Annotated in this window: 48 protein-coding genes, 16 tRNA genes, 1 rRNA gene and 1 other annotated feature (1 of these 66 running past the window's edge); of the genes, 3 read left to right on the top strand and 62 right to left on the bottom strand. The window is 37.6% G+C overall.

Annotated features, from left to right (window positions below):
• The 6 genes from G3O09_RS13385 to queG all read right to left on the bottom strand — a co-directional run.
• On the bottom strand, window positions 1–1,241 hold the 5' portion of the coding sequence (locus G3O09_RS13385) for a PrkA family serine protein kinase (RefSeq protein ID WP_163101987.1). 655 nt of this gene lie to the left of the window's left edge; the window shows 1,241 of its 1,896 coding nt (coding positions 1–1,241); its start codon is at window positions 1,239–1,241; the stop codon falls past the left edge of the window.
• Window positions 1,242–1,760: 519 nt separating this feature from the next.
• Complete coding sequence (locus G3O09_RS13380; protein WP_163101986.1) at window positions 1,761–2,192, bottom strand: CBS domain-containing protein; 432 nt, start codon at window positions 2,190–2,192, stop codon at window positions 1,761–1,763.
• A gap of 237 nt (window positions 2,193–2,429) precedes the next feature.
• Complete coding sequence (gene trmL / locus G3O09_RS13375) at window positions 2,430–2,903, bottom strand: tRNA (uridine(34)/cytosine(34)/5-carboxymethylaminomethyluridine(34)-2'-O)-methyltransferase TrmL (RefSeq protein ID WP_163102060.1); 474 nt, start codon at window positions 2,901–2,903, stop codon at window positions 2,430–2,432.
• A gap of 60 nt (window positions 2,904–2,963) precedes the next feature.
• Window positions 2,964–3,842, bottom strand: coding sequence for an amidase domain-containing protein (locus G3O09_RS13370; protein WP_163101985.1), 879 nt, complete (start codon window positions 3,840–3,842; stop codon window positions 2,964–2,966).
• A 67-nt stretch (window positions 3,843–3,909) separates the two neighbouring features.
• Entirely contained in the window at window positions 3,910–5,544 is a 1,635-nt protein-coding gene (gene metG, locus G3O09_RS13365; protein ID WP_163101984.1) for a methionine--tRNA ligase, read from the bottom strand.
• A gap of 58 nt (window positions 5,545–5,602) precedes the next feature.
• Window positions 5,603–5,875: a binding site (T-box leader), on the bottom strand.
• 58 nt (window positions 5,876–5,933) lie between these two features.
• The gene (queG, locus tag G3O09_RS13360) at window positions 5,934–7,067 is read right to left on the bottom strand and encodes a tRNA epoxyqueuosine(34) reductase QueG (RefSeq protein WP_163101983.1); all 1,134 of its coding nucleotides are present in this window, start codon (window positions 7,065–7,067) and stop codon (window positions 5,934–5,936) included.
• A 92-nt stretch (window positions 7,068–7,159) separates the two neighbouring features.
• On the opposite strand from queG, the gene G3O09_RS13355 reads away from it, so the two are divergent.
• Complete coding sequence (locus tag G3O09_RS13355; RefSeq protein ID WP_163101982.1) at window positions 7,160–7,825, top strand: B3/B4 domain-containing protein; 666 nt, start codon at window positions 7,160–7,162, stop codon at window positions 7,823–7,825.
• A 65-nt stretch (window positions 7,826–7,890) separates the two neighbouring features.
• Here G3O09_RS13355 and G3O09_RS13350 read toward each other — a convergent pair.
• From G3O09_RS13350 to G3O09_RS13300, 11 genes are all read right to left on the bottom strand, one after another.
• Window positions 7,891–7,964, bottom strand: a tRNA-Gly gene (locus G3O09_RS13350).
• A gap of 165 nt (window positions 7,965–8,129) precedes the next feature.
• A complete protein-coding gene (locus G3O09_RS13345; RefSeq protein ID WP_163101981.1) occupies window positions 8,130–8,273 on the bottom strand; it encodes a hypothetical protein in 144 nt (47 codons plus the stop codon).
• A gap of 5 nt (window positions 8,274–8,278) precedes the next feature.
• Window positions 8,279–8,455, bottom strand: a complete 177-nt coding sequence (locus tag G3O09_RS13340) for a hypothetical protein (RefSeq protein WP_163101980.1) — start codon at window positions 8,453–8,455, stop codon at window positions 8,279–8,281.
• An 890-nt stretch (window positions 8,456–9,345) separates the two neighbouring features.
• Entirely contained in the window at window positions 9,346–10,632 is a 1,287-nt protein-coding gene (locus G3O09_RS13335; protein WP_163101979.1) for a purine/pyrimidine permease, read from the bottom strand.
• Between the two features lies 1 nt (window position 10,633).
• On the bottom strand, window positions 10,634–11,425 hold the full coding sequence (locus tag G3O09_RS13330; protein WP_163101978.1) for a putative hydro-lyase: 792 nt from the start codon (window positions 11,423–11,425) through the stop codon (window positions 10,634–10,636).
• A gap of 156 nt (window positions 11,426–11,581) precedes the next feature.
• On the bottom strand, window positions 11,582–12,814 hold the full coding sequence (locus G3O09_RS13325) for an NRAMP family divalent metal transporter (protein ID WP_163101977.1): 1,233 nt from the start codon (window positions 12,812–12,814) through the stop codon (window positions 11,582–11,584).
• A gap of 22 nt (window positions 12,815–12,836) precedes the next feature.
• Window positions 12,837–13,610 carry a LamB/YcsF family protein gene (locus G3O09_RS13320; RefSeq protein ID WP_163101976.1) on the bottom strand — a complete coding sequence of 258 codons (774 nt, stop codon included), beginning with the start codon at window positions 13,608–13,610 and terminating at the stop codon, window positions 12,837–12,839.
• Between the two features lie 12 nt (window positions 13,611–13,622).
• The gene (locus G3O09_RS13315) at window positions 13,623–14,624 is read right to left on the bottom strand and encodes a 5-oxoprolinase subunit C family protein (RefSeq protein ID WP_163101975.1); all 1,002 of its coding nucleotides are present in this window, start codon (window positions 14,622–14,624) and stop codon (window positions 13,623–13,625) included.
• On the bottom strand, window positions 14,621–15,343 hold the full coding sequence (pxpB, locus tag G3O09_RS13310) for a 5-oxoprolinase subunit PxpB (protein WP_163101974.1): 723 nt from the start codon (window positions 15,341–15,343) through the stop codon (window positions 14,621–14,623). The genes G3O09_RS13315 and pxpB overlap by 4 nt, the downstream gene beginning before the upstream one ends.
• Complete coding sequence (locus tag G3O09_RS13305; RefSeq protein WP_163102059.1) at window positions 15,330–16,067, bottom strand: IclR family transcriptional regulator; 738 nt, start codon at window positions 16,065–16,067, stop codon at window positions 15,330–15,332. Before G3O09_RS13305 ends, pxpB begins: the two co-directional genes overlap by 14 nt.
• 458 nt (window positions 16,068–16,525) lie before the next feature.
• The gene (locus G3O09_RS13300; RefSeq protein WP_163101973.1) at window positions 16,526–17,044 is read right to left on the bottom strand and encodes a DUF6241 domain-containing protein; all 519 of its coding nucleotides are present in this window, start codon (window positions 17,042–17,044) and stop codon (window positions 16,526–16,528) included.
• A 216-nt stretch (window positions 17,045–17,260) separates the two neighbouring features.
• Here G3O09_RS13300 and G3O09_RS13295 point away from each other — a divergent pair, with 216 nt between their 5' ends.
• Window positions 17,261–17,458, top strand: coding sequence for a hypothetical protein (locus G3O09_RS13295; RefSeq protein WP_163101972.1), 198 nt, complete (start codon window positions 17,261–17,263; stop codon window positions 17,456–17,458).
• A gap of 112 nt (window positions 17,459–17,570) precedes the next feature.
• Here the strand turns inward: G3O09_RS13295 and G3O09_RS13290 are convergent, their stop codons facing one another.
• The 28 genes from G3O09_RS13290 to G3O09_RS13155 all read right to left on the bottom strand — a co-directional run bounded on the left by G3O09_RS13290 (window position 17,571) and on the right by G3O09_RS13155 (window position 53,536).
• The gene (locus G3O09_RS13290; RefSeq protein ID WP_163101971.1) at window positions 17,571–18,539 is read right to left on the bottom strand and encodes a sugar phosphate isomerase/epimerase family protein; all 969 of its coding nucleotides are present in this window, start codon (window positions 18,537–18,539) and stop codon (window positions 17,571–17,573) included.
• Window positions 18,540–18,683: 144 nt separating this feature from the next.
• Window positions 18,684–19,721, bottom strand: coding sequence for a Gfo/Idh/MocA family protein (locus tag G3O09_RS13285; RefSeq protein ID WP_163101970.1), 1,038 nt, complete (start codon window positions 19,719–19,721; stop codon window positions 18,684–18,686).
• A gap of 16 nt (window positions 19,722–19,737) precedes the next feature.
• Window positions 19,738–20,763 (bottom strand): Gfo/Idh/MocA family protein, encoded by a 1,026-nt coding sequence (locus G3O09_RS13280; RefSeq protein ID WP_163101969.1) that lies wholly within the window; start codon window positions 20,761–20,763, stop codon window positions 19,738–19,740.
• Window positions 20,764–20,781: 18 nt separating this feature from the next.
• A complete protein-coding gene (locus G3O09_RS13275) occupies window positions 20,782–21,504 on the bottom strand; it encodes a ThuA domain-containing protein (protein WP_163101968.1) in 723 nt (240 codons plus the stop codon).
• A gap of 17 nt (window positions 21,505–21,521) precedes the next feature.
• Window positions 21,522–22,286 carry a response regulator transcription factor gene (locus G3O09_RS13270; protein ID WP_163101967.1) on the bottom strand — a complete coding sequence of 255 codons (765 nt, stop codon included), beginning with the start codon at window positions 22,284–22,286 and terminating at the stop codon, window positions 21,522–21,524.
• On the bottom strand, window positions 22,264–24,084 hold the full coding sequence (locus G3O09_RS13265) for a sensor histidine kinase (protein WP_163101966.1): 1,821 nt from the start codon (window positions 24,082–24,084) through the stop codon (window positions 22,264–22,266). The genes G3O09_RS13270 and G3O09_RS13265 overlap by 23 nt, the downstream gene beginning before the upstream one ends.
• A gap of 154 nt (window positions 24,085–24,238) precedes the next feature.
• The gene (locus G3O09_RS13260; protein WP_163101965.1) at window positions 24,239–25,522 is read right to left on the bottom strand and encodes an ABC transporter substrate-binding protein; all 1,284 of its coding nucleotides are present in this window, start codon (window positions 25,520–25,522) and stop codon (window positions 24,239–24,241) included.
• Between the two features lie 83 nt (window positions 25,523–25,605).
• The gene (locus tag G3O09_RS13255) at window positions 25,606–26,430 is read right to left on the bottom strand and encodes a carbohydrate ABC transporter permease (protein WP_163101964.1); all 825 of its coding nucleotides are present in this window, start codon (window positions 26,428–26,430) and stop codon (window positions 25,606–25,608) included.
• A complete protein-coding gene (locus G3O09_RS13250; RefSeq protein ID WP_163101963.1) occupies window positions 26,430–27,371 on the bottom strand; it encodes a carbohydrate ABC transporter permease in 942 nt (313 codons plus the stop codon). Before G3O09_RS13250 ends, G3O09_RS13255 begins: the two co-directional genes overlap by 1 nt.
• Window positions 27,372–27,572: 201 nt before the next feature.
• The gene (locus G3O09_RS13245; protein ID WP_163102058.1) at window positions 27,573–29,060 is read right to left on the bottom strand and encodes a UxaA family hydrolase; all 1,488 of its coding nucleotides are present in this window, start codon (window positions 29,058–29,060) and stop codon (window positions 27,573–27,575) included.
• A gap of 15 nt (window positions 29,061–29,075) precedes the next feature.
• On the bottom strand, window positions 29,076–30,539 hold the full coding sequence (locus G3O09_RS13240; RefSeq protein WP_163101962.1) for a tagaturonate reductase: 1,464 nt from the start codon (window positions 30,537–30,539) through the stop codon (window positions 29,076–29,078).
• Window positions 30,540–30,578: 39 nt separating this feature from the next.
• A complete protein-coding gene (gene uxaC / locus G3O09_RS13235) occupies window positions 30,579–31,982 on the bottom strand; it encodes a glucuronate isomerase (protein WP_163101961.1) in 1,404 nt (467 codons plus the stop codon).
• Between the two features lie 33 nt (window positions 31,983–32,015).
• Entirely contained in the window at window positions 32,016–32,852 is an 837-nt protein-coding gene (locus G3O09_RS13230; protein WP_163101960.1) for a sugar phosphate isomerase/epimerase family protein, read from the bottom strand.
• An 85-nt stretch (window positions 32,853–32,937) separates the two neighbouring features.
• The gene (kduD, locus tag G3O09_RS13225; protein WP_163101959.1) at window positions 32,938–33,720 is read right to left on the bottom strand and encodes a 2-dehydro-3-deoxy-D-gluconate 5-dehydrogenase KduD; all 783 of its coding nucleotides are present in this window, start codon (window positions 33,718–33,720) and stop codon (window positions 32,938–32,940) included.
• 44 nt (window positions 33,721–33,764) lie between these two features.
• A complete protein-coding gene (kduI, locus tag G3O09_RS13220; protein ID WP_163101958.1) occupies window positions 33,765–34,595 on the bottom strand; it encodes a 5-dehydro-4-deoxy-D-glucuronate isomerase in 831 nt (276 codons plus the stop codon).
• A 102-nt stretch (window positions 34,596–34,697) separates the two neighbouring features.
• Window positions 34,698–35,711, bottom strand: coding sequence for a sugar kinase (locus G3O09_RS13215; protein ID WP_163101957.1), 1,014 nt, complete (start codon window positions 35,709–35,711; stop codon window positions 34,698–34,700).
• Window positions 35,708–36,361 carry a bifunctional 4-hydroxy-2-oxoglutarate aldolase/2-dehydro-3-deoxy-phosphogluconate aldolase gene (locus G3O09_RS13210; protein WP_163101956.1) on the bottom strand — a complete coding sequence of 218 codons (654 nt, stop codon included), beginning with the start codon at window positions 36,359–36,361 and terminating at the stop codon, window positions 35,708–35,710. Before G3O09_RS13210 ends, G3O09_RS13215 begins: the two co-directional genes overlap by 4 nt.
• A 217-nt stretch (window positions 36,362–36,578) precedes the next feature.
• Window positions 36,579–37,502 (bottom strand): AEC family transporter, encoded by a 924-nt coding sequence (locus tag G3O09_RS13205; protein WP_240338426.1) that lies wholly within the window; start codon window positions 37,500–37,502, stop codon window positions 36,579–36,581.
• 252 nt (window positions 37,503–37,754) lie between these two features.
• Window positions 37,755–41,870, bottom strand: coding sequence for a bacterial Ig-like domain-containing protein (locus G3O09_RS13200; protein ID WP_205439657.1), 4,116 nt, complete (start codon window positions 41,868–41,870; stop codon window positions 37,755–37,757).
• A 68-nt stretch (window positions 41,871–41,938) separates the two neighbouring features.
• Window positions 41,939–42,580, bottom strand: a complete 642-nt coding sequence (locus G3O09_RS13195) for a YesL family protein (RefSeq protein WP_163101955.1) — start codon at window positions 42,578–42,580, stop codon at window positions 41,939–41,941.
• A 95-nt stretch (window positions 42,581–42,675) separates the two neighbouring features.
• Window positions 42,676–43,968, bottom strand: a complete 1,293-nt coding sequence (locus G3O09_RS13190; RefSeq protein WP_163101954.1) for a Gfo/Idh/MocA family protein — start codon at window positions 43,966–43,968, stop codon at window positions 42,676–42,678.
• A gap of 40 nt (window positions 43,969–44,008) precedes the next feature.
• Window positions 44,009–45,130: a glycoside hydrolase family 88/105 protein gene (locus G3O09_RS13185; RefSeq protein WP_163101953.1), complete on the bottom strand. Its 1,122-nt coding sequence runs from the start codon at window positions 45,128–45,130 to the stop codon at window positions 44,009–44,011.
• A 23-nt stretch (window positions 45,131–45,153) separates the two neighbouring features.
• The gene (locus tag G3O09_RS13180; RefSeq protein ID WP_163101952.1) at window positions 45,154–46,002 is read right to left on the bottom strand and encodes a carbohydrate ABC transporter permease; all 849 of its coding nucleotides are present in this window, start codon (window positions 46,000–46,002) and stop codon (window positions 45,154–45,156) included.
• Window positions 46,003–46,019: 17 nt separating this feature from the next.
• Window positions 46,020–47,000: a carbohydrate ABC transporter permease gene (locus tag G3O09_RS13175; RefSeq protein ID WP_163101951.1), complete on the bottom strand. Its 981-nt coding sequence runs from the start codon at window positions 46,998–47,000 to the stop codon at window positions 46,020–46,022.
• Between the two features lie 128 nt (window positions 47,001–47,128).
• The gene (locus G3O09_RS13170) at window positions 47,129–48,439 is read right to left on the bottom strand and encodes an ABC transporter substrate-binding protein (protein ID WP_163101950.1); all 1,311 of its coding nucleotides are present in this window, start codon (window positions 48,437–48,439) and stop codon (window positions 47,129–47,131) included.
• Window positions 48,440–48,771: 332 nt separating this feature from the next.
• On the bottom strand, window positions 48,772–50,337 hold the full coding sequence (locus G3O09_RS13165; RefSeq protein WP_163101949.1) for a response regulator transcription factor: 1,566 nt from the start codon (window positions 50,335–50,337) through the stop codon (window positions 48,772–48,774).
• Between the two features lie 8 nt (window positions 50,338–50,345).
• Window positions 50,346–52,073, bottom strand: coding sequence for a sensor histidine kinase (locus tag G3O09_RS13160; protein ID WP_163101948.1), 1,728 nt, complete (start codon window positions 52,071–52,073; stop codon window positions 50,346–50,348).
• 137 nt (window positions 52,074–52,210) lie between these two features.
• Entirely contained in the window at window positions 52,211–53,536 is a 1,326-nt protein-coding gene (locus G3O09_RS13155) for a multi antimicrobial extrusion protein MatE (RefSeq protein WP_163101947.1), read from the bottom strand.
• A gap of 267 nt (window positions 53,537–53,803) precedes the next feature.
• Between G3O09_RS13155 and G3O09_RS13150 the strand changes: the two genes are divergently transcribed.
• On the top strand, window positions 53,804–54,802 hold the full coding sequence (locus G3O09_RS13150) for a LacI family DNA-binding transcriptional regulator (RefSeq protein ID WP_163101946.1): 999 nt from the start codon (window positions 53,804–53,806) through the stop codon (window positions 54,800–54,802).
• Between the two features lie 38 nt (window positions 54,803–54,840).
• Here the strand turns inward: G3O09_RS13150 and G3O09_RS13145 are convergent, their stop codons facing one another.
• From G3O09_RS13145 to rrf, 17 genes are all read right to left on the bottom strand, one after another.
• Entirely contained in the window at window positions 54,841–55,860 is a 1,020-nt protein-coding gene (locus G3O09_RS13145) for an alpha/beta hydrolase family protein (RefSeq protein ID WP_163101945.1), read from the bottom strand.
• Between the two features lie 232 nt (window positions 55,861–56,092).
• A tRNA-Leu gene (locus G3O09_RS13140) sits at window positions 56,093–56,173 on the bottom strand.
• Window positions 56,174–56,188: 15 nt separating this feature from the next.
• Window positions 56,189–56,262: transfer RNA gene (locus G3O09_RS13135), tRNA-Cys, on the bottom strand.
• A 10-nt stretch (window positions 56,263–56,272) separates the two neighbouring features.
• Window positions 56,273–56,347: transfer RNA gene (locus G3O09_RS13130), tRNA-Gly, on the bottom strand.
• A gap of 3 nt (window positions 56,348–56,350) precedes the next feature.
• Window positions 56,351–56,425 (bottom strand) — tRNA-Gln (locus G3O09_RS13125).
• A 35-nt stretch (window positions 56,426–56,460) separates the two neighbouring features.
• Window positions 56,461–56,536 (bottom strand) — tRNA-His (locus G3O09_RS13120).
• A gap of 12 nt (window positions 56,537–56,548) precedes the next feature.
• Window positions 56,549–56,622, bottom strand: a tRNA-Trp gene (locus G3O09_RS13115).
• Between the two features lie 12 nt (window positions 56,623–56,634).
• Window positions 56,635–56,719: transfer RNA gene (locus G3O09_RS13110), tRNA-Tyr, on the bottom strand.
• A gap of 15 nt (window positions 56,720–56,734) precedes the next feature.
• Window positions 56,735–56,810: transfer RNA gene (locus G3O09_RS13105), tRNA-Thr, on the bottom strand.
• Window positions 56,811–56,819: 9 nt separating this feature from the next.
• A tRNA-Phe gene (locus tag G3O09_RS13100) sits at window positions 56,820–56,895 on the bottom strand.
• 8 nt (window positions 56,896–56,903) lie between these two features.
• Window positions 56,904–56,979: transfer RNA gene (locus G3O09_RS13095), tRNA-Asp, on the bottom strand.
• 3 nt (window positions 56,980–56,982) lie between these two features.
• Window positions 56,983–57,059, bottom strand: a tRNA-Met gene (locus G3O09_RS13090).
• A gap of 161 nt (window positions 57,060–57,220) precedes the next feature.
• A tRNA-Val gene (locus G3O09_RS13085) sits at window positions 57,221–57,296 on the bottom strand.
• A gap of 9 nt (window positions 57,297–57,305) precedes the next feature.
• Window positions 57,306–57,380, bottom strand: a tRNA-Glu gene (locus G3O09_RS13080).
• A gap of 10 nt (window positions 57,381–57,390) precedes the next feature.
• Window positions 57,391–57,482, bottom strand: a tRNA-Ser gene (locus G3O09_RS13075).
• A gap of 8 nt (window positions 57,483–57,490) precedes the next feature.
• Window positions 57,491–57,565, bottom strand: a tRNA-Asn gene (locus G3O09_RS13070).
• A 9-nt stretch (window positions 57,566–57,574) separates the two neighbouring features.
• Window positions 57,575–57,671, bottom strand: a 5S ribosomal RNA gene (rrf, locus tag G3O09_RS13065); the annotation flags it as partial.

Genomic DNA, 57,671 nt, shown 5'->3' with positions numbered 1-57,671 from the left:
ACATAGCGTGGGTCAATACCAGACATTCCTTCATCCTGGTACTCTTTCTTAAGCTCTTCCACATCAGCTGAATTGTATCCCTCAACGTTCTCCCCGTCGTAAAGACGCATTTTCTTAACTAGATCAATATCACCTTTTTTCGGATCCTTCAATCTTGTTAAGATCGAAAACATGGCAGCTACTCTCAGAGTATGCGGCGCAATATGAACATCCCGAACATCACTTTCACCAATCATTTTTTCATAAATCTTTTCTTCTTCAGTTACCTTCAAGTTATATGGCACAGGCATAACAATGATACGAGAATGTAGGGCCTCGTTTTTCTTATTGGAAATAAAGGAGCGGTACTCCGTTTCATTGGTATGGGCCACGATTAGCTCATCAGCACTAATCAAAGCAAACCTTCCTGCCTTAAAGTTCCCTTCCTGAGTCAGTGAAAGTAAGTGCCAAAGAAATTTCTCATCGCATTTCAACATCTCTTGGAATTCCATCATCCCACGATTCGCTTTGTTTAGTTCTCCATCAAATCGGTAGGCACGCGGATCGGACTCAGAACCAAATTCAGCAATTGTAGAGAAATCGATACTTCCCGTCAGATCGGCTATATCCTGTGATTTAGGATCGGAAGGACTGAATGTACCAATTCCAACACGCTTATCTTCTGATAAAAATACCCTTTCAACTAACATATCCTCAATGCGCCCACCATACTCTTGCTCAAGTCTCATCATATTAAGAGGTGAAAGATTCCCTTCAATACGAATTCCATATTCATCAAAGAATTCACTTCTTAAATGGTGTGGGATCAAATGTAATGGATCCTCGTGCATTGGGCAACCCTTAATCGCAAATACAGCACCTCGATCTGTATGAGAATATTGTTCCAATCCCCGTTTCAAAAGTGCAACTAAAGTAGATTTACCTCCACTGACTGGACCCATCAACAACAAAATCCTTTTACGTACATCTAATCTTTTGGCGGCAGGATGGAAATATTCTTCAACAAGCCTTTCTAACGCTTCCTCTAATCCAAACATTTGATGGCTGAAGAATTTATACTGCTTTTTGCCATTTACTACTTCAATCCCTGCATCTTTGATCATGTTATACACTCTAGAATGTGCTGATTGTGCAATCCAAGGTCGTTCCTTCACCAATTCCAAATAGTCCGCAAATGTCCCTTCCCACTTAAGCTTCTGCTCTTCTTCTCTGTATCGTTCGATTTTCTTTAGAATATCCATTCAAAGACCTCCCCATGTCCTCTTCAGAGATGATTTCTATAATGTATGCACCGGTTTGACCAAACATGAGTGATGAATTAGAAAACTCCCCCGATTGGCGAGCGTTAAGGCGAAGTCAGAGGAGAATTTGCACTCATACTTTATACCTAAAATTGGCATCTAGAGGAATTTCTACTATGTTGCCAATTAATGCTATCCATGGCACAAAAAAGCCCTTCTTTTCCCTCCGAAGTAACCCTTTTCTATTCCATTTCACTCATTAATACTTACCAATGTAATAAAATCTCCACAGTTTCTCTTTTCCCTACGATTTTATTAGGGTATAATAATTTTATTGTGCAATTGGGTAAAATATGTATGACAAGGAGGATGACATAATGGGTACAATTATCATTCTTGGTGTGACTGCTACATTCCTAGCTGCAATCTTTACTGCTGGCTACGATAGCAAACCTCATGTAAAAAAATAAAAGAAGCCAATTCAGGCTTCTTTTTTTGTTTGTGTTAAAGGTTTTCAAATTAGAAAATTTGATTCTCATTTGAATGGGAAATTTCTGATAATGCTTGCCCAGCTTCATCCTCTGATTCATTGCGCACTGCGAGGTCTCCAAGAGCAACGATACCTACTAGCTTTTTCCCTTCCACAACAGGCAATCGTCTGATTTGTTCCTTTGCCATTAATGCACTTGCTTCATCCACACTCATATCTGGTGTAGCAGTTACCAGACGTTGACTCATAATGTCTGTCACTTTAGAAGAACCTGGATGCTTATCAGCGATACATCTTAAAGCAAGATCTCGATCCGTGATGATTCCTACTATATTTCCTGCATCACAAATCGGAATCGCCCCTACATCATACTCCTTCATCTTCACAGCCACTTCGTAGGCATTATCTAAAGGTGTACAAGTTTCTACATCAGTGGTCATAATATCATTTAATGTTCGCATCCTTTTCCCTCCAAACTGTATTTTACAGCTTTATGATTTGAAAAAACCCCAACACTTATACCCTCCAAAATTTTTAAACAAACGATTGATTAAGATGCTCTAGATTAGAAAACTAAACGATTGACGAGCCTTAGGCGAAGCTAGAAGTTGTACTTATTCTTTTCTCTACGTCGACGTACTTCTACGTTTCCAATTTAAATTTCTGAAGAAAAAAAATAACCTATCGTTGAAGATAGGTTAAACTAAGTGACCAAAATCCTGTTGTCTTAATGCCTCATAAATAAGGATTGCTGCTGTATTAGAAAGATTTAAGGAGCGAATGTTATCTGTCATTGGGATACGTAAACAACGATCGGTATTCTTTTCAATAACCTCCGCAGGTAAACCCTTTGTTTCTCTACCGAAAATAAAGAAATAATCCTTTTCTTTGTTGCTATAATCAAAAGTTGTATAAGGAATTGTTCCTCTTTTTGATAGGAAAAAGAACTCTCCAGCTTCATTTTTCTGAAAAAATTCTTCCAATGAATCATAATACGTAATGTTGACATGCTCCCAATAATCGAGCCCTGCCCTTTTTAGCATTTTATCATCTGTAGAAAAACCTAGCGGGCGTATTAAATGAAGCGCTGTATCTGTTCCAGCGCATGTTCTTGCAATATTGCCTGTATTAGAAGGAATCTCTGGTTGATATAAAACCACATGTATAGCCAATTCTTTCACCTCAAACATAATCTATCCTGTTATTATAACACTCTTTTTCAATCGGACAACCTAATCTCTTTCATCGTCTACGATATGGAAAAACGTATATTTTATATTCGGTGTGTATGCAGAAGAATCCTCATATGCCCAATATCTCTTCCTGCTATCATACGTATTTGCATTGACAAGAGGCATTCCATCATCATCTCTTCCAGTAATAATGGTGTTGTGATTATATCTGCCATCCCCCTCAAAGTCATAACAAATGATATCACCTAATTCCAAATCGGTAACCCTTGCAACCTTCTTAGCACGTAATCCGGTTTTTGAATTCGAAAGATATTGCTTTAAACTATGTGCTACAGCCCAGCTATAGCTATAGGAAGACCCTGAATACCAAAAACCTTTCCCGCGATTAGGACTGCCCCATATAGGCGCACCACCCGCTCGCAAGCATTGAGAAATATAATTTGTACAATTATCTTTAAAAGATTGATATCGGGGATTACGGCTATCCCACCATCTCTCGGCATATTGAATGGCCTTCATACGGTTATAAATGAACGGGACCTTACTTGAGCGGACTTCATCCCAAAGAAATTCTTCGCTCCCAGTTTCCTGATGGAAATCGACATTGATTTCTTGATCATCTATTAGATCTTCTTGAAAGAAAATAGCCCTCCGTGACTCTTGTTGCTCTTCTATATAAAAATGTTCCTTTTGCTTTAAAAAGAAATGATATCGAACACTATACTCCACAATAGTTTCTGGATCCATGTGGCTTATATCGACAATGTTTCCCCATGCCTTGACATTGACAATTTCAGTATTTCTTTTTGCATATGATTCAATTCTTTTAAGAATTCTAGGATCTTTCACTGACAAGCCAGAAGTTCCAACATATTGGAATAGTCGCTCCTGCAACCTATCCATTAACTCTCTTCTCATGTTTCACTCCCTCCTTTGTACTCATATGTATGAGCACCTGAAGGAACTTAGCCATGAATCCGTTAACTTATCTTAACTGATTATTTAATTTTTCTAGTTCTTCCTCTATCCTTTTTAATTCAATTCTTTCGAATAGTGGTTTAATATTAGTTACCTGCTTAGATGGAATCCCCACTGTTTTCCATTCAAATTGATTGATTCCAAGTGTATTTTTTACCTCCTCACTTGAAAAAGGTAAAAAAGGAGCTAATAATTGAGCTAGATTAGCTATTATGAAAACACAGTTACTCATCGTTTCTTTGCAACCTTCCACATCCTCATTTATCTGCTTCCATGGCTGGTTTAAATCAAAATACTTATTAGCATCTCTTACAAATTCGAAAATTTTTTCTAATCCTAGTTTAAAACAACCCTTTTCAATAAACTCTCCTACTTCAACATAAAGGTTGTTTATTCTATTCTCAATATCATTATTAATAAGCCTATTGGGTATGTGACCTTCATAATATTTATCAATAAATTTCAATGTACGATTTACAAAATTCCCATATGCCCCAAGAAGCTCACTATTATGGCTATAAATAAATTCCCTCCATGAAAAATCAGTATCATGTTTCTCAGGAGCATTGATAGATAAGAAATACCGTATTGAGTCTGCTTGATAGGATTTCAAAAAATCTGGAACCCAAACAGCCCAGTTTTTACTTGTTGATATCTTCTTTTTTTCAAGGGTCAGGTATTCATTGGATATAATCTGTTCTGGTAATGCTTGATTTCCAATTCCCTTAAGAATGGCTGGCCAAATAATGGTATGGAAAGGAATATTGTCTTTGCCATGGACATAATACGTTTTGGTCTCAGTCCTCCAAAAATCTTTATCATTCTTCCCAGATTCTTTAGCCCATTGCTTACTTGCTGATAGATAACCTGAAACAGCTTCGATCCACACATAGATTTTTTTATCTTCATATCCGGTAACTGGTACGCTCACACCATTTGGTAAATCTCTAGACACAGCCCGATTTTGAAGTCCCTCTCTTAAATACCTTTCTGTCAGTTGAATGGCATTAGCTCGCCAGCTGTTGTTTTGTTTTGCAGCCGATACATACTTATTAAGTTCACTTTGAAAAGAACTCAAGGCAAAATAAAAGTGCTCTGTTTTCCTAATGATTGGTGCTTCCCCACATAACGCACATTTTTTTTCGAGCAAATCCAATGGATCCAAGATAGAGGAGCAGTGATCACATTGATCTCCCCTGGCTTGCTTCTTACAGTGTGGACACACCCCTTCTACATACCTATCAGGTAGAAATTGTTGATAGTTTTCACAATACGCTTGTTCAATCTCTTTTTTATAAATCAATCCCTTATCAAGTAATGCCAAAAAGATTTCCTGCACGACCTTGTGATGATGCTGAGTATCAGTACGAGTATAACAATCAAAGGTAAATCCAAGTTTCGTAAAACACTCATGAAACTCACAATGGTATCGATCCGCAATTTCTTTAGGCGTAACACCTTCTTGTTTAGCTTTAATGGAAATGGGTGTCCCATTACAGTCACTTCCAGAAACATAAAGGACTTTTTCACCTTTTATTCGATAATACCTTGCTAAAATGTCACCTGGTAACAAACTTGAGATATGGCCAAGATGTAATGAACCATTAGCATATGGCCATGCCCCCCCAATAAATACAGTCATAATTACTTGCCTCCTTTTAATTGATAAAATAAAAAAACCCCGCCCTTATCTATAAATAGATAAGGACGAGGTTTGATAATCCCGTGGTACCACCTTAATATGCCAACAGCTCACACTATTAGCCTCAACAAGTACTGAGCTAAAAAACTCCTATACTGTGGTTTTGATAACAAGTACCAACACTTGCCGTATCCTACTTATATCTCAAAAGGATACGTTCAGAACGGAGCTCAGAGACCATTGTTCAAACGAGTATTTTAGCTTCTTTTCAGCTACCGAAGCTCTCTGAATAAAATATCATCGTTTTACTTTTTCTCATCAAAGCCTTTATTCGGATAAATTTATACAATATTATATCCAAAATATAGAAAAAGGGGAAGAAGAAATTTTTAGTTTTTTAATAACTCTAATCCTTTTTCTATTTCTTCAATTACCTCTGCATCTTCTTCCCTTGCTTTTGCTGTCAGAAGGGCATTTTCTGCCCCTTCGCCACCAATTTTCCCCACTGCCCATGCAGCGGTTCCTCTGATGACAGGACGAGTGTCGTTTTTCATAACTTGGATTAATTCATCAATCGCAGTTTCATCTTTATAATGTGCCAAGGCAATAATTGCATTCCTTTGAATCGGTTTTTTCCCTCTCCAAGATCCGGACATATGGCCATACTTTACTTTGAACTCTTTATTGCTCATTGTCAGTAAAGGACGAAGCAATGGTTTTACTAGCTCAGGATCTGGCTCCATTTCCTCGTGAAAATGGAAATCGATCCCTTTATTTTTTGGGCAGACCGTTTGGCACGTATCACAGCCATACAATCGGTTCCCTAGTTTATTACGGAATTCATCTGGAAGAAATCCTTTAGTTTGTGTCAAAAATGCTATGCATCGTTGCGCATTCAATTGGCCTGGTTTTACAAGCGCTCCTGTAGGACATACATCTAGACACTTCGTACAACTTCCACATCCATCCTCTATCGCTTCATCAGGTTCAAAAGGAAGATTCGTGATCATTTCCCCCAAATATACATAGGAGCCGAATTCAGGAGTGATGATCGAACAGTTCTTTCCACTCCAACCAATACCAGCACGCTGGGCAACACCACGGTCTACCAGTTCTCCTGTATCAACCATCGACTTTAACTTCACATCTGGAACCTTTGCAACAAGGAAATCCTCAAGTTTTTTAAGCCTGTCGCGAAGGACATGGTGATAATCCATCCCCCATGATGCACGACAAAAAATCCCTCTTCTTTCCCCTTTTTTACTACGAAGCTCTGTTTTTAATTTTGAAGGATAGGCTAAAGCAATAGAGATAATGGAGGAAGGCTCTTCTATTAATAAGGAAGGAGTGACTCTTCTTTGAAGATCCTTCTCTTCAAACCCGGATTGAAAGCCTAATTCTTGCTGTCTCACTAATCGATTCTTCAGCTCAGTAAAAGGGTCTGCAGATGTAAAACCTATTTTATCGATTCCAATTGTTTTACTATATTGAATAACCTCTTCTTTAAGCTTATTGTAATCCAAATTAAATCACTCCTTCCTTTAAGAATCGTTCTTTATGAAAATCACTGATTTATATGATAAACTATTTGAAAAACAAATGGGAGCTGGAACATATGGAAATATACATAGACCAAACACTAAAAGAAAAAGTTCCAGGCTTTAAAATAGGGTATATCCAATACAATGGGATTGAAGTAGGAGATTCCCCACAAATGCTTAAAGGAAGACTTCAGCTTTTTCAGGAATCCTTATATTTTGATATGCTCGAAAAGGAAATCATGAGTTTTGAAGGACTTAAGGAGTGGAGAGATACATTTAAACTTGCAGGTAGTGATCCTTCACGCTACAGACATGCTGCGGAAGCACTTTATCGTCGTATTAAGAAACAAAACTACTTACCTTCCGTCCATTCGGCGATCGATGTAAATAACTTCTTTTCACTTCAATATCAGGTTCCTATTGGGATCTATGATTTAGCACACATAAAAGGGAATATTACATTTGCTATCGGACAAGCTAACGATGAATATGAAGGAATTAATGGTCGAACCAATTCCATGTTCAACATGATTCATTCCCGTGATGAACTAGGTCCTTTTGGAAGTCCGTATGTCGATTCAGAACGTACGAAAGTAACAACAGATACTAAGAATGCCGTTCAATTCATTTACTTACGCCCTTCTATAAGTATAGAAGAAGCAGAAAAAATGACGCAATCTTTAAAGGATATGTTCTTGCAAATCCACGGTGGGGAGGCTAAAAATTTCATAATAGGTTAAAAGAACATTAAAAAACGCAATGCCTCGTTCTCATTGTAACGAAACACTGCGTTGTGACCTATGTATGGAGCGGGTGATGAGAATCGAACTCACGACATCAGCTTGGAAGGCTGAGGTTTTACCATTAAACTACACCCGCATAAGTTTGTAGTATTTTGTCGAATCATGTAAATTGATTACAAAAAATATTATATAATCATTTTAGAGTAAATGCAATACTATTTTAAGCAATTATTAAGGTTTTCTTAAGATTTTATTAAAAAAGTGGTTCTTCCCTTTAAGGAGAACCATTTTTTTTGTCTAATTATAGCATTCCTTTAATTTCTTCAATCTGTACAAAAAGTCGTTTTTCGTGATATGAAACCCATTGCGTTAAGCTCATCAGTCCTAATACTGGATGTGGATATGACTTCTTCACAAGGAGGTCTAAATCTACACCTTCAATCACTTTTTCTAAAGTCCTTCTAGAACTATCAAGTCCACAGTCAAGTGTTGATACTTAAGGTGAATACCTTCAAGAGTCTTAATGATGTGCTTGAAAGTTTCCTGTAGCGGTTTGTCTACATCAGGAACCAACGACTTTTCCAATTTCTTGAGATTTGAAATCATGTTCGATTCAATGACTCCCATTACAGTTTCCCTCCTTTTAAGAAGAAAAGGGCAAAAGCCCCTTCCATATTGAAAAGGCATCCGGCAGCCAGACCACCCTCACAATATACTATTGCAATTTCATTCTAGCATTCTCGATTAACAGAAAACTCAATCAACCCTGACAAAATATAGACGGTGATAGACACGGAAAAAAAGGAGAGTGATTGCCACATTTTTGACAAAGTCTTGCCGATAACTGACACGCTTTTGTGACTTATGTCACATACAGTAAGTGAAATTTTAAATAAAATATTATTAAGATATAAAAAAAGGGGGAAATCAAATGTTTCTTGCTTGGTTGATGATAATCAGTATCTTATTAATTTGCATTTTTTCAACAATAACTATATTTAATAGACTTAAAGAATCAGATGAATATGAATTAGCTAATTACCAGTCTCAATTTAAAAACATAACCATGAATGAAATAGAAATCACGAAACAAGCAGTATAAATGAATCTACCTTAACACACAAAAAGAGGCTTCTCCCACGAGAAGCTTCTTTGCTATTATTAATTTTATAACCCCATTATCCATTGGAGTTTTCAGCTGATTTATTGTCTCGCTTACATACCCTTCTTACTCCATTTCTTCTCTTCCAAAAAGAATAAATGAATAGAAAGAACCAATAATATCGTTATACCCAAATATGAACAATTGGATTTTTGGATAAATGTTTTTTCATTTTATATGCAATTGAATTAAAAAATATAATAGAAACAATAAATAAGATCATACTTAAATTCCCCTATTTCAAATGCATAGAAATTCACTTAGTTTCACTCCGGATTGAAAATAACTCTCTGATTTCTTCTCTACCGTATTTCACATTCAAAGGCTGCCCCGTCGTTGAACGAGAAAGCCCATCCTAAGTTTGAGAACTATATTTTTCCCGGCCGAATAGCCTCAACCCTTGTTCGATTAAGATACATGTGACAACTCCAATCGCTAAGCCATTGGATAGGAATGTCACGAAGACAGGCGGAACCTTGACAAGAGAGGAGACAGGAATGGCCATGCTTCCGATTCCAACCATCAAGGAGATCCCAATGGTAACGATCCTCCGTTCATCCAGTGGTCCCGCAGTGTATTCCTTTAACCCAAGCCCTAGCATTTGGGCAAAGGAAATAAACATGGCTGCGTAGGCAACCGGAACAGGGATCATAGAAAAAAACATAGAAATCATGGGAAAGCAGCTGATCAAGAGGATCAAGCAGCCTCCCAGAATAAAAGGGAATCGTTCCTTCATCCTCGTCGTTAAGATAAACCCTGCCGTATAGGAAACCGGAATAAAGCTTATTGTAGCAAATATGTATGATAACAACTGGCTGATTCCTAAAAAAAAGCCTGAGCTACGTTCAACCGGACGGGAAGGGCTTTCTGTCGCCTTTTCCACGGCCTCTATACTGGCTATCAAATTGGTCATCAATAGCAATGTTGAAATGATAGCAACCAGCATGATATCTAAACGGAAAGAAGGAATCCCCCAAGGGAATACATGGGGAATGGAAAAAAACTTGTCATTTACAGGAAGCATTGTCTTATTAAGATTCATCAAACCAAACAAAATCCATCCGCCAATGATCGCCCACAGTACAGAATAAATCCTCAAACCTTTCACTCTGCTTCTTGCCATCAGAACAGCACAAATCGTGATGATTACTCCTGCAATGGCCGTCTTCACTTGCAGAATGGGGGAAAGATACCCAATTCCCAGTATCCCTTTGATAAACGGACCACTCATTTGGGCTACCAGCAAAACAAAAAACGTTCCCGTAACCAAGGGGGTAAAAAGTTTTCTTACATATTTAATGATTCCTGTTAAACTCAAGACAACAAATAGGATTCCGCTGAAGAACAGACCCACTTGTAGCGACTCAAGAATGCGACTTCCTTCCTGCGGTGTGTTAGCCAGCCCGGCGAATAGCAGGAAAATTCCCCACCACACAGCTGCCGGTGCTTCAATGATTGGCAGTCTATGACCAAAGAGGCATTGCAGAATAGAGGCAATGCCCATGACGAAAAGCGCTCTCTGAACAAAATGAATGATTTCCACTTGGGAAAGCTGAAATGCTTCCCCAATGGTAATCGGAGCAACGACACATCCCGCCAACATGATAAGCGTCCACTGGAGGGAAGCTAACGATTTCCTCATATTAAATCACTCCAAATTCCTCATCCCGCTTATCCGTAATGAACATATGCCCTGGCGCATGGGTGATCATCCACTCCGGCTTCACCTGCATCGCTACGGCTTGGGGTGTCACCCCGCATGCCCAAAAAACGGGAACCTCACCAGGCTTGATGTTGACACGATCACCAAAGTCAGGATGATGAATATCTTTAATTCCGATTACCTCGGGATCGCCGATGTGAATCGGCGCCCCATGAACAGCCGGAAAACGGGAAGTCACTTGGACCGCCCTGACCACATCCTTCGCTGGTATAGGACGCATGCTGACAACCATCGGCCCTTCGAAACGTCCTGCTTTCACGCAAGGAATGTTTGTTTTAAACATAGGCACGTTGCATTCCTCTTCAATATGGCGAATAGGAATGCCATTTTCAAGAAGCGCGTTCTCAAAAGAAAAGCTGCAACCCAGCAAAAAGGCAACCATATCCTCTTTCCAAAGTCCCTGGATATCTGTTACCTCATCTACTAGTTCCCCTTTCTTATACAAACGATAACTTGGTATATCTATTCGCAAATCAGCACCGGGTGCAACCAGTCTTGGAATTGGCGAACCCGCTTCTGTAACGTCCAGGATCGGACAAGGTTTCGGGTTCCGTTGACAAAATAACAAAAATTCAAAAGCAAGCTCCTTTGGCAAAATAGCCAGATTAGCCTGAGCGTAACCGTTTGCGATTCCAGCAGTGGGTTTGGACCACTTTCCTTCCCTAATCCATTTCCGCGCTTCGGCTGGTGTCAAATTTGCCATGTTAAACATATGTTTTCTCCTCCCTATTACAAGTTATACAGGTTATGCCACTCTAATGACGACCGTTTTCAAATAAAATCAAGCTTTACTGGCTTCATCCTGATCCTATAACGACTTCTTGAAGACAAGTTGAACCGCAGGAGCTTTCCTCCTGCGGCCAAAGATTTACTTAAATAATAGCGGTAGTTGCGTGAACATTGTATAACCACCCATACATGCCATAGCTACAACCACAATCGCTCCGAAGACGGTCATCCATATCGGGTGCTTATAATCACCTACGATAGACTTCTTATAGGCTGCTACAAGCATCACACCTAGAGACAGCGGAAGAATCAATCCATTTACGGCACCTACAAGAATGAGAATTTTGATAGGCTTGCCGATGGAAATAAAGACTAGGGTAGAAACAACAATGAATCCAATAATGACCCACTTTTGATATTTATTTATAGTCGAACTCAATGTACGGATAAATGAAACGGAGGTATAAGCCGCTCCGACGACGGAAGTAATCGCTGCGGCCCACATAACGATTCCAAATAGCTTATAGCCTATGTTCCCAGCAGCCAATTGGAACACGGAAGCAGGCGGATTGGAAGGATCGATCGCAAGGCCTTGGGCCACAACTCCAAGAGCAGCAAGGAACAGGAAAATCCTCATAATCGAGGCAATCCCGATGGCCGAAACAGCGCCCTTTGTTACCTGTGGGAGAGCCTGAACCCCCTTTACTCCGCCATCCAATAGACGGTGCCCGCCAGCAAACGTAATGTAGCCTCCTACTGTTCCACCTACCAACGTAACGATGGCTAGCATATCAATTTTCTCCGGGAAAAACGATTTTACTGCTGCCTCCCCAACCGGAGGATTGGCCGTGAATACGACATATAGTGTCAAACCAATCATCACAAACCCCATGATTTGCGCAAAACGATCCATCAGTTTTCCCGCTTCTTTTACTACAAAGATGGCGACAGCAATCACACAACTGTATAAAGCCCCCATCTCAGGCGAAACGCCAAAAATAACATTCGCTCCTAACCCGGCACCCGCAATATTCCCGATATTAAAGGCCAACCCGCCTAAAACTATCAGGAAAGCAAGGACATACCCAAGTCCAGGAAAGACCATATTAGCAACATCTTGAGCTCTCTTTTCTGAGACGACCAGGATCCGCCAAATATTCAATTGTGCCCCAATATCGAGAAGAATGGACACGAGGATGACGAATCCAAAGCTCGCTGCCAGCTGCTGCGTGAAAACGGTCGTTTGAGTTAAGAATCCAGGTCCGATGGCAGAAGTGGCCATTAGGAATGCCGCTCCCAATAAAAGACTCCAATTTGATTTCTTCTGAAGCGGAAGTGCTGCGTTTTTAGGCTGTTCTTTCTTTAACTGCATACGTATTTCCCCCTTTGAATGATTATTTGTTTACGATTTCATCAACCGCACGCACTTTGATCTCCGATGCTTCCAATTGCTGACGGATCATATGTGCAAAGACCAAGGCATGTGCCCCATCCCCATGAATGCAGATAGTGTCCGCTTGAATCGGGACATCCAGCCCCTGTTGGGTGAGGACCTTCTTTTCTTTTACCATACGGATCACCTGGTTGACGGCCAGCTGGTCATCTGTGATCAAAGCGTCAGGCTGGCGGCGGGAAGTGAGAGAGCCGTCGATCTGATACGTACGATCTGCGAATACCTCCTGAGCTGTTCGAAGGCCAATTTTCTCACCAGCCTTCACTAGTTCGCTTCCTGCCAGTCCAAAAAGGATCAATTCCGGATCCACTTTGTAAACGGCTTCCGCAATCGCTTCGGAAAGGTCGGCACGTTTCGCCGCCATATTGTAAAGTGCTCCATGAGGTTTGACATGCTGCATGGTTGCTCCTTCCGATTTAACGAACCCGTATAGCGCTCCGATCTGATAGACGACGAGATCATAGGCTTCCTGCGGGGATAGATTCATTTCCCGGCGTCCGAAACCCAACAAATCCTGCAAGCCTGGGTGCGCCCCTATTCGCACTCCATGCTGCTGAGCCAACCGAACCGTCTTCCTCATCACGGATGGATCCCCTGCGTGAAACCCGCAGGCAATATTGGCGGATGTCACATGCGCTAAAATCTCCTCATCCGTACCCAACCTATAGGCGCCAAAGCTTTCTCCCAAATCACAGTTAATGTCCACAACAAACATTCTTACCCCTCCTTACCCCTTTAACAAGATGCTCGATTTTAGTTGCTTCAGTTTGGTTTCCCTTAGTAGGAACATTTCTTCTGCCTCACGATGGGAAACCTCATAAAAATGGATTCGATCCCCCGGTTTTAATTGACCCATCAGAGGAAGGTCAACCGAGATGATCTGGGCGATTTTCGGATACCCACCTGTGGTTTGCCGATCGGCCAGTAGCACAATAGGTTGCCCTTCGGCCGGTACTTGGACCGTCCCAAAAGAAACCGCTTCAGAAATGAGCTCCATTGGTTCTTTTAAAGACAAATACGGTCCTTTAAGCCGGTACCCCATGCGATCAGATTGTGGGGAAACGCTGAATCCTTCCTTAAACAATTGATTCTGGCTTTCCTCTGTGAACCAATGATATTCTTTTCCTCGGATGACCCTAATCACAGGATTAGCTTGAAAGTTGGGTAGAATGTCAGGAGATACCGACCATGAAGCGGCCGCAAAAGCTCCTCCATCCCATTCTTTAGAGAGAGACTGGATCAGGGATTGTGATATAGGATTGTCATTTCCATATTCCAATCGATCCCCTGCCTTAAGGGCCCGACCCTGGCAGCCCCCGATTCCCCCCCGCAAATAAGTAGACTTGCTTCCCATCACCACGGGTATGTCGAACCCTCCTGCCACCGCCAGATAGGCTCGGCATCCTGACAGGCATGTCCCAAACTTGAGCTGGGCTCCCTTCCGAACCCAAACAGGCCGCCACAAGGGTACCGGAACATTATTAATAGTTGGTGAAAGATCTCCACCACAAAGAGAAAACAACGTGTCGTTTTGGAATTCAATGACCGGCCCAACCATCGTGATTTCAATGGTTGCCTCGTTCCCCTCGTTCCCTACGACCATATTGGCGATCCGATGGGCCAGCGGATCCATGACCCCGCTTGCAATGACCCCATACTTTTGATATCCATATCTACCATTGTCCTGCACCGAACTGAGGAGACCCGGACGAATCACAAGCAAGCTCATTCCTGTCCCTCCTTCATTTCCAGATATTCTTCCTCCGTTATGGAAGAGAAGCGGATCCGATCCCCCGCTTGAAGCAAGCTTGGCGAAGAAGCATTAGGACGGAACAAGGCTAGAGGTGTCCTCCCGATCAACTGCCATCCTCCAGGCGTTTCAATTGGATAAACACCTGTTTGCTTTCCGGCAATTCCAACTGACCCTGCAGGGATGGCCAATCGTGGTGAGGATCTCCTTGGAGTGGCGATCCTTTCCGACATGCCTCCGATATATGGAAACCCCGGGGCGAAACCAATCATATAAACAAGATAATCGCCTGAGGTATGGTAGCGGATGACCTCCTCCGTAGTCAGTCCGTTACTCTCCGCAACGAAATCAAGATCCGAACCAAACGACCCGCCATAACAAACAGGGATTTCAATTAATCTTCCACCTTCGTCTGAACCTGCTTCCAGTTTAGATAAGATTCCCTCCACGATAGTGCATACCTGTTGATAGGGAGAGAATTGATTTTTGCCGTAAAAATAAACTGGGTCATAGAATATCGTCACCGTTGTGAACGCGGGCACGTATTCAATCATTCCTGTGAAAGGATGTTGCTCCAAATACCCAACCAAGGCTTTCACCCTTTGGTGGGTTTCGAGGTTAATAGAATTGCCAAGCTGCACAATGACAGCAGCGTCCCCGAGTTGATATAGCTTACCATTCAATTCACTCCCCCCCATTCATGTTCCAACCTAGTTGGTACGAAATTTCCTTTGCCGCGTCCTTGACCCTGTCAATGTACCTTTGAAGCTGCTTCTCTTCATGAAATCTGTATTCAGGCCCGACTACACTTATCCCCGCAACGATGGTTCCAGTATGATCAAAAATAGGAGCCCCCACTGCCGAAGAATAATTCTCCAATTCAGAATGGCTTATGGAATAGCCTTTTTCCTTACATTCCACAAGCACCTTATGCAAGACCTGCTTGTCAGTAATCGTATTGGCTGCGTAAGGGATTAACTCAACTTTTTCCAGATATTCTTCTTGCTGTTTAATCGTCATATGAGCCAATAGAATTCGGGGACAGGCTCCTCCGTAGAGCGGAGCTCTCCGGCCAATCTGGGTATAGACCCGAACCCGTTCCGTCGTATCAACTTTCTCTATATAGAGTGCCTCATCCCCATCAAGCACTACCAAGTTTACAGCTTCCCCTAATTCATCCTTAAGGCTCCGCATGATGGGAAGGGCTATATTCCGTATATCCAATCGCTCAGATACGAGATGGCCAAATTGCAAAAAAATGAGCCCAAGTTCGTACCTTCCTTCTATGTCCTTAGATAAAAACCCCATCTCATCCAATGATTGCAGCATGCGGTGGGCGGATGTTTTCGGCAGTCCAGAAATCTTGACAATCTCCGGTAAACTGAGTTTCGCATGATCGATAAATAGATTTAAAATTTGCATCGATTTCACAACTGTTTTATTTTGACTAGCATTCACTTTTAGATTCCCTCCGTTCCGAAATTCGGAACAACAAATCCGAAATTCGGATACTTTTCACATATTATAATATTCAGAAAAGTTTAGTGCAATGGCTTTTTATTTCCATCTCAACAAGCTAAAGAAAACTCACCGGTCGGGACCTCATGACCGGTCGTAAGTCATAGTTGCACTGATGTGAGATAGAGATAGTTAAAATATCTGTGGATTTTCCTATTAACTAAAAATGGCTCCCGATAGAGCTGATTTAGAACGGTAAAGACCTGATAAGGTATAATAGCAATAGAAAAGGGACAGGTTACTGACTCCCATCCCCAAACTCAATGCAATATTCATGTAAAAAACACTCAATTTTAAGTCATTCGTAAAACATTTCCTTCAAACCACTCATTGGGCTCAATAACTATCATCTAATATGATAGTTATTCAAAGTTTTCTTCTATGTATTTCTTTTCTTTTTTAGCACTTAATATCCCCGTCGCCTTGCCTATAGTTCCTCCCTGTAATCGCCAAATCTCGTTGTGATCTCTATCTACCCTAGAAAAATCCCCTTCATTCCAACGATTAAGAATATCCAAATATGTACTTGAATGATCATAGCCCTTTTGATTTTTTGTAACAATCTCAATTAACCTATTAATACGTTCTGGAGTAATTTGCAATGCACCCCATTTTTTATCTGCTTTAACCTTTTGATGACTCATGTGGTGCATAGCTATTTGCACTTCGAACTCTTCCATATTGATTGGTAATTCTTCCACTACATACTGAGATTTACTTTCATTATAAACTTGTCTTGATTGTGACTGTTTTAGATCAGTTACCTTATCCAGTTGTGGAATACTAAGATATCCTGTTGACCAAAACGAATAACTGAGGATTGTAATACAAAGCAGCCCTAAACCTATGTACTGAACCTTATTGATTTTAAATTTAGCCATGTATTTGCTCTCCTCTCGGTCGGAATTTGAGTAGATTTTAAATTTATAAACTAAACAAATGATAAAGACTGAACAGAACGTACTTTTAAGCATAAATCTACATTTCTTCAATTAAGCAAAAAAACCTTTTAATTCACACAATTTTTCTTTAATTTAAATTGTAGATAGGAAGATATTAAATTATTATGAAACATAATAATGACAAGGGTGTGGAATATGATTGTAAAACCTCGTTCAATCCCAATGGAATTAAAAATATGGAGAGCAATACATAGCAGAATGAATCTAACTGTAAAAGAAACAGCGCATTATACAAACCTGGAAAAAGGTTATTACGGAGAGAAAATGTTTGATGAATGGATAGGGGACCTAACTAATGATGGGTTGGTACTACTCAATGATTTACAGTTATAATGTAACAATACCTTTTTTCAAATTGACACTTTATAGGTCAAGGTTTTTGAAAAATTTGTCGAAACTTGTTTAAAAAGAGGGGAGTATCTCTTCTTTTTCCTCCCCCATTACATTATACCCACCAAAGATTAGCCGGCTGCTCTTCAATTAGAATTGACTTCAAGTTTTTAACAGCACGCATAAACCCTTCTTCAACAGACATCAGTGGGTCTTCGTGTTCGATACTCACTACATAATCATATCCGAATGTCCGTAAGGCACTTATCATGTCTGACCATTCCTGAAGACTATGTCCACATCCAACAGAGCGGAAGGTCCAAGCTCTTGTTTGTACGTTTCCATAAGATTGCATATCTGTTAATCCATACATGTTTACGTTGTCTTGATCAATATATGTGTCTTTTGCATGAAAATGGTGAATGGCATTTGCTTTCCCAAGTATTTTTATCGCAGCAACTGGGTCAATTCCTTGCCACCATAAATGACTTGGGTCAAGATTAGCACCAATCGCATCACATGTCAGTTCCCTTAGCTTAAGTAGTGTATATGGAGTATGAACTAAAAAGCCGCCGTGAAGTTCAAGTCCGATTTTCACATGATGATCTTTGGCGTATTGGCCTACTTCATTCCAGTAAGGGATTAATTTTTCCTCCCATTGCCATTTCAAAATATCGCCAAATTCATTTGGCCAAGGAGCAACTGGCCAATTTGGGTGTTTAGCTCCTTCGTGATCTCCTGCAGTCCCTGAGAAACAATTCACAACTGGCACACCCATTAAACTTGCAAGTGTAATGGTTTTCATTAACACTTGATGTGATTCTTCAGCAAATTTTTTATCTGGAGATATAGGGTTTCCATGGCAGCTAAATGCACTAATCTCTAATCCTCTAGAGGTTACCTTCTTTAAGTAATCATTGCGTATTTCTTCACTTTCTAATAGCTCATCAAGTTGACAATGCGCATTCCCTGGGTAAGCTCCTGTTCCGATTTCTACCGCATTCAAACCGGCAGCCTGAACATGATCCAGCATCTCTTCAAAGCTTTTTTCTGAAAATAAAACCGTAAATACTCCGAGTTTCATTATAGATACCTCCTATTATTAAAGAATGTCTAGCTTCGAGGGACAGGACGTCCCAGTGTCTACGTTGCCACAGGACGTGGCGTTCCTAGTAGACAAGGCGTCAGCGACAAGTGAAAATCGCTTAACGGTCCTCTTCCGCTTTTCTCATAATCTTATGCTTTGTCCTGTTTCGCTACTCTTATAGATAGCATCAATAATCTTAGAGACCTGAAAAGCTTCGCTTGGTTTAACAATAAGTTCTTCTACCCCTAAGCAACTGTTGATAAAGTTTTGGGCTTGGGGCAAACTTGGATCTTCTTCTCCTGGTACCCAATCGGCTTCACTATTCAACAACATGCCGTGCTTAACTTGGTTTAAGGAGAATGGAAATAGGTCTACTCCACCGGTTAGACCAGAAATACTTAAGCTTTCTTCATCACTCTTGATATTTGCCATCCATGATGTTTCAAAAAGCATGGATGCGCCATTTTCAAATTTAATATAGGCAGTCACGTGATCATCGACTTCAAAAGACTCATGATCAAAACTCCCCCACAAATTGACCTGATTAGGTATCTTACTTAATTGGTTATAGGTGGTTCCTATTACTTCAACAGCTTTTGGATTTCCTAATAGCCATAGAGATAAATCTAAAAAGTGGCAGCCATAATCAATTAGACTACCACCACCTTGAAGTTCTTTATTTGTAAAAACACCCCAACCAGGTACTTTTCGCCTACGAAGTGCCTTTGCTCTTGCGACCATCGGTTGACCAATTTCATTTTCTAAAATAACCTTTTTCGCCACTTTGGAATTTTTCATAAATCGATAATGATAGGCAATTGATAATACTTTTCCGGATCTTTCAGCTACATCCATCATTAATTGACATTCTTCAGGTGACATCGCCATCGGCTTTTCACAGAGCACATGAAGGCCAGCTTCTAATGCAGCAATTGTAATCTCAGCATGAAATTTATTTGGAGTGCAGATGGTCACAGCATCCACCTCATCAAACATATCTTGATATTTGGAATACACCTTTGGGATATTAAACATTTTCGCCACCGACTTAGCTGTTGCCTCATTCACATCACTAATGGCTTCAATTGTTACCTGGTCGGATAGCTTTAAAAAAGTAGGAATATGACGACTTTGCGCAATCCCTCCCACTCCAATTACTCCCATTTTTAATTTTTGCATCGACTTACTCCTCGTGCTAAAATTTAACAATTCGTTTCGTTTCATTCGATTCAAGTGCTGCTAGCACTACTTGAAGGGATTTCAGCCCCTCTTCACCAGTTACAGGAGGCTCAATATTTTTAACAATCGAATTCACAAAATGATTTATTACTTCGGAACTCTTCTGTCCACCTGCTTCATTTGTTTGAATTTCACCAAGCTCATATTTTACCACTTCACCATTTTTATATTGAACAACTAAAGAATGATTAGGATCATCCTCCAAACGTAAGATTGCTTTTTCACCATAAATAATCGTTGAATTATCTTCTTTTGAAACGTAAGACCAGCTGGCAGCTAGTGTGCCAATAATCCCGCTATCTGTTTTTAACACACAAACTGCTGTATCATCGACATCCGAGTTTTCTTTCGCACTCGTTTCAACGAATGCTCCAACTTCAACAAATTCCTCACCAAGTAAAAAACGAAGTAAATCCGTTTTATGAACTCCAAGGTCACCCATTGCCCCAATAAATGCTTCTTTCTTTTTAAAAAACCAGCTCTCTTTTCCATCAGCACTCCAGCCTTCTGGTCCACCATGACCAAAAGCGGTGCGGAAGCTATAGATTTTTCCAACCTCACCTTTTTCAATCAGTTGCCTAGCTTTTTGGTGGGATGTAACAAATCGTTGATTATGAGCAATCATGAGTTTTTTCATACTTCTTTCTGCCGCTTTAATCATTTCTTCCGCATCTGCTCGAGACGTAGCCATTGGCTTTTCACATAGTACATGCTTGCCAGCATTTAAAGCAGCGATCGTTATAGGAGCATGTAAATAGTTGGGAGTACAAACACTTACAGCATCAATGTCCGGGTTTGTTAATAATTCTTCATAAGAAATATAAGCTTTCGCATTATAAGATTTAGCCAATTCATTAACCCGTTCTTCTACTATGTCACAAACAGCCACAATCTCTACTTGCTCATTACTTAAATACTCAGGAAGATGGCGATGCTTGGCTATGCTCCCACAGCCAATGACACCTACTTTGATTTTACTCATCCCTTTTCCCCCACTTTCTTATTTTTCTTTAATTTCTTCTAGTGCTTTTGCGTTTCCATATACAGGTTTCGGAAGTTTAGTAGGCTCTGCCCATTTAACAGCATTTATGATTACTCGTTGAACGTCTTTGTTATAATAAGTTGGGTATGTTTCATGGCCTGGTCGAAAATAAAAAATTTTCCCTTTACCACGATGATACGTACAACCACTTCTAAATACTTCTCCACCTTCAAACCAACTAATCATTAATAATTGGTCTGGTGTAGGGATATCAAAGTGCTCTCCATACATTTCTTCCTTTTCAATCTCTATGTATTCCCCTAATCCCTCCACAATTGGGTGACTTGGATCAACAATCCAAATTCGTTCCTTTTCACTAGCTTCGCGCCACTTTAAGTCACAGGAGGTACCCATCAATGTTTTAAATATTTTAGAAAAATGGCCTGAATGAAGAACGATCAAACCCATCCCATCTAGAACTCGTTGCTTCACTTTTTCTACAATTTCGTCGTTCACTTCATCGTGTGCAATGTGTCCCCACCAAATTAAGACATCCGTTTGATTTAAAATATCATCTGATAAGCCATGCTCATGATCGTCCAAAATGGCAGTATTCACTGCAAACTGTGCCTCTCCTAAAAAGGCAGCAATCGTTCCATGGATTCCTTCTGGGTATACTTCCCTCACTTCTGGATCCTTTTGCTCATGTCGATTTTCATTCCAAACAAGGACTTTCATCATATAGATAACCTCCCATTCTATTTTAAAAATAATAAATTTCGATATTCATTCGGTGTGATTCCCATTAGTTTTTTAAATACTTTGCTAAAGTATTTTTCATTTTGATAGCCAATTTGATACGCAATTTCATATATTTTTAGATTTGGATTTTGAAGTAGTTCTTTAGCTTTTTCTATCCGAATATTCGTTAAGTAATCTGTTAATGTTTCGTTGAATGCTTGCTTAAATTTTCTAGAAATATATTCTTTATTTAAGAAAAATCGATCAGCAATATCTTGCAAATTGATATCCTGCTGATAGTGAAGTTTTAAATATTCTTCTATTTTTTGCATGTGGTTTTTTTCTTCATTTTGAACAATTACATTTTTCTCCTGTACATGTTCCACACTGTACTTTCTTGATAAAGCTTGTTCTTTCCATTCGCTTACAGCTCTTTCTAACGTTTCATTTAATATTTCCGGATCAATAGGTTTTAAAATATAATCAAAGCTCTTATAATAAATGGCATTTCTCATATATTCAAAATCGTCGTAGCCACTTACTACAATCGTTTTGCTTTGAATTTCAGACGTATGGAGCCACTTTAAGAGACTAATACCATCTCTTTTCGGCATTCTCATATCTGTAAAAATAATTGAGGGACGATGCTCAGATATGAGCCTGATGGCTTCATTACCGTCTTCAGCTTCCAATATCCTATCTATTCCATGCCTCTCCCATTCTGCCAAAAGATGAAGTCCCTCACGGACATGCTTCTCATCATCGATTATGATCGCTTTCATGTGTATTACCCTCCATAGTTATTGGGAGTCTAATGCTTACAAAAAAGCCTCCTTCTTCTCGATTCTCAAGTTGTAAAGTGGCTAAGTTGTCATAATAGAGCTTTAAACGAGCATACACATTTTTTATTCCGATATTTGATTCTGCACCTTTTCCTTGTTCTCCATTGCTTTCTTCCTTCAAATGCTTATAAATCTCTTCAAGGCGGCTTTCTTGTACACCTATCCCATTATCAAGAACTTTTATTAGTAAAGATGATTTCTCTCTTTTGCATTCTAATTTGATTTTTCCAATTCCATCTCTTTTTTCAAATCCATGTTTGAAATAGTTTTCAATTATTGGCTGTAAAATCATTTTTGGAACATGAACATCTAACATTTCCTCATCAACATGAATGGAATACTCTAATTGGTCGCCAAATCGTTCCTTTTGTAAAAGTAAAAATGCTTTTATATAATTTATTTCCTTCCTTAAAGGTACCTTATCTTCAGCCATATTCATCCCGTATCTCATAATAATAGAGAGCTGAGTAACTAAAGAGTAAATTTGTGGTACTTTATTTTTTAATGCTACAGTTCCAATAGATTGTAAGGCGTTATATAAGAAATGAGGATTTATTTGAGATTGAAGTACTTTTAATTGGTTTGTTTTGTTTTCCAATTCAAGTTTATATTCTCTATCAATTAAGCCATTAATCTTTTCCATCATTTTTTTAAACCGATAACCTAGAATACCAATTTCATCATTTCCTAATGATTCAAATTGGGCTTTCATGTTACCTTTTTCGACTTGATGAATGTATTTTAATAAAATCCTAATTGGTGATGTAATTTTAAAAGAAACATATAAAGTGGCCAAAATGACAAGTAGCAATCCAATTACGCCAAACATGATGTTTATCTTTGTAACATTGAATGCACTTTCGTATAAGGTGGCATAAGGGATTCTCTTTACTAATATCCATCCTCCAGCAGATTGAGGAATTCGATTGTAAATCATAACACCATTGAATGAACCTTCTTTCCATTCCATAGTCCCTTTTTTAAGTTTTGTTTGAATAAGTCTTTCAATCCATTTTTGCTTATGTAGATTGGCAGATACCTTGTTATTGGAACTATATACTAACTCTCCTTCAGAAGAGACAATATAGAATTCCTCCGTATTTTGGTTATATAGATTTTGACTTAACTTATAGATTTTATCAGGTGTTACTTCTAAAGATATGTAAGCAAGTACTTGATCAGATGGTATATTCGTCAGTGAACGATGCAAAGAAATGACATTTTTAGGTTTATTGTCCGAATTCTCATAAAGCGTATGAATAGGTTCGATATACATATTATAGGGACTTTCAATCGCCTTTATATAATGCTCTTCATTTTTTGCCGTTACATTTCTTGAAAAAACGACAGCTGACCGTTTTGATGCAGAAATGACTCTATCATCTTCTGCAAGGATGATATGAACTCCTTTGATATTATCTTCAGCATATAGAATTGTTTGTAAAACATTTGTGATTATTCCGATGGTTAAGTAATTACTTTCTTTATCTGGGGACCTAAGGAAATTTATAAAACCAGGATTATTATATAACGATAAAGTTAACCCGTTTAATTCATTTATATAGCTTTCTAAGTTAACCTTTCCTTGATAGAGGAGATTTCTATTCTCTTGGACTACTTGATTCTTTAAAGATTCTTTCGTGTGAAAATAGGTAATGACAATAGAAGTACCAAAAGGCAAAATTGTGGTAACAAGTAATAACACGATAAGTTTATTCCGGATGCTAGAGCTAAACATTTTATTACCTCCTTTACTCCTCCTTTCATCAGTATAAAGTTTTAAATCACATAATTAAAATTTTTTTCAGAAAATTAAGTAATATTCACGAGATAGATAGAATAGAAAGCACGTCTAATATAAGACATGCTTTCTAAAGTTGCTTCTATATTATTTACTTCAAGTTATCCCATGTATCCTGGAAACGTTGTAAAACAGTATCATAGTCAATTTTTCCAACTGCATATTCTTGGATCGTAGCAGCAAATTCTTTGTTAGCTCCATCTGGCCATCTGAACCAAGTCCAAGGAATCGTTTTGTCAGCTTTAGAGTATTCAAGAATAGATTGACCTAAATCTCCTAAACCGGACGGTTCGATATTATCAAATGCAGGAATGAAAGCAAACTCTTCTGTAAGATAGCGTTTACCTGTTTCAGAAGAAACCATCCAATCTAAGAATAGTTTTGCTTCTTTAAGATGTTCAGAATTCTTGTTTACTACCCAGTTATTCGGAACCCCAACTGGAAGACGATCAGCAGAATCATCATCGCTAATAGAAATTGGTAAGAAGCCCATCTCCATATCAGGATTGATTTCAGTAATCATGTTTTCAGTCCAGTTACCTTGTTGTAGCATTGCTGTTTTACCAGAAGCAAATAGTGTAACTTGAGTATTATAGTCTGTAGTAATAGGATTTTCGTTGGCAAATTTAATTTCTGTATCTAATACTTCTTTAAATTGCTTGAATTTTTCATTCCCAACGATTTTTTCTGAACCATCATATAAGCCTTCGATATAAGCAATTGGATCATCTTGTTGTGCAAAGCCAATATTTAATAAATGCTGACCAATTACCCACCATTCTCCATATCCAGCAGAAAATGGAGTAATACCAGCGTCTTTAAGCTTCGCTGCAGCATCTTTTAATTCAGAAATAGTTGTAGGTGGCTCAGTAATACCTGCATCTGCAAATAACTTTTTGTTATAAATAAATCCGTAGCCTTCAAGATTTACAGGCATTCCATATAGTTTACCATCTGTATCTGTCATTGGAACTTTACCAATCGGAAGTACGTGTTTTGCCCATGGTTCATTCGATAGATCTGCTAAGTGTTCTTTCCAAAGCTCTAACTCTTTAAATCCACCATTGTTGAAAATATCAGGTTTTTCACCGGAAGCAAATTTTGCTTTTAATGCTGCACCATAGTCAGCACCACCACCAACCGTTTCAAGCTTAACCTTGATGTTTGGGTGTTCTGCTTCAAATTCGTCTAGCATTTTTTGTAGAGGTTCTGCAATTTCCACCTTAAATTGGAATAAATTAAGGGTTACAACTTCATCTTCTGTTTTTGGATCATCCTTCGTTTTATCATTGCTCGAAGTATTTTTAGAAGAACATCCAGCAATAATCCCTACTACTAATAACAAAGATAAAGCCATAAGAAATAAGCGTTTCATAAGCATTGACCTCCCTTAAATATATATGTTTTTTATATTAATTTTTGTTTCTATCTATTTAGATATCTACAAAAAAATAATATCTACTTAATCGAACCTGATGCAATCCCTTTAATAATATGCTTTTGTAAAAATAGAAAGAAGATAATGACTGGAGTAATCCCTAGTACAAGAGCAGCTAGCCCCATATCCCACTGTTTTGTATATTGAGCAAAGAAAGAGCTTGTCGCTAACGGAATGGTTCTTAGCTCAGCATCCTGTAGCACGAGTAAAGGTAATAAATAGTCATTCCAGATCCATAATGTGTTAAGAATAATAACCGTTACTGTAATCGGTTTTAAAAGAGGAAAAACGATCCTCCAAAACACGCCAAATTGACTACACCCATCAATTCTAGCTGATTCCTCAATCTCGATTGGTACCGTTTTTACAAAGCCATGATAAAGGAATAATGACAGCGGTACACCAAACCCAAAATACATCATGACAAGTCCTGGGATACTATTTGTAAGACCTAATGTTCCTCCTAACTTCATAAGAGGTATCATAACTGTTTGAAATGGAATTACCATTGCTGCGATAAAAAAGATAAATAAGAATTTACTTAACTTACCTGGAGTTCGAACCATTTTCCAAGCAGCCATAGAACTGATCACAACTAGCCCAATATTACTAAGCACGGTAATGATTAAAGAATTCCAGAATGCTTTAGGGAAATTTATAATCTCCCAAACTTTTTGGTAATTGCTAAATAAAATTTCCTTTGGCCATGAAGCTGCGTCGATTAAAATATCCGCAAAGCCTTTAACAGAATTTATTAAAACAAAGTAAAATGGGATGAGAAAAAGAATACCAAGCAGAATCCCGATAATTTCCAACAGGAATGTTTTCTTTGTATATCTGTTCATTATGCTTCAACCTCCCTCTTCTTCGTAATCAATACTTGGACAGTTGTAAATATGCCAACTACTAAGAAGAAAAGAATCGATTTTGCAGTCCCTAAACCATATCGATTGTTTTGGAATGCCTCTTGATAAATATTAATCGCTACTGACTGTGTCGAGTTAAATGGTCCACCATTCGTTAATGAAATATTGAGGTCAAATATTTTGAATGCCATGGAAATCGTTAAAAAGATACAGATAGTAAAAGCTGGTAAAATTAGAGGAATAATAATCTTGGTCAATAGAGTCCAGTTGGATGCACCATCTATTTTTGCTGCTTCTATTAAGTTCTGATCCACACCTTGTAAAGCGGCGATATAGATCACCATCATATATCCAGCTATTTGCCATGCAAATACAATTACAATCCCCCAGAATGCAGTAGCTTCATCTCCTAGCCAGGGAAGCTTAAATACGGCAAGGTCCGTTATATTTCCGATTGAAGCAAAGCCTTTTACAAAAATAAACTGCCAGATGAAACCAAGTAATAGTCCACCAATAACATTAGGAATAAAAAATACAGTTCTTAACATATTACGAGACTTTAAGGCAGCATTTAATAATAGAGCTAAACTAAATCCAAGTAAGTTACTAATAATGACAGCTGCAAACATAAATTTTGTTGTGAATAGGAAGGAATTAACGAAATTAGGATCATTCTTAAATATTTTTATATAATTTTCTAATCCAACCCACTCAACTACTGAACTAACTCCATTCCATGATGTAAAGGAATAATAAACTCCCATAAAGAAAGGGATAATCTGAATAACAAGGAAAAATAATAGAGCTGGTCCAACAAAAGCTACATAAGTGAGGATATTTCTTATTTTTGCTTTTCTTTTCGATACTACCTTAATCTCTGTTTTTCTGTTGATTTCATTTGTTTCGAAGTTTGTATTCAACTCTATTTCACCACCGTTTTTGTAATGTAATCGCTTTCTTTTTATTATAATTTAGGCTCAGATGATTAAGGGAGACGGAATTGACTTAATTGGTGTAAAATTATGACTTTTTACAAATTTAATATATGTACACGAAAAAAGCCAATACGATGAATAAATCAAAGCATTGGCTTAATTTTTTCTATATGCTATAAAAATAGTTTAAAGAGTTACGCCAGTTTTAAAGATTGCAATCTCTCTAAATTCATTTTTCTCATTGTTAACAAGTTCCCCACTAGCTACTTGAATAATAATGTTAGTAAAATCTCTTAAAACGATATCAGGTTCTTCCTCTAATAATACGCCTGCGTTATAGTCAATCCAATGGGGTTTGGTTTCATATAGCGCTGTATTAGTCGAAATTTTCATTGTCGGTACAAATGCTCCAAAAGGTGTTCCTCGACCAGTTGTAAACAGGACTAGCTGACATCCTGCAGCAGCTAAAGCCGATGAAGCTACCAGATCATTACCTGGAGCACTTAAAAGATTGAGTCCTTTTTCCGTTAAGAGATCTCCATACTTAAGCACATCTCTAATAGTTGATGTTCCTGCTTTTTGTGTACAACCTAGAGATTTATCCTCAAGAGTTGTAATACCACCAGCCTTGTTCCCTGGTGATGGATTTTCATAAATAGGTTGTTTATTATCGATAAAGTACTGTTTAAAGTCATTAATTAATTGAACGGTCTTATCAAAGACTACTTCATTGGCTGCTCTTTCCATTAAGATGGTCTCTGCACCAAACATTTCTGGTACTTCTGTTAAAACCGTTGTCCCACCTTGAGCAACTAGGAAGTCAGAAAATCGCCCTAATAAAGGATTGGCTGTAATACCTGACAATCCATCCGATCCTCCACATTTTAACCCAACCTTCAACTCCGACAATGGCACAGTTTCGCGCTTATCGTTTTTCGCTTCTTCATAAATTTCCATTAAAAGCTTAACGCCTTCTTCAATTTCGTTAGAAACTTCTTGAGAGGCCAAAAACTTCACGCGTTTTTTATCATATTCTCCAAGACTTTCTTTAAACTCTAAGAGATTGTTATTTTCACAGCCGAGACCTAAAACAAGCACCCCTCCTGCATTGGGATGAAGGACCGCATTCTGTAAGATTTTCCTAGTATTCTCATGGTCGTCTCCTAATTGCGAACAACCATAATTATGTTTTAACACTAGTGAGCTTTCAAACGGGTTAGCCTCCCCAACTTCCTTTTCAAATAGCTTAATCATTCGTTCAGCAACACCATTTACGCAACCCACTGTTGGAACAATCCATAATTCATTGCGAATTCCAACTTGACCATTTTTTCTTTTATAGCCTTGAAATGTTAAATTCTCAAATTCATACGGATTATGATTTAATTTTTGTTGAAAATGATACTCTTGAATTCCCTCTAGATTGGTTTTCATATTATGTGTATGGACCTGCTCACCAGCAGATATTTCAATAGTCGCATGTCCAATTGGTGATCCGTATTTGATGACATGATTAGAAACATCCATGTTTTTTATCGCGATTTTATGCCCTTTTTTGATAACTTCTTTCAAGAGGATATCATTCCCCTTTATGGAAATAACCTGACCTGCGTTTAAGTCTTTTAATGCGACAACTACATTATCGTTTTCATGAAGTTGGATAAATTCCATCAGGCTCAATCCTCCAATTTATACAGCCTTTTCTCCGATAACAGCTTCGATTGCTTTCTTCATTCCTACCGTTTCTATTTCAAATAAATAATCTGCAACAGCGGCCGTTAATCCAGGAACCTTATTTAAATCAATTTCCCATATTTTCTCGTATCCTAGAACATTTGTAACAATAGATTTAATGCTTTCAGGTGTGCAGTCAAAGGAACGCCACTGTTCTTTTAACAACTGTAAAACATCTAAATCATCTTTAAGGATAATTTCTTCTTCACCTCTTTTGCCTTTATAAAAGGCAATAAGGGCAGCCAAAGAGAAAACAAGTTTTCTCGGCAATTCTTTCTTCCGGTTGTAATACTCCAATAAAGAAGGTAAATCGCGTGTTTTAAATTTTGACATGGAATTTAACGCGATGCTTAGCAAATAATGCTGGATAAAAGGATTTTTAAATCTTTCTATCACGTCATCTGTGAATGAATTTAATTCGCCTAATGGAAGATCTAGTGTTGGAATAATTTCTTCAGAAATCAATTCCTTAATGAAATGACCAATAACCTTGTGTTCCACTGACTCTGCCACAGTATTTAAACCATATAAGTAGGAAACTGGTGTCATAGCCGTATGGGTACCATTTAATATTCGCACTTTTCTAGTACGATAAGGGCTTAGCTCTTTTATAACCATGGTATTTAAACTAGCTAAATGAGCTGGAAATTCATCTTTAATCCATTCCGGACCTTCGATGACCCATAAATGATAAGGTTCACCTACGACAATAAAGTCGTCTTCATACCCAAGCTCCTCTGTTACTTCATCTATCGTTTCGGTTGGATAACCTGGGACGATTCTATCGACTAGACTACTGCAAAACGTATTAGCCTCCCGAATCCAGTTACTAAACTCTTTCTCAAGATTCCATAAATCTGCAAATTGTAAGACAATATTCTTTAAGATTTCTCCACTATTTTCTATTAGCTCACAAGGAATGATAATGAATCCTTTGTTTTTATTCCCATTAAAGGCGATAAAGCGATGATATAAAAAAGCGGTCAATTTTCCGGGAAAGCTTTTTTGTGGTCGGTCCTCTAATCGGTCTGTCTGATCAAAGATGATGCCCGCTTCTGTTGTATTAGATAAAATAAAGCGTAGCACAGGACTTTCTGCTAGCTTGATATATTCCTCATATTGTGTAAAAAGATTGATTCCTCTACTGATAGATTGAATAACCTCATACTCTTTAACTGCTTTTCCTTCTTTTATTCCTTGCAAATAAAGGGTATATAATCCATCCTGTTGATTCAATTTTTCCACTTTTTCTTGGCCACGAGGTTGAACCACAACGACACTTCCATTAAAGTCCGTTTTTTTGTTCATCTCGTTTATTTGCCAATCAACAAAAGCTCGTAAAAAATTCCCCTCACCGAATTGCAGCACCTTCTCTGGATAAATCTTTCTATCTATTAAACTATTGTTTAATTTTTTCATGAGTGTACCTCCACATTTCGAAGTGCTATGAACCTCTTCTTACTGAAAGTTGAAATAATCCTTTGCATTATTGTAAGAAATACCTTGTACAATTTCTCCTAATAAGTCGAGATCTTTTGGTACCTCACCATTTTCCACCCATTCTCCGACAAGATTACATAAAATTCTTCTAAAATATTCATGTCTTGTATAAGATAGGAAGCTTCTTGAATCAGTTAACATTCCGATGAAACGACTAAATACGCCCATATTGGCTAACGATTTCATTTGATCAAGCATTCCATCTTTTGTATCGTTAAACCACCAAGCTGTTCCGAATTGGATTTTCCCAGGGATTCCTCCGCCTTGGAAACTACCAATCATTGCAGCTATCACATTATTATCCTTTGGATTTAAGGAATAAAGAATTGTTTTGGGAAGCGCATTTTCTTGATCTAATGAATCCAATAATTGAACTAATGGCTTAGCAATTTCTCCATCATTCATAGAGTCGTAACCTGTGTCTGGTCCTAAAACTTTAAACATCCTCGTATTATTGCTTCGTAACGCATTAATATGGAATTGCATAGCCCAATCTAATTCAGCGTATAGCTTACCAAGAAATTTTAATGTATAAGTTTTATATTTTTTATCACTTTCAAGTGAAACTTTATTATTCTGTAAAGCCTCGGCAAAGATTTGTGCTACTTCCTCTTCTGTAGTTTCTTCGTAAACCATCGTATCGATCGCATGGTCAGAAACTCTGCACCCAACTGAATGGAAATATCGTACTCTTGATTCTAGTGCACTTAGAAAATCCGTATATGATTGAATAGAAATACCAGAGACTTCTTGAAGTTTTCCTATCCAGTCACCATAGCCATCACGATTTATTTCAAGACTTTTATCTGGTCTAAATCCTGGGACAATGCTCACATCAAAATTATTATCATCTTTTAATTGGAGATGGTATTCAAGACGATCAACCGGATCATCAGTCGTACAAATTACCTTTACATTGGATTTTTTAATTAAATCTCTTACCCGGAAATCTTCTCTAATTAATTGATCATTTACCTTTTCCCATATATGCGGTGCGGTTTTTTTGTTTAAAATTCCATTAATACCAAAGAATCTTTGAAGCTCTAAATGAGTCCAATTGTATAGTGGGTTACCAATCAATAAAGGCACCGCTTCAGCCCAAGCTAAAAATTTATCATAGTCACTTGCTTTGCCTGTAATGAACTCTTCATCGACACCAAGGGCTCTCATAACTCTCCATTTATAATGGTCCCCTCCTAACCAGGCATCGGTAATATTCCTAAAAGACTTATTTTCAAAGATTTCCTTTGGACTTAAATGGCAGTGATAATCGATAATCGGCATTTCTTTCGCATAATCGTGAAATAATGTAACTGCCGTATCATTATTTAATAAAAAATTTTCATCCATAAAATTCTTCATCAATCACACCGGCTTTCTTGTAGGTTTGTCGTTCTAGCCATTTTGATATTTATCTCTTAAATATGTAATACTTTCATCTATAAACGGTTCTTTAGTAGCTTCCATTAATATATTAATAAAAGGCTTTTTAGCCTTTAGTAATTCAAATAAGGCCTGATAATTTAATAATCCCTTACCAACAGGTACAGTTTTGATCCAATTATTCTCGATGATAAAATCCTTTGCATGAAGAATCACAATTCTATCACCAAAAAGATTGATAGCTTCCTTGAAAACGTCTTCTTGATGTTCGTAGTTATATATAGTTAAGTAATTGACCGGATCAAAAATCACTTGAAGATTGTTAGAATCAATTTGATCGAGAAGCCTTTTCATAACACGAGGCGAATAGACAGGATGATTAATACCACCTTCTATGCCTACAATCACTCCAAATTTTTCGGCTTCATTCACAAGATCCCTAACACTTTCCACCACATCAAGAAAAGGTTGCTCTTTAAAGTTATCTTCGGTGTAAGCCATTTTGGCATTCACATTCCCGGTTTCCGTGCCAACAATGCTACATCCAAAATCTCTGGCAAAACGAATATGCTCTTTAAAGCGTTCTAAAGCTTTTCTTCTTTCGATTGGTTCTGGATGAATCATATTAATGTAACAGCCTAAGACGGCAATATGAATTTGCTGCTGGTTAAATGCTTGAGCAATATGCCTAGCAAATCCTGGACTTAGAGATCCTAAATCAGTATTGATACTCTTCAAGGATTTGCTTAAGGCTAGCTGAACGGACGTGAGTCCTTTCTCAGATACAACCTTTACTAACTCCTCTAATGAGTTTGCTTCTATATCATGTGCTCGGATACCTAAATTCATTATTTCTCCTAGCCTCCAACCTTAAGCGGATTCATTGCTTCCATATATCATTAGTTTTTCGATATGGAAGCATTGATGTACAAATTTATCTTGCCAACCAACCACCGTCGACTGCAAGTGTATGACCATTCATATAATCTGATGCTCTGCTTGCAAGAAAAACGACCACACCCATTAAATCAACAGGTGTTGCCCATCGTGCAGCTGGAATACGCGATAATATTTCTGCGTTTCTTTTTTCATCTTCACGAATCGCCGCAGTGTTATTAGTCGCAACATATCCTGGTGCAATCGCATTTGTTTGAATACCATACTCCGCTAATTCATTAGCAAAGGATTTTGTCAGCCCTGTTACAGCATGCTTACTTGCCGTGTATGGCGGTACAAATTTCCCGCCTTGAAAGGAAAGCATTGAAGCAACATTGATAATTTTCCCACTCTTTTGCTCTACCATAACCTTTGCTACTTCCTGACTTAAAAAGTAGACAGCATTTAGATTAAGATCCATCACTGCATCCCAATCCTCTTGCTTGTACTCTAGTAATGGAGAACGACGAATCGTTCCTGCATTATTTACTAAAATATCAATCTTTCCATATACTTTTATACATTCAGAAACGACATCTTTAATAGCTTGCCTATTCGATAAGTCAGCTTGGAAAAACTCTACCTGACGCCCTTCCTTTTCAATCAATTCTCTTGTCTCATTCCAATTTGTACCGTGCGTGACGACAAAAAGGTCTGCACCTGCCTTTGCAAGGGCTACTGCATAGCCTTGGCCAAGACCGGTGTTACCTCCAGTAACGATCGCAACCTTTCCTGTTAATGAGAAAAAGTCTAACGAGAAATCACTTAATTGAGTTGTCATTTAATTTCCCCCCCCATATTGGTATATCTATGAAAACGACTCTATTATCTTAATTCTTCCATTTTGACATGGTCCATGTCGGTATACGTAATGTTTTCTCCACACATTCCCCAGATAAATGTATAGTTACTTGTAGCGGTTCCAGTATGAATGGACCAGCTTGGCGAAATAGCTGCTTGTTCGTTTTTGATTACTAAGTGCCTTGTTTCATCTGGTTTACCCATAAAATGAAAGACACGAGTTTCAGGCTCCATATCAAAATACAAATATACTTCCATACGGCGTTCATGAGTATGACACGGCATTGTGTTCCAAACACTTCCTGGAGATAACATCGTTAATCCCATTTGAAGCTGACAGCTTTCACAAACATTAGGGTGGATATATTGATAAATTTTCCGTTCATTTAATGTTCCTGGAGCACCAGCTTCTAACGGATTAATTTCGTTAATATCAATTTTTACAGTTGGGTACGTATGATGGGCTGGAGCCGAGTTGATATAAAATTTTGCTGGATTTTCAGGATTCTTTGAACGGAATAATACTTCTTTGGTCCCTCTTCCAACGTATAGGCCATCGCGGCGATGCATGTTATATTCCTCGCCATCCAAAATGACAAATCCGTCTCCGCCAATATTAATAATCCCTAGCTCACGACGCTCAAGGAAATAACTAACTCCTAATTCTTTATCCAGCTTAATCGTTAATTCCTCATCTGCTGGAGTCACTCCTCCAAAAATCATTCGATCTACATGTGTGTACGTTAAGTGCACTTTTCCTGGTTCAAAAAGCGTTTCAACTAAAAAGTGTTGTCTTAATTCATCGGTATTGTATCTTTTAATTTCCTCTGGATGATTGGCATAACGAGTTTCCATTTTGATTCCTCCCAAAAAACGGTTTTTATTTTCTAGCAGCACCGTACGGCTAGTGGACTTCACCATCCAAGTGCAATGTCTCTACAGCGCTAAACGGGCGTCTTAACGGACAATTTTGCCCGGTTCATTTTCTGCAAATACGATGATTTCATCCTTCGAAAACACATTACAATCACCATGTACAGTGTGCTTTAAAGCTGATGCCGCAGTAGCAAAAGAAACAATCTGTTGCGGTGATTGCTGTTCAATGATTCCGTTTAAGATACCTGCCGCATAGGCATCACCGCCGCCAACACGATCCACAATATGATCGATTTGGTGGACTCTTGATTGAAACAGTTTTCCTTCACAATATAAATTCCCTTGCAGAGTATTAGTTGTAGCTGAAATCACTGTACGGAAGGTTGAACTAAGATACTTAATATTTGGATACATTTCATGTATTTTTTCGTAATAGTAGATTAACTTATGCTCCTTCTGTAATCCGTCATCCGCCTTTTCCAAGTTTAGGAGATAGATAGCATCCAATTCTCCGCATGAACAAATATCAATATAAGGAAGGAGTGGCTGAATGGTTTCTCCCGCTTCCTTTTGACTCCATAATTTAGCACGATAATTAAAATCAAAGCTTGTAGTGACACCAAGTTCCTTTGCTTTTTTCAAAGCTACAAACGTCAACTCCTTAAGACTAGGAGATAACGCAGGTGTTATGCCCGATATATGGAATAGTGAAGCTTCCTCTAATATTTTTTCAAAATCCACTTCTTCCAAAGTCAACTTCGAAAAACTAGAGTACTTACGATCATACGTAACCTGGGCACTCCTCGGACCTATTCCCGTTTCTAAAAAATAGGTACCTAGTCTTTCTCCGCCTTTTATCAAGTATTCTGTGTGAACACCATGTGATTTTAAATATCTCTCAACCGCTGTTCCTAAAGGATTGTCTGGCACTTTACTAACAAAATAAACCTCGTGTCCAAAGCGAGAGAGCGAGACACCCACATTTGCTTCGGCACCACCATATTGCATGGTTAGTTGATCTGCTTGGAAGAGCCTTTCTCCAGTAGTTGTGGAAAGGCGAAGCATAATTTCTCCAAGGGTGACTATCTTTTTCATATTAACGCCCCCTTAGCTTCTTGAACTTTTTGAACATATTGTCTTGCTAATTCTGTAATTTTTCCATAATCACCTGTTTTTGCCGGAGCCAGCAAATTGCCGCCGACACCTACTGCTACACATCCATTCTTTATCCATTGATCAACATTTTCTAGGGTTACTCCACCTGTTGGCATAATATTTACCTGTGGTAAAGGTGCTTTCACAACTTTAATAAAATCCGGTCCAAACGCATTGCCAGGGAAAAGCTTCACAATGTCAACACCCGCTTCTAAAGCACGTTTCATTTCTGTAATGGTCATACATCCTGGCATATAAGGAATTTGGTACAAGTTACATAACTTTGCAGTTTCCTCGTCAAAGCTTGGACTAACAACAAATTGTGCTCCTGCTAGAATGGCAATCCTTGCTGTAGTGGCATCTAACACTGTTCCAGCTCCAATTACAACTTCCGCGTGATTTCGGTAAATGGATGATAGTTCCTTAATAACATCATCAGCACCTTCTACTGTAAAAGTCACTTCAATACCAGTAATACCTCCCTCTACACATGCTTCTGATATATGTAATGCGACCTCTTTAGAATCAGCTCTAACAACTGCGACAACGCCTGAATGTGATATTTGTGTTAGTATTTTTAGTTTTTTCAAGGAATAACCCCCCATTGAAATTTCTTATGTCAATGGCTCTGTTAAACGGAGCTGTTGATTTCCGTTCCAGTCACTCGCTTTCCGTGGGGCGGGCGGTGAGCCTCCTCGGCGCTACTTAAGCCTGTGGGGTCTCACCTGTCCCGCTGCTCCCGCAGGAGTCGAGCGCCTTCCACTCCAATCAATTAAGTGGATAAATCAACAATAAGTTTTAACAGAGCTATGTAAATAGTAGCTTTGAGAGATGGATCGTACATGTAACAGTGATGACACTTAATACCGTTGTCGTTAAAACGATTTGCGCCGCCATTTCTGGCTCATTCTGATACTCCTGTGCAATAATTGCACTATTTACAGAACTCGGTAACCCTGAAGCAATAAATAACACTTGAGCTAAAATCCCCTCAAATTTGAATAAATAGATTAATATAAAGCCAACAAAAGGACCTATTGCTAGTCTTACGATCATACTGATATAAACAGGCAGTAACGGGCGTTTTAGTGATAGCTGTGCTACCTGTGCACCAAGGGTGAAAAGAGCGATAGCGATCATCGCTTGGGATATCATTTCACCTGACTTCACCATAAAATACGGGAGCTTTACATTTATGCTATTTAATAAAATACCTGCTAGCATGGCATATAAAACTGGCATTTTAAACATTCCAATAACCGCATTTTTCCTACTTTTGTCTACTGCCATTAAAGTAAAGATTCCAAAGGAGTATGCTAAAACATTTTGAAATGTCATGATGATGACTTGCACAGACATCGCAAACGGATCTTGTTTAAATACTAGATCGTTTACTGGTACACCAAAGTTACCTGCATTAAATAACAAGACACTATTCGTAAAAACTACCCGCACACCCTTTTGATATGAAAATAAACAGGATATTAATCTAACAATGAAATATTGGATAAGGCTAAGAAGTATAAAGAAAATCAGTACCTTTAAAAAGGTATCTAATGAAAATTCAGTTTTATAAAGGCTAATAAACACAAAGCCTGGAATTAGAAAGTAAACATTTATTTTAGCAAGGGAATACAAGTCAAGTGAAAAAAGCTTATGCATCCAGCAGCCAATACCAATTAAAATAAAGACTGGCAGAATAATATTTACTAAGATAAAAATAATTTCCAAGTGGATATCCCCTTATTATTCGAAAAGCGTAAGCGCCCGTTTAGCGCTGTATGGACTGGAGCTCTTCTGACTGAGATAAAGGAAACACGAAGAGCGATAGCGATTCGATGTTGACTTATCGTAGGGAAGGAGAGTGAAGTCCACTAGGCGTTGGGCGATGGAGCTGGACAATTTTCAATGTATAAAAAACTTATACATCCTTATCTATAAAAAGAGAGAGGTTAAGAGGTTAACCTCTCTCCTAAGAAGCAATTATTTTACTTTAATATGTGTTTCACCAAAAAATGGAGTCCCCGACTGTAAATGTCCACTTATGGTAACAGGAACGTTATCACCTTTAGTTAAAAGTACAGCAAGCTCTTTTCGTGAAAACTTAACTACATATTCCAAAACTCCATCTGAATCATGATCATAAATTGGATTTTTTACTAATCCATTTTCATTGATTGGTTTAATCTCCCCATTTAAACGAATCGAATCAAATTTAATCTCCTCTAGGTTAAATCCTTCTTGAAGCTGCAGATAAACAGTTACAACACCATTGCTGTTAAGATTTAATTCAGCTGGACTAAATTCAACCTCTGTTAATACCCTAAATCGAAGGAAATCACCCCATATAATATTTCCATTAACATCTCTTTCATATGTTGTTACTGCTTCTAAACTTGCAAAGTTTTCATCAGTAAGTTTTACACCCGATTGATTTGCTGAAAAGGAGCCATTAAACAGGAAATTCCGGTCAGAGCTTAGTTCTAACGGAATGTTATCTGATGTCTGATGTTCCTTTTGATAAGAAACAAAACCGTCAATTGTAAAATCAGGAGTAATATGGCCATATGTGTTAAAGGATAAATTGCTGCCTGCATTGTTATAGGCAATATTATCGATTGCAATCACACCAGGATTACTATTACTAGTAAACCCGTCAGCACCATTTCCAAATGCCATACTATTTCGGATTATATGCGGTACATGGATTCCTTCGCCGCCAAGCTTAAATCCATTTTTGTCACCATTTCCGACAGTTCCATCTGTTAAAAATCCATTACTATAGGCGATGCTATCTTCTATAAGGACGGGGCCAATCGCACCTGTACCTGCTTTTGTGTATAAATCCCAACCATCATCGATGTTATGATGCGCGATACATCCTCTAAAGATATTACCTACTCCTGATGTTAGTTTCGCTGCAAACCCGTCAGCATTATTATCAGAAGGATCGCGATTATCAAAGGAGGTACTATTAAGAATCAGGTTATAGGATGGCCATTCAGACTTGTTATTGGAATTGTCTGTACGGCTAATTTGCAGACCTGTATCACCATTTTGATAAAACCTACTGTTTTCTACGATGTTATGACTTCCACCTATCGTAAAGCCCTTTGTATTCCCACCAGAACGTGCAAAGTCTATTCCTTTTATGTGCCAATAATCTCCGCTAAGAACAACACCTTCAGACCTTTTATTAAAGTCGATGACTGGTCTAGTACCAGGAGCCGCAATTAAATATTTCATAGCTTCTTTTGAACCGTCATTATATTGGCGAATCTCTAGTTTTGACTGACGTACATACTGACCTTCTTGGACAATAATTTTTTGACCTTCGCGCACGAAATCAATTGCAGTGTCTAAGTCAAGCGGATTTTCCTTCGTTCCGGATCCTTTACTTGTTCCATTAGGTGCTACATAGATATCACCGTCTGGTACATAAGATTTCATCGTTGTAGTAAAATTTTTCACCAATTTATCGTAGCTTGATAAGTATTGAGAATCATTGGGTAAAAAAGTAACACTAAAGTTTGTCTGATTATTGGAAGCAAGTGTTGTAGGTATTGAGAAAATTTCTCCTGACTTGACTTCTGCATTTTGGCGAATGACTTTTGTACCCTGTTTAACAGTAACAGTCCCACTCACATTTGCTTGAACCATAAACTCATAGTTTTCCTTTGAGACTTTATCAAGTGAAATGATATTAAAATCAGGAACAATAGGTTCCACAGGCGGCTCTAGTTTTGGTACATCTGTTTTTGCTGCTGTTACGTTGAAATCAATATTGCTTACCTCGATCGTTGCAAGTCGGGCCGTATAAAAACCGACGTAAATCTTTGAGTCTTGTACGTTTAATATCTCAGGTTCAAAGAAAATCTCTTCTTTATCATTATTTAACCTTCCTACAAAACCACTATTCGTTTTAGATAAAGTCAACTTATAATCATTAGTAGGATACGTGTTATTAGTAGCTGGTTTCACATTCTTTAACATAATTTTTTGTATACCTAAGCTGCCGGCTCCATCCGATGATTCTACTCCTGTTCGGATAAAAAATTGTGTCCCATTTGCTTCCTGCGTTCCACCACTATATCCGCCAATTCCTACAATATTAGAAGCAAATACACTAGAATTGCCGTCTTCCCCAATCACATCTCTTGCCATAATCCCAAAAGATTCTTGACCATCATGAGGGTTCTTGGCATATTCCCTTACCTTTATATCAGCCGTTAATGAAAAGTTATCTTCTAGTGCATCAATTTCGGTGTAGTAAAAGGTGATCCCATCATGATCGCCGGTGATTTTACCCGCTTTTCCTTCGAGAGCCACAATTTCAATAGTTCCATCTTCTTCCACGTTCGTATAATTCGTGTCATGGTCGGTTGATTGACCGAATCGAATTGTATTCCATGAATAATGCTTGGGTTCTCTAACCGTAACCTTTAAAGTTATCGGTTCGATTCTAGAATCTATGGGAACTACTTTTACATCGTATATTCCAGGTACTGTGTGATTAAAGTTAGTCGTGTCTAATGAATATTGATCATCTGTAAGTTTTTCTTTATCTTGATTGTCATAGACTTTCGAAATTTCTAGATTTGCCATATCAATCTTGTCACCGATTTGGTAGGTCGTTTTTGGATAGTGTGTGATCGATATACCAGACAGTTCTTTTTCTTTAACCGTTACTTCTAAAACATCGGTTTGTCCCTTATAGGTAATCAGAATATCTTTTTTTCCTGGAAGGGTAGAATCTAGTTCTGTTACAGAATATTCATCCCTCAAAAGTCTGACTTCATTGCCATCACTATAGGTTGCATATACCACCATTCCATCGATATCTAGTTCATCATTAATAAAATAGAGTGTTTTTTGTGGTAATTGTGTGATTTTCAAATCGGTCACCTCTTCATCCTTTACCTCAACATGAAAGGTGGTAAATGTTTCAGGTGTTTTAGTGGATGTTACAGTAATCGGCACAGTTCCTGGTGCATCTAAGGTAGTAATGGACTCTCCAGAAATCGTTAGCTCATATTTATCACTTGTAAGTTCTTCTTTAAGTCCGTTTTCAAACTCACCAACAATCACGATACCTTCAGGATCAAAATGGTCACCAACATAATAATCTGTTTTGGCAGGATAGTATTTTATTTCCAAATTAGTTACCGAAACCGATTTTATGGTAAGATTTATCAATTGGGTTAAACCGTTATAGTTAATACTTATAGTATTTGTTCCTTCCTGGCTGCTTTTAAAACCAGTCACAATATATTCATCTTCTGTTAGTAATTCTTGACTTCCATCTGGATATACACCCGTAACTTTTAAGCCTGTTAAATCTAAACCTTCGCCCAAAAAATATTTCGTTTTCATTTGACTACTGTCTAAGATTAACTCACTAACTTGCTTTGCAAAGGTGATTTCAACATTACTGAAGGTAACTTCAGCATCTCTAGCAACATAAACCCCTGCAAATATTTGTTCATTAAAAAGGTCATTAACCGTAATTGTTTCAGTCTCGTTGTTGGAAGATAATACATATGTATTGCCGGATTTTTTAATCGATAATTCGTATACTTCATTTGCTTTAGGAGGCACTTGATTAACAAAAGGATTTAGCTTCGTTTGTGTACCTTTTTTATATAAGCCTTTCATAACTGTATCAAGAGCACCAACCGCCACATAATTTGCCGTCTGGGTAGACGAATCACCATTGCTACCTACCTTGTCTCTAAGCATAATCCCAAAGGATTTTTGATTTGGAGTACTAATGCCGCTATTACCATTAAAACTTTTAACTGTTGCTTTTGCTTTAATCTCAAAGTTAGAATTGGCTAGGAGTTTACTAAAGTAATAAGAAAGGCCCTCATCACCACTTGCTATTTTCCCACCAGTTACAGCCATTGTTACTGAATCACCCTCATCAATTGTTGGCTGGGGATTTTTTGTAGTACTGGTGTTGCCGCCAAAAGCACTAAATGTCCAATCGTTTGTTTCTGAAGTAGTTGCAACGCCCTGAGCATAACCATGGAAGTTCATAGTTGAAAGTAAAAGTACAAGTGAAACCGCAAAAGCAAATAACTGCTTAAGTTTCTTCACTAAATAACCTCCTCAAATGACAAACTTGTTTTCAATCATTCGAATCCTACAACTTTACCAGTGCTCAACTACACATATGAATGTGTTTGTTCAGCTTTAACATCATCAATATTTTCAAAGGTTTTATAAGCCACCCACATATTAAAATAAACAAAAAAACTAATCCCAAAGATTGGTATTAACCCAGGTAAGTAGATAAGAAAATAATAAGTACATAAACTTCCAATTAACATACATACGATTGTTGTAGGTTTTAGAAATCCAATTTTTAAAGCATGGGTCAAATATTGATAGATTTTCAAATCATAATGAACATAAACTGGAAAAATATTTAGAAGGAGTATGAAATATACCATTCCAAGCATCATCATTAGATAACTCATAATGGTATAAAATGGACCTTCAAACTGGCGAAAGAATTGTAAGTCCAAATACCAAATTAGACCTATGGCTATTAATAGCAAGCCTAAACCATTTGCTCGAATAAATTCAGTTCGATACGTTCTCCAGAACGTTTTAAAGACTGGAATATCTTCTTTATCCATCGCTGTTTTTCTAGCAACTGCGAACATTGCCACAGTACTAGGAACAATTCCTAAGATAACTGCACCTAATAAAGTAAACATTATCCAGAGAAGATTTATATAAGCAAAATGGGTAATCCATCTGCATAGATTATAGATGCCTGTTAAAAGTCGGTTCATCTCCATTTGATATTTCTCCTTCCCAGCGGTTTTAACATAGGTGGTTTAGCTTCTGCAAAATTACTTAGGGGATAGCTCTATTTGCAGAAGCTACCATTCTATTAATTAGTCACTTTTTGCGTATTTAGAAGTTCTTCAATATAGATTGGTTTATTCTCTTTTGCTGAACGCCAGACTGCTTCACCTGTTGTAACAGCATATGCCCCATCTACACTTCCTGAAAGAATTCGATAAGGTCTTGTTGGATCTTCACCCAGGAAAATATCTTCTTGAATCACTGGGTCACCGCCACCATGTCCACCTTCACGTTTGACAACATAAATGGTTTCTTTAGAGCCAAAGAGTGGAAAATATTCAATAGTTTGCTCATTCACTGGAAAAGGAACACGTGATGGTGCATGAAACTCGGTTGTTTCTAGGCGTCCCTTCGTACCATTAATTGCAAGCCTATAGCCTTCATATGGTAAGGAAAAATTTATCGAATAGCTTAATAGAGCACCTTTGTCATATTTAATCGTCGCTGTATATGTATCTTCAATCTTAATTTCAGAATCAAAGATACATTGATCTGGTCGATAATTGGTGTAGGTATCTTTTCTTTTTGCATCGGAATCAATATGATCATCTTGAACTTTTATCGTGTTACTTCTTGAGTTCCATCGAGTGTAGTAAGAGCATTGATCCTTAACATTACATGTAAAGCAATAACGTCCATCTTCTTCTGCCGGATTAAGCTCACTTTTATTTCCATAGTAATTGAGTGCACCAAAAGAAAATACTTCAACTGGTTTTTGATCAATCCACCAATTGACTAAATCAAAGTGATGTGAGCTTTTATGAATAGAAAGCCCTCCTGAGTAATCACGATTACGATTCCAACGTTGGAAGTAACTTGAGCCATGGTATGTATCTATATACCAATTCAAATCTACTGAAGTAATTCTGCCAATTTTGCCTTCAAGGATTAACTCCTTCAATTTTGTATGGTATGGACTATAGCGATAATTAAATGTAACAGTCACTTTTCCTTTACTGATCTCTTCTGCATCCATAATTCTTTTACAGTCTGCTGCTGTTGTCGCCATTGGCTTTTCAGTGATTACATCTAAATCATGCTTTAATGCCTTTACGATATAATCGACATGGGTATCATCTCTACCTGCTACAATAATCACGTCAGGCTTTGTTTCAAACACCATTTTTTCGAATTCTGAATCAAAATACTCTGGAACATTCGAAATTTGTGGGAATTCATCTTTACAGACCGTAAATCTTTTAGCATCGTTGTCTAGTAAAGCAACTAGTTGACTAGTTTTTGAAAACTTCTCAAGCATCGGTTTAATAAACATTCCGTTTGCTCTTTTACTTACTCCACAAACTGCAAACTTTTTCATGATTTGCACCCCATTTTTTATAATCTACAAAGTTAGGACTTTATAATTCAGGTAATAATTTTTGCATTTCAATACATGCTAGAATAAAGGAGCCTACACCGTGTAAATCATTTTCACAAGTTGGGCGGTCTAAGTAATGCTGATAATCGCCTACCCCAGTACCGATACAAATTTCAGGCATGACAAATGCACCCTCGTCATTAAATTCCATTTTATCTAATAAACCTCGGAACCCTTTTATTGCATATTCCTTCAAGCTATCATCCTGATAACCATCATTTATGGCTCGAGCAATTGTATAGATAAATAAGGCTGAACAAGAGGTTTCGATCCAGTTATTCATGTCATGTCCTTTATCTACTACTTGGTACCAAAGCCCAGTAGCTCTATCTTGGAACTGAACCAGTCCTTTAGTAAGATCCTGTAATGCTTGAACAAGCTCAGGTCTGGATGGGTGATCTTTTGATAAAAATCCTAAAATTTCGTTAAAGGTAATACCGTACCAACCAATTGCTCTTCCCCAGAATTCAGGTGATTTACCAGTTTCAGGGTCTGCCCAAGGCTGATGCCTTTTTTCATCCCATGCATGGTAGAATAATCCAGTCTTTTCATCCATTGTATGTTTTCTCATCAGTCTTTCTTGTTCTAGGACCATTTCTAATAATTCCGGCTCACCATACTGTTTTCCGTAATTCATAGCAAATACTCCACCCATATACAAACCATCTAACCACATCTGATAAGGGTATTTATCCTTGTGCCAGAAGCCTCCATCAGAGGTTTTATTAAAGGTAGGAAACATATTCTTTAACTTGGTAGCCGCAATCTTATATCTCGGGTCATTCGTTACTTGGTCTAATTTAAATAGTAATAGGCCAGCTTGAATCGAATCTAATTCTTCTCGATCAAAATAGAAGTTTCCATCCTCATCAATAATATTGTCGACGTATCCTCTGATATAGTTGAAGTAGTCCTCACTTCCAACCGTCTCATTTAGCTGTAACATGCTATATAAAAAGACACCCTGGTGGTAATGCCATCTATTAGCAGGAGGTAGCTGTGCAGGTGTATAAGTCGCCATTAAAGAATCACATGCTGCCTTTCCCCACTCTAAAGGGGTTAAAAGTTGTTTACGCCTCTCGCTTCTGCTTATTGAAACCATTTTTCCCACTCCTTTAATCTAATTTATGATTTCAACCCACTCGTGCTAATTCCATCTACGATATAGCGCTGGAAAATGAAGAAAATGATGAATACTGGGATTAGACTAATTGTCGACATTGCAAACATGGCACCCCAGTTTGTGACAGAGTTTGGATCAGAAAATAGTTTTAAGGCTAATGACACTGGATATTTCTCAGGAGTTGTTAAGTAAAGTAAAGGACCCATGAAATCATCCCAGCGCCAGTAGAATGAAAATATGGCTGCTGTCATCATAGCTGGTAAAACTAGTGGGCAGATAATTCTGAAGAATGTTCCGAATGTACCACATCCATCAATTTGGGCTGCTTGGTCCAGCTCAGTTGGGATTGTACGAATAAATTGCATAATTAAAAAGATAAAGAACGGTGCTCCAAAGAACGTTGGTAAAATTAGAGGAAGGTATGTATCAATCCATCCAAAACCATTAAACATAATATATTGGGGAATCATAACCATTTCATATGGCAACATCATCGTCAGCATCATGCAAACAAACCAGAATTTTTTTCCCACAAAGTTAATGCGTGCGAATCCGAATGCAATTAACGTCGAAGAAAGTACACTTCCGATTGTTGAAATTAATACAATGACAAAGGAATTTTTAAAGAAGGTTGAAAACGTAATTCCACCAAAGCCTTTCCAGCCTTCTACATAGTTCTCAAAACGGAATACATCTGGAAGGATTTTATGAGCATCAATAAAGACTGTTGAGCTCTCTTTAAAAGAACTGCCAACCATCCAAGCAAGAGGATAGAGCATGAGTAATGTAAAGAGTATCATAATCGTATGCTGGGTAATTTTTTTAAGCTTCTTTTTAGTTGAAGTAGACATAAACATACTCTCCTTTCTTATTTTTGATCTCCTTCGTAATGGACCCATTTATCCGATGTTTTAAAAATTAACGCAGTAAAGGCAGCAATAATAACTAACATCACCCATGCCATTGCGGAGCCATAACCCATTTCGAAGAATTCAAATGCTCTTCTATACATATAAAGAACGAATAAGACTGTACTATTCATAGGTCCACCATTTGTTACAACAAAGCTTGGTGTAAAGGCCATAAATCCATTTATAACTTGCATGACTGTATTAAAAAGAATAACTGGCGTTAGGAGCGGCAGCGTAATCATGAAAAACTGTTGAATCGGACGAGCACCGTCAACGCTTGCCGCTTCGTAATACGTTTTTGGGATGTTTCGCAAGCCAGCTAAGAAAATCAACATTGATGAACCAAATTGCCACCCATATAACACAATAATTGTCCAAATAGCTGTATCAGGATCTCCTAACCAAGAATGGGTTGGCAGTCCTAACGTAGCTAAAATCGAGTTAAATGCTCCATCGTTTCCAAATAATTGTCTCCACATAATTGAAATGGCAATACTTCCACCTACTACTGATGGTAAGTACAACATCGTACGGTATAATCCAACCATTTCGACAATCTTATTTAGTGCCAATGCTACTAATAAGGCAAAAACGAGTCGAATCGGTACGGCGACACCTGCATAAAAGAATGTAGTCTTCATCGATGACCAAAACATCGGATCATTCGTGAACATCCTTACATAGTTATCAGTGCCAGTCCACCTTGGATCTCCTAACAAATCATAATCGGTAAAAGATAAGTAAAAGGAATATACAACTGGATATAGTGTTAAACAAATCAATCCAATAATGAAAGGTGAGATAAAAAGATATCCGGTTAAATTTTCATAACCAGCTTTTTTCTTTCTAGGCTTTAGAAGTTTAACGAGATTATTGGAAACTGTCGTCTTTGGAATATTGACAACTGAGTCTAGCTGTTCAGTTTTTTTCGGTATCATTACCCTCATCTCTTTCTTATAAGATATAGTTAGTTTGAAAGATGCTCCCAAAGTACTCAAGCATGCTTAGCATTCTAAAAAAAAGTGGTCCTGACAGTAGTTAGAGACCAGGACCGACTTTTTTATTTTTATCGACTTAAAATCTCTTCTGCTTGCTTTCTAAACTCCTTTGCACCTGCTTCAGGAGTCAATTCTCCATAAATAACTAACTCATCAATGTCAGCTAATGCTTGTAGTACCTCAGCTGATGCAGGTGGGTAGTTGCTATCGATTGGAGTGCTATTTTCATTTACTAAAGCGATATAATCGAAGATTTTCTTATCTGTTTCACTTAAGTTAGGTGACATTGCATCTCTAATTTCCTGTTTAAGAGGAACACCACGGTCCGATCCACCAATTTCATAAACTTTACTATTATTGATAAAGAAGTTGATAAACTTGGCTGCTTCTTCTTTATTCTTTGATGATTCAGGAATAGACCATAACATCGCAGGCTTTAAGAACATACCTTGAGCATTTCCTTCACCTGGAAGTAATGTTAATTCAAATTGTTTTCCAGCAGCACTTGTAAGAGCTCCTACTTGATTTGACCAACGGAAATCAAATGGAGATTTACCATGGACGATTAGTTCGTCTTCAACACCCTTAATTTGTTGAATGACATCATAGCCTGGTGCAACACCTGCGTCCACTAACTCTTTATTCATTGCATAGTAGTCTTCTAAAAGTTTGTCATCATCGTATCCTAAGCCTGTTCCATCTTCATTAAAGAACTTAAAGCCTTTTTCTCTTAAATAATATTCAAATAGATTCTTTGGTTCTAAAAGTCTAGTACCATAAGTACCTAATTCTTTGTGAACTTTCTTAGCAGCTGTTAAGTAGTCCTCCCAAGTCCAACTTTCATTTGGAAGGGCTACTCCTGCTTTTTCTAGCATTTCTTTATCGTAAACAGCTGCTAGAGCATTCGTACCTGTTGGAATCCCCAGAAGCTTGCCTTCCTTTGTACCGGATTCCATGATTGTTTCACTTACTCCTTCTAAATCGATTGTTCCATTTTCCACAAATTCTGTTAAGTCAGTTAATAGGCCTTTATCTGCGTATTGATTTAAATACTCACCAAAGTTTTGCTGCATGATATCTGGTAGATTGTTACCTGCCGCTTGTGCAGCCATCTTTTCAAAATAACCATCAAACCCAGTAAATTCTGGTTCAATAGTAACGTGTGGGTTTTCTTTTTCGTATAAATCAATAATTGCCTGTGTTTGGTCATGTCTCGATTGAGAACCCCACCAAGTCATTCTTAACGTAACCTTTTCTACTTCCTTTTTTTCTTTTTCTTTTTCAGTGCTTTCATTATTGGAAGCTTGGTTTCCTGAGCACGCACCTAGTACTAATGACAAAATTAGCGTAGGCACCAGTAAAAAGTTTCTCTTTTTCATCCTTGTAACCCCCCTTTTAAATTGAAAACGCTTTCTAAAATAATAATAAATTATGTGAGTTTTCTAAATAATAAAAATATCAGACATTGATGTTTAAAAATCAGAGGATTTGATTTTATGGGAAAGAATAAGTGATTACATTTTTCCCCCTAAATGAAAACAATACAACCTGAACCCTACTCTAAATGTCCTTCATCTCGCACAGGAAGGTACAAAGCTGCCTCAATATCGAATATGTCCTTCCATAAAAAAACAAACACGTATGAAACAAAGCCTTTACTGAGTCTATGTCATAAAAAAAGCTTGCTCGAGGTTATGAAAACCTCTGCAAGCTAGCTGATTAGTAGGTTATTTTTATATTCTGAAGGAGTGAATCCTGTATATTTTTTGAATACTTGACTAAAGTATCTTGGATTGTCTCCAAACCCAACTTCTTCAGCCACTTCAAACATTTTAACCTGACCGTTATTTTCAATTAAATCAATCGCTTTTTCCACTCTAAGTTTTATTAGAAAACTAGAAAAATTTTCACCATATTCCTTTTTAAAAAGTTTTCCTAGATAATCCGAATTCATATAAAAAACCTCATTAGCTATTTTAGATAGTGAGAGCGATTGATCAGCAAAATTCTTTCCTACGTATTCAATCAGTTTTCGTATGATGTCACTTTGAGATTCTTTATTTCGATCATAATTTTGTTGAGCAATCTCGACTGAAACGCTTTCAATAAATTCTTTATAATCACCTAATATAGTAAACTCTTGAAAAACAATTATTTTATGAAACAGCTCGTCCATCTTTTCCTTTTTAGCTTGTCTAATGATAGACATATATATCTCAAGACAATGCGATTTCACCACGTTCACATCGTATTTTTCTTTTTTGAGTTGTTCAAAAAATAGTTCTAAGTAATGCTTAACCTCCATAATATTCCCACTTCTGATGGAAAAAATAAAATCCTCGTGATCAAACAATTGAACATTATCAAAATAGGAATCTTCTTTTTGTAAATCATTTACTGAAATGATACTTCCATTACCTAAATAAAAGCGTTGAGATAAACAGTCGATAACCTCATTATAAAGTCGTCTAAGTTGGTTAATACTTCCATCACTACTGATAGCTGTTGTGAATTTTATATTATAAATGTCCCAGAACCTTTCTTTTACTTGCTTTATTCTATTAATTAAACATGGATCAGGACAATTTTCACATAATATAAATATTTTCTCACCAATGATTGTACATAGCTGTATCTTGTTGTTAATATCTAATAGCTCTGCTACGATTTCTTTTAAAGCAAAGATATTCTCAAAATCATGGTCCTCATCTATTTCTAAAACGACTAATTTAAAATTTTCAGTTGTAAGCTTTATTTCAAATAGTTGACTAAAATATACCCATTCAGGGATTCCATATTTTTTATTCGTGATAATCTCCTTTAGGAATTGTTCTTTTGCTTTAGGCATAACATCTTGAAGCTTATTTTTAATACTTGTTACAAATTGTTCCTTACCTAACTGTTCATCTAGTTCCTGCACCACTTTTCGTAATGCTTCTTCGATTTTTGTTTCATTGCTAGGTTTAAGCAAATAGTATTTCACATTAAATTGCATGACCGTTTTGGCATATTCAAATTCATCGTAGCCAGAAAGTATGATGAACTTCATGTTCGGAAATATTTTGTTGACTTTTTCAATCAATTCTACGCCATTTAATCCTGGCATTTTAATATCAGAGATCACAATGTCAGGAGGATCTTCTATTATGAAATCAAAAGCCATACGCCCATTATGAGCTTTCTTGACAAGGTGTGTTCCACAGCTCTTCCAATCTACAAGTGCTGCTATTCCTTCTAGGATGTTAATTTCATCATCAACTAAAAGTACCTTATACATGATCCCCTTCACTCCATCCTACATGGTAATGTGATGATAACTTTAGTTCCCTTATCCTGTTCACTCTTAATCTCTATTCCATATATATTTCCAAACATAAGTTTTATTCTATCGTTAATATTACATAATCCTATCCCGGTTCTTTTAGACTTTAAATCTCCGCTAAAAATAGACTGTATTGTTCCTTCATCCATGCCTGGCCCATTATCCTCTATAACAATACTAATATTTCCATTATCTAAATAGTGGGTACTTATGGATATGGTACATCCATCCACAGACTCTTCTAATCCATGCTGAATAGCATTTTCAACAATTGGTTGAATAGATAGTTTTGGAATAAGAAACTCTTCCACATCAGGTGAACTTTCTAACGAGAAATATAGTCTTTCTTGATATCTGTACTTTTGGATCGTTATATAATTAATGACGATTTGCAGCTCTTCTTTAATTGAAATTAGCGGTGCTTTTTTACTAATAATATTTCTCATCATATTCCCCAATGCTTCTGCCATTATTGAAATATTGGGTTGTTTATTGAGTTTTGCCATCCAATTAATAGAGTCTAAGGTATTGTATAAAAAGTGAGGGTTAATTTGTGCTTGTAACGCCTTATACTCGGTCTCCTTAATGACTAATTGTTTTTGATAATTTTCTTTTATTAATTCATTAGTCTTATTAATCATAATTTGAAAATTTTCATGTAGCTGTCCAACTTCATCATTAGGATAAGTATCTTCCTTAAAGTCAGACTGTTCAAATTTTCCTTTTTGAGCTTGCTTCATTTTTACAGTTAATCCTTCGAGAGGTTTAGATAAGGCACTTGCCGCTCTCCTACTCAAGAATATAGTAAGTAATAACATAAATATAAAGCAGATAAACATCCAATGCTTGATGTTGGTTGATTGTTCTGTAATATTATCAAATGGAAGAAAATGATAGTAAGTTAAATTCGAAAACTCTGATTCCTGATAAGCCACTAAAAAGTTCTTATTATCAATGTTCATAATATCGTAACCGCTTCCAACTTTAACAATTGGTATACTATCATTATCTATTTTATTGTGATTACTCATATAGACAATACCGTCATCTCTTGTTATCACAAAATCGTTATCAGAGGGAATCTTTAGACTACCCCGAATGAGCTTTTCCATATCAATTGTGATGATTAATGTACCAAGATACGCAAGGCTTAAATTTTCTTTGTTTCTAATGATTCTCGTAGCTGTTAATTTGTTCTGGTTTTCAAGCCCGGCCCAAACATTTGCACCTTTGTTAGAGAAAACTTGCGGGAGTATATCCTTTGACTGATATTTGATCTTCGTATTAAATCCGGCAACATAGTTTTTACGATAATAATCAATAATTTGAATAGAGGATATATATCTTTTTTGAGTTGCGAATGTAACGAGTGTATCCATTAATTTGGCTTTTGTTCGATAAACTTCATATGCTTTTGGATTATCTTTTATCTGTTTTAAAGAATTTTGCACAAAATCATCTGTACTAATTTGAAAGGAAAGTTGTTCAATTTCATTTAATTCTTTATCCAAAACAGCAGAAGATAATTGAAGTGTCTTAGCAGACTGTTTATAGAGTTCATCTTCATACATTCTTGAAAAATAATTAAATGCATAAATACCGAAGATACAAAAGATTACTAATAACAACAACATGATTGAAAAAATTTTATTTTTTATTTTGAAATGATAATAAAAAGGTTTTATAGTCATCTTGAATTCAATCCTTACATATGGCATTCTTTATATTTCGACTAAACCTGACAAAACCCTCTACTTACTTTTATATTAACTTTACCCATGTATGGAAACAAAAGGGAGGCTAATAAACTTTATTAGCCTCCCTTTTTCTATATGCCTAACGTAATCTTTTCCTTCCCGCTAATCTTCCTCTGACTCATTTTATTAACTATCGAATACACAACAACCAATCCTGCCACTTCCCCAATCGATGCTGCAATGGCCCCATTTATCCCATTCAATTGTGGGACAGTGTATATCAAAATGGAAAGAGTGATAAGAACAGCGATTAGATTAATCACTTGTGAAAGGATCATACGATTAGTTTGTCTTTGAAGCATTAGAAACCCATTTAGAAAATCTACAATTGGATACACTATTGTTTTTAATAAAAAGAACTTTAGTACTTCTAAAGTAGTTTCAGCTAAAACCCGATCAGCCCCCATTACAGTTTCCATGAACCAATTACCTGCTGATGAAAAACATAATACTACTAATAAAACGGAGGGAATAACACTTATTAACAGAGTAAAATTTATGACTCTTTTTTTATTTTTCTCATAAAATTGTAAAACGATTTGGTGTGTATACATAAAAAAGCTTAAAACCAAATTGGTGATACTCGAGGCTAAAGCAAACGAGGCAATTCCCATTTGAATATTCTCTGATTTTGCCAGAAAAACATAAACGATTGGTATCATCATTGTTTGAATAATAAAGTAAAAAACTAATGGGGTATAAAATTTAAATATATCAGACTTTCTTAGTTTATTAGAATTCAAATTTTCTGGATAATCTTTGATAATGAAATGCCCTTTCCAGACACTAATAGCACACTCAATAATCATCCCTACTAAGAAGATGAAAGCTCCTCCCATACTTGTAATATAATCCATAATGACTAATAGATAAGCTATAACAAACATCCCAATAAGTCTAATAACCACCCCGATAGTAAGCCACTTTGTTTCAAGATGGTTGATAATAATTCCTTGATAAATCGCACGTATTCCCGAAAAGAGTAGAACAAAGGTAATTACTTTAAAGGTTTGTGAAATAGTATGTACCATATTTTCGTCTGCATTAAAAAAATGGACATACATCCAATCCCCAATTGAACTATATGCCAGGAGGGAACTAAACAAAAAAACGATACCCATTACATACAATAAAAAGATATTTAATAGTTTAAATGATTGTTTATCTTTTACTAAAGCAGAACTCGTTTGACGAATAACAATAATCGGTCTCTCCACAATCCCGAATAAAGCAAAAGCCACCGCATAACATGCGATAATAAAAGCAGCATCTTCAGATCTTGTTAACGTTCCATTAATAATGACATGTGTAATAGAAGTTAAGCTAGCAGAAAAACCTAATGGTAAAAAAAAGGCACTGAGCTGCTTATACGAAACCTGGCTGTTTAAACTATTCATGAAAATCACCTCTATTCTCATTATAAGTTATAGTCGGCTCTAAATAACAACGTTGTTATTTATAATAACTAAAAGTAAATGAAATAACAAACAATTTTTAGATTTTTCGCAAAATTAAATTCAATATAATTTTGTTTTGCACTGATTTTATTACTATGGGTAAAATCTCGCCAATGTCCTTAGATGTTTAATATTGTGATTCATATGCATTTTTCATATACTATTAACAACGTTATTATTTTCTTGATGTTTTTGGAGGATTTATATATGGGTGTGACCATTAAAGATATTGCCAATGTAACAGGGGTTAGTTTCTCTACTGTTTCTAAAGCTTTAAATAATAGCCCTCTCGTAAAGCCTGAAACAAAATCAAAAATTCTTCAAATCGCAAAAGAACTAGGGTATGAACCTAATTTTGCTGCTAGAAGGTTAGTCTCAAAGGAAACCAAAACCATTGGGCTAGTTTGGCCTACAATTGAAAGGGCTGCCTTATCAACACTCGTTACAAAAATTAATGCTGAAATTGAAAACAATGATTACTCTATGATATTGTCCATTAATTCTACAAATTCTGCTGTTGAAATGTTTAAACGATTTCAAGTAGATGGAATCATTATTTTTGAGGAAAATGAAGATCAATCACTAATAAATCATTCGCCAACAATACCGATTATTTCCTACGGAGTTGCGAGTAGTCAAACCAAAATCCCGTTTATTGATGTAAATTATAAAAAAGCTATGTTTCTCGCTGTCGAATATCTATATCAATTAGGTCATAGGGAAATAGCTTATATTGGTGATTTTACCTTCGGCGATTCTAGGCAAACCGAAAAGTATGAAGGCTTTATAGAGGTAATGAAACAATTTAATTTACCTACTAATAAACAGTATTTAATTAATACAGGTGGATTGGATGGGTATCACGGGTATATGGCGACGAATCGCCTATTACAATCATCTAGGATTCCTTCAGCCATTATTGGAGGAAGTTATGATATAAGCGAGGGAATTATCCGTTCACTTAAAGAGGCCAACTTCATTATTCCGAAGGATATATCTGTTATCGGCTATGATAATATACCACATATGGGAAATTTAGAGACCCCATTAACAAGTATTGGTGTTCCTGTTGAAGTATTAGCTAAAAAAATTACGGACTCCCTATTTCATCAAATTCATGACCCATATTCTGTTCCCATGATACAAATTCTAGAGCCTGAATTAAGGGAGAGAACTTCTTGTGCTCAAGTAAATAAAAAGGATTGATCTTTTGCAAGCATCAATCCTTTTTAATCTTTTTTTATTTACAAGTATGAGTCCAACCAATCATAAGAAACTAGGCCATTCACTTCATGCTCTCCAAAAAAGCTGTCCCATCCAAGATTTCCTGATTTTCCTATGGATTGATAAATATTGTTTATCTTAGAATAAGCAAGTTCTGCAGCTTCTATTGGAAATAGAAGATCATCTTTCCCCGATTCAATAAATAACGGACGCGGGGCAATCAAGCCAATTATATCTGGCATTTCAGCATATTGAAGAATTCCAGGTAGGTAGTTATCTATACAATGACGCATTGATAAAATACTACTCTTAAATGTATTTGTATAACCACTAATTACAACTGCTTTGATTCTTTCGTCAATTGCAGCAGCAAAAGCACATATTTGTCCCCCTCCGGAAAAACCCATACAGCCAATTCTCGATGCATCTACTTCTTGCCTTGTGTGAAGAAAATCAATCCCTTTTTGGAATTCATGTACTCTTTGCCCTGCCAATGTTTTGCCAAGCATAAGTAAATATGTTGCTAAGCGAAAACAAGAATTTTCAGTGACTTCCTTTTCTAAATCGTCTTTTAATCTTCTATCACCAAAACCAATTACTTCAGGTACTAATACTACATAACCTCTCTTAACTAAATCGATCGCAAAATCCTTATGATAACTGTGATCCAGACGTTTCTCTTTACCATTCGGTTGTAATCCCACCAATTCCTTACTACCATAGCCATGTCCGTGACAGGCTATAATTGTTGGCAATGGTTTTGTTTGATTTTTTGGTATTAATAGATAAGCAAGGACTCTTAAATTTATGTCAACTGAGTATTCTACACGTTCTCTTATGTAATCTTCAAGTTCATTATGTTCCAAAATTTTTGGGTTTAATTCTGTTAGATCATTAGGGGGAACAGCCAATATATCTGAAAACTTCCTTTTAAGAGTATCTCTCCACTCAGACCATTCCCTCCTATTGTTCGCATTGAATGAAAGACGTTGCGTCGTATTTCGATACGCTTGTTCTAAATACTCATCAGGAGACCACAAATTTATCCCACCTTTTTCATATCTAATTTTTATTTCAGTTTAATTTGATTAGGCTCACGTATCAATATTGTTTTAAATTAATACTTTCAGTAAATGAGATTTATAGGGTATTTTATTTTATAACGTTATTCATTATTTGTCCTTAACAAACCGAATCCAAAATAGCCTAACAAAATAACATCTAAAAAAGAAAAAGATCTCCAACTTTAAAAGTTGAAGATCTTTGTTAAGATACCGGTGGCCGGGGTCGAACCGGCACTCCAGAGGAACACGATTTTGAGTCGTGCGCGTCTGCCAATTCCGCCACACCGGCGTATCAAAATATAATTGGAGGCGGCAACCGGATTTGAACCGGTGATAAAGGTTTTGCAGACCTTGGCCTTACCACTTGGCTATGCCGCCAGTATTAAAATGGAGCGGAAGACGGGATTCGAACCCGCGACCCCAACCTTGGCAAGGTTGTATTCTACCACTGAACTACTTCCGCAAATGGCTGGGGTAGCTGGATTCGAACCAACGCATGTAGCAGTCAAAGTGCTATGCCTTACCGCTTGGCTATACCCCAATAACATTATATGAGTCATTTTAGAAAAATATGAATGGGGCGACTGATGGGAATCGAACCCACGAATGTCGGAACCACAATCCGATGCGTTAACCACTTCGCCACAACCGCCATACATATTATTGGCAGGGGCAGTAGGAATCGAACCCACACCGGAGGTTTTGGAGACCTCTGTTCTACCTTTAAACTATGCCCCTAAATATTTTAAATGGTGGAGGGGGACGGATTCGAACCGCCGAACCCGGAGGGAGCGGATTTACAGTCCGCCGCGTTTAGCCACTTCGCTACCCCTCCACATATTAATGAAAATGGTGCCGGCGATAGGAGTCGAACCCACGACCTACTGATTACAAGTCAGTTGCTCTACCAACTGAGCTACACCGGCAAATATAAATGGTGGCTCGGGACGGAATCGAACCGCCGACACAAGGATTTTCAGTCCTTTGCTCTACCGACTGAGCTACCGAGCCAACACAAATGGCGGTCCCGACGGGAATCGAACCCGCGATCTCCTGCGTGACAGGCAGGCATGTTAACCGCTACACCACGGAACCATTTGGTTGCGGGGACAGGATTTGAACCTGCGACCTTCGGGTTATGAGCCCGACGAGCTACCAGACTGCTCCACCCCGCGATAATAGAAATGATACAATTTTGTTTATGCGCTAAGTTTTCTTTAGACTGTAACAATCTCAGAAAGCAAACTCTTGAAGCAGCTCGATTGTTACAACTCGTAGAATTTTCACAGAAGCTTCGCTCGTTGCTCCACCCCGCGATAATAATAATTAAACTATATGGTGGAGGATGACGGGATCGAACCGCCGACCCCCTGCTTGTAAGGCAGGTGCTCTCCCAGCTGAGCTAATCCTCCATATTAAAGTGGTGACCCGTACGGGATTCGAACCCGTGTTACCGCCGTGAAAGGGCGGTGTCTTAACCGCTTGACCAACGGGCCAGTAAGTAAATGGCGGAGAGCAAGGGATTTGAACCCTTGAGACAGCGTTGACCGTCTACACGATTTCCAATCGTGCTCCTTCGACCTCTCGGACAGCTCTCCAATATATATGGCTCCGCAGGTAGGATTCGAACCTACGACCGCTCGGTTAACAGCCGAGTGCTCTACCACTGAGCTACTGCGGAATAATATAAGCCTGGCGACGTCCTACTCTCACAGGGGGAAACCCCCAACTACCATCGGCGCAAAAGAGCTTAACTTCCGTGTTCGGAATGGGAACGGGTGTGACCT

Source organism: Peribacillus alkalitolerans, from assembly GCF_010882125.1.
Classification (GTDB): domain Bacteria; phylum Bacillota; class Bacilli; order Bacillales; family DSM-1321; genus Bacillus_BN; species Bacillus_BN alkalitolerans.
Note: the sequence above shows the minus strand (reverse complement) of the source record. Positions and strands in the feature narration are given on the sequence as shown.

Coding starts and splice junctions, on each gene's coding strand:
- G3O09_RS13230 (WP_163101960.1), bottom strand. CDS start 32,852: ATGAATTTAGGTATCCGAGCACATGATATAGAAGCAAACTCATTAGAG.
- uxaC (WP_163101961.1), bottom strand. CDS start 31,982: ATGAAGAATTTTATGGATGAAAATTTTTTATTAAATAATGATACGGCA.
- G3O09_RS13195 (WP_163101955.1), bottom strand. CDS start 42,580: ATGGAGATGAACCGACTTTTAACAGGCATCTATAATCTATGCAGATGG.
- G3O09_RS13285 (WP_163101970.1), bottom strand. CDS start 19,721: ATGCAAAAATTAAAAATGGGAGTAATTGGAGTGGGAGGGATTGCGCAA.
- G3O09_RS13175 (WP_163101951.1), bottom strand. CDS start 47,000: ATGATACCGAAAAAAACTGAACAGCTAGACTCAGTTGTCAATATTCCA.
- G3O09_RS13320 (WP_163101976.1), bottom strand. CDS start 13,610: ATGTTTGTTGTGGACATTAACTGTGATTTGGGAGAAAGCTTTGGCGCC.
- G3O09_RS13190 (WP_163101954.1), bottom strand. CDS start 43,968: ATGAAAAAGTTTGCAGTTTGTGGAGTAAGTAAAAGAGCAAACGGAATG.
- kduD (WP_163101959.1), bottom strand. CDS start 33,720: ATGACAACTCAATTAAGTGATTTCTCGTTAGACTTTTTCTCATTAACA.
- G3O09_RS13340 (WP_163101980.1), bottom strand. CDS start 8,455: ATGGGAGTCATTGAATCGAACATGATTTCAAATCTCAAGAAATTGGAA.
- G3O09_RS13380 (WP_163101986.1), bottom strand. CDS start 2,192: ATGCGAACATTAAATGATATTATGACCACTGATGTAGAAACTTGTACA.
- pxpB (WP_163101974.1), bottom strand. CDS start 15,343: ATGGGGGGGAGTGAATTGAATGGTAAGCTATATCAACTCGGGGACGCT.
- G3O09_RS13260 (WP_163101965.1), bottom strand. CDS start 25,522: ATGAAACGCTTATTTCTTATGGCTTTATCTTTGTTATTAGTAGTAGGG.
- G3O09_RS13300 (WP_163101973.1), bottom strand. CDS start 17,044: ATGGCTAAATTTAAAATCAATAAGGTTCAGTACATAGGTTTAGGGCTG.
- G3O09_RS13335 (WP_163101979.1), bottom strand. CDS start 10,632: ATGAGGAAATCGTTAGCTTCCCTCCAGTGGACGCTTATCATGTTGGCG.
- G3O09_RS13185 (WP_163101953.1), bottom strand. CDS start 45,130: ATGGTTTCAATAAGCAGAAGCGAGAGGCGTAAACAACTTTTAACCCCT.
- G3O09_RS13315 (WP_163101975.1), bottom strand. CDS start 14,624: ATGAGCTTGCTTGTGATTCGTCCGGGTCTCCTCAGTTCGGTGCAGGAC.
- G3O09_RS13370 (WP_163101985.1), bottom strand. CDS start 3,842: ATGAGAAGAGAGTTAATGGATAGGTTGCAGGAGCGACTATTCCAATAT.
- G3O09_RS13295 (WP_163101972.1), top strand. CDS start 17,261: ATGATTGTAAAACCTCGTTCAATCCCAATGGAATTAAAAATATGGAGA.
- G3O09_RS13160 (WP_163101948.1), bottom strand. CDS start 52,073: ATGACTATAAAACCTTTTTATTATCATTTCAAAATAAAAAATAAAATT.
- G3O09_RS13325 (WP_163101977.1), bottom strand. CDS start 12,814: ATGCAGTTAAAGAAAGAACAGCCTAAAAACGCAGCACTTCCGCTTCAG.
- G3O09_RS13170 (WP_163101950.1), bottom strand. CDS start 48,439: ATGAAAAAGAGAAACTTTTTACTGGTGCCTACGCTAATTTTGTCATTA.
- G3O09_RS13215 (WP_163101957.1), bottom strand. CDS start 35,711: ATGAAAAAGATAGTCACCCTTGGAGAAATTATGCTTCGCCTTTCCACA.
- G3O09_RS13155 (WP_163101947.1), bottom strand. CDS start 53,536: ATGAATAGTTTAAACAGCCAGGTTTCGTATAAGCAGCTCAGTGCCTTT.
- G3O09_RS13150 (WP_163101946.1), top strand. CDS start 53,804: ATGGGTGTGACCATTAAAGATATTGCCAATGTAACAGGGGTTAGTTTC.
- G3O09_RS13270 (WP_163101967.1), bottom strand. CDS start 22,286: ATGAAAGCGATCATAATCGATGATGAGAAGCATGTCCGTGAGGGACTT.
- G3O09_RS13305 (WP_163102059.1), bottom strand. CDS start 16,067: ATGCAAATTTTAAATCTATTTATCGATCATGCGAAACTCAGTTTACCG.
- G3O09_RS13180 (WP_163101952.1), bottom strand. CDS start 46,002: ATGTCTACTTCAACTAAAAAGAAGCTTAAAAAAATTACCCAGCATACG.
- G3O09_RS13240 (WP_163101962.1), bottom strand. CDS start 30,539: ATGAAAAAATTAAACAATAGTTTAATAGATAGAAAGATTTATCCAGAG.
- G3O09_RS13265 (WP_163101966.1), bottom strand. CDS start 24,084: ATGTTTAGCTCTAGCATCCGGAATAAACTTATCGTGTTATTACTTGTT.
- metG (WP_163101984.1), bottom strand. CDS start 5,544: ATGACTGTATTTATTGGGGGGGCATGGCCATATGCTAATGGTTCATTA.
- G3O09_RS13275 (WP_163101968.1), bottom strand. CDS start 21,504: ATGATGAAAGTCCTTGTTTGGAATGAAAATCGACATGAGCAAAAGGAT.
- G3O09_RS13255 (WP_163101964.1), bottom strand. CDS start 26,430: ATGAACAGATATACAAAGAAAACATTCCTGTTGGAAATTATCGGGATT.
- kduI (WP_163101958.1), bottom strand. CDS start 34,595: ATGGAAACTCGTTATGCCAATCATCCAGAGGAAATTAAAAGATACAAT.
- G3O09_RS13355 (WP_163101982.1), top strand. CDS start 7,160: ATGGAAATATACATAGACCAAACACTAAAAGAAAAAGTTCCAGGCTTT.
- G3O09_RS13165 (WP_163101949.1), bottom strand. CDS start 50,337: ATGTATAAGGTACTTTTAGTTGATGATGAAATTAACATCCTAGAAGGA.
- G3O09_RS13290 (WP_163101971.1), bottom strand. CDS start 18,539: ATGAAACTCGGAGTATTTACGGTTTTATTTTCAGAAAAAAGCTTTGAA.
- G3O09_RS13330 (WP_163101978.1), bottom strand. CDS start 11,425: ATGTTTAACATGGCAAATTTGACACCAGCCGAAGCGCGGAAATGGATT.
- G3O09_RS13280 (WP_163101969.1), bottom strand. CDS start 20,763: ATGAGTAAAATCAAAGTAGGTGTCATTGGCTGTGGGAGCATAGCCAAG.